Annotated in this window: 41 protein-coding genes (2 of these 41 running past the window's edge); 23 read left to right on the top strand and 18 right to left on the bottom strand. The window is 52.0% G+C overall.

Going from position 1 to position 57,671, the window contains the following annotated elements:
- The 4 genes from ICL55_RS15555 to ICL55_RS15540 form a co-directional block, all read right to left on the bottom strand.
- Positions 1–1,361 carry the 5' portion of a TonB-dependent receptor gene (locus ICL55_RS15555; RefSeq protein ID WP_188098830.1) on the bottom strand. Its footprint begins 1,933 nt before the window's first position, so only the first 1,361 of its 3,294 coding nucleotides appear in the window; its start codon is at positions 1,359–1,361; its stop codon lies beyond the left edge, outside the window.
- Positions 1,362–1,529: 168 nt separating this feature from the next.
- On the bottom strand, positions 1,530–2,609 hold the full coding sequence (locus tag ICL55_RS15550; RefSeq protein WP_188098828.1) for a FecR family protein: 1,080 nt from the start codon (positions 2,607–2,609) through the stop codon (positions 1,530–1,532).
- Positions 2,610–2,681: 72 nt separating this feature from the next.
- Complete coding sequence (locus ICL55_RS15545) at positions 2,682–3,233, bottom strand: RNA polymerase sigma factor (protein ID WP_246496382.1); 552 nt, start codon at positions 3,231–3,233, stop codon at positions 2,682–2,684.
- An 88-nt stretch (positions 3,234–3,321) separates the two neighbouring features.
- Positions 3,322–3,960, bottom strand: a complete 639-nt coding sequence (locus ICL55_RS15540; protein ID WP_188098824.1) for a helix-turn-helix transcriptional regulator — start codon at positions 3,958–3,960, stop codon at positions 3,322–3,324.
- A 224-nt stretch (positions 3,961–4,184) separates the two neighbouring features.
- Between ICL55_RS15540 and ICL55_RS15535 the strand changes: the two genes are divergently transcribed.
- The 3 genes from ICL55_RS15535 to ICL55_RS15525 all read left to right on the top strand — a co-directional run bounded on the left by ICL55_RS15535 (position 4,185) and on the right by ICL55_RS15525 (position 10,023).
- A complete protein-coding gene (locus tag ICL55_RS15535; RefSeq protein ID WP_188098822.1) occupies positions 4,185–5,372 on the top strand; it encodes an efflux RND transporter periplasmic adaptor subunit in 1,188 nt (395 codons plus the stop codon).
- Positions 5,373–5,454: 82 nt separating this feature from the next.
- Positions 5,455–8,619 carry an efflux RND transporter permease subunit gene (locus ICL55_RS15530; protein ID WP_188098820.1) on the top strand — a complete coding sequence of 1,055 codons (3,165 nt, stop codon included), beginning with the start codon at positions 5,455–5,457 and terminating at the stop codon, positions 8,617–8,619.
- A gap of 24 nt (positions 8,620–8,643) precedes the next feature.
- Positions 8,644–10,023, top strand: a complete 1,380-nt coding sequence (locus ICL55_RS15525; RefSeq protein WP_188098818.1) for an efflux transporter outer membrane subunit — start codon at positions 8,644–8,646, stop codon at positions 10,021–10,023.
- Positions 10,024–10,141: 118 nt separating this feature from the next.
- On the opposite strand, the gene ICL55_RS15520 is transcribed toward ICL55_RS15525, so the two are convergent.
- The gene (locus tag ICL55_RS15520) at positions 10,142–11,758 is read right to left on the bottom strand and encodes a DUF6138 family protein (RefSeq protein WP_188098816.1); all 1,617 of its coding nucleotides are present in this window, start codon (positions 11,756–11,758) and stop codon (positions 10,142–10,144) included.
- A 242-nt stretch (positions 11,759–12,000) separates the two neighbouring features.
- Between ICL55_RS15520 and chrA the strand changes: the two genes are divergently transcribed.
- Together chrA and ICL55_RS15510 are read left to right on the top strand one after the other, a co-directional pair.
- Positions 12,001–13,329 (top strand): chromate efflux transporter, encoded by a 1,329-nt coding sequence (gene chrA, locus ICL55_RS15515; protein WP_188098814.1) that lies wholly within the window; start codon positions 12,001–12,003, stop codon positions 13,327–13,329.
- A gap of 68 nt (positions 13,330–13,397) precedes the next feature.
- Entirely contained in the window at positions 13,398–13,820 is a 423-nt protein-coding gene (locus ICL55_RS15510; protein WP_188098812.1) for a DUF3995 domain-containing protein, read from the top strand.
- Positions 13,821–13,936: 116 nt separating this feature from the next.
- Here the strand turns inward: ICL55_RS15510 and ICL55_RS35420 are convergent, their stop codons facing one another.
- Both ICL55_RS35420 and ICL55_RS15505 read right to left on the bottom strand, forming a co-directional pair.
- Positions 13,937–14,068 (bottom strand): hypothetical protein, encoded by a 132-nt coding sequence (locus ICL55_RS35420; RefSeq protein WP_281392540.1) that lies wholly within the window; start codon positions 14,066–14,068, stop codon positions 13,937–13,939.
- Positions 14,055–14,564 carry a hypothetical protein gene (locus ICL55_RS15505; RefSeq protein ID WP_188098810.1) on the bottom strand — a complete coding sequence of 170 codons (510 nt, stop codon included), beginning with the start codon at positions 14,562–14,564 and terminating at the stop codon, positions 14,055–14,057. The genes ICL55_RS35420 and ICL55_RS15505 overlap by 14 nt, the downstream gene beginning before the upstream one ends.
- A gap of 136 nt (positions 14,565–14,700) precedes the next feature.
- Between ICL55_RS15505 and ICL55_RS15500 the strand changes: the two genes are divergently transcribed.
- The 4 genes from ICL55_RS15500 to ICL55_RS15485 all read left to right on the top strand — a co-directional run bounded on the left by ICL55_RS15500 (position 14,701) and on the right by ICL55_RS15485 (position 28,585).
- On the top strand, positions 14,701–15,447 hold the full coding sequence (locus tag ICL55_RS15500) for a MarR family winged helix-turn-helix transcriptional regulator (protein WP_188098808.1): 747 nt from the start codon (positions 14,701–14,703) through the stop codon (positions 15,445–15,447).
- Positions 15,448–15,453: 6 nt separating this feature from the next.
- Positions 15,454–16,395, top strand: coding sequence for a helix-turn-helix domain-containing protein (locus ICL55_RS15495; protein ID WP_188098806.1), 942 nt, complete (start codon positions 15,454–15,456; stop codon positions 16,393–16,395).
- Between the two features lie 71 nt (positions 16,396–16,466).
- Positions 16,467–17,186, top strand: coding sequence for an SDR family oxidoreductase (locus ICL55_RS15490; RefSeq protein WP_188098804.1), 720 nt, complete (start codon positions 16,467–16,469; stop codon positions 17,184–17,186).
- 461 nt (positions 17,187–17,647) lie between these two features.
- Entirely contained in the window at positions 17,648–28,585 is a 10,938-nt protein-coding gene (locus tag ICL55_RS15485; protein ID WP_188098802.1) for a T9SS type B sorting domain-containing protein, read from the top strand.
- Between the two features lie 69 nt (positions 28,586–28,654).
- On the opposite strand, the gene ICL55_RS15480 is transcribed toward ICL55_RS15485, so the two are convergent.
- The 4 genes from ICL55_RS15480 to ICL55_RS15465 form a co-directional block, all read right to left on the bottom strand.
- A complete protein-coding gene (locus ICL55_RS15480) occupies positions 28,655–29,287 on the bottom strand; it encodes a GLPGLI family protein (RefSeq protein WP_188098800.1) in 633 nt (210 codons plus the stop codon).
- Positions 29,288–29,289: 2 nt separating this feature from the next.
- On the bottom strand, positions 29,290–32,091 hold the full coding sequence (locus tag ICL55_RS15475; RefSeq protein WP_188098798.1) for a TonB-dependent receptor: 2,802 nt from the start codon (positions 32,089–32,091) through the stop codon (positions 29,290–29,292).
- Positions 32,092–32,232: 141 nt separating this feature from the next.
- On the bottom strand, positions 32,233–32,934 hold the full coding sequence (locus tag ICL55_RS15470; RefSeq protein WP_188098796.1) for a response regulator transcription factor: 702 nt from the start codon (positions 32,932–32,934) through the stop codon (positions 32,233–32,235).
- Positions 32,935–33,084: 150 nt separating this feature from the next.
- Entirely contained in the window at positions 33,085–34,503 is a 1,419-nt protein-coding gene (locus tag ICL55_RS15465) for a sensor histidine kinase (RefSeq protein WP_188098794.1), read from the bottom strand.
- A gap of 242 nt (positions 34,504–34,745) precedes the next feature.
- Here ICL55_RS15465 and ICL55_RS15460 point away from each other — a divergent pair, with 242 nt between their 5' ends.
- Complete coding sequence (locus ICL55_RS15460) at positions 34,746–36,902, top strand: TonB-dependent receptor (protein ID WP_188098792.1); 2,157 nt, start codon at positions 34,746–34,748, stop codon at positions 36,900–36,902.
- A gap of 22 nt (positions 36,903–36,924) precedes the next feature.
- The gene (locus tag ICL55_RS15455; protein ID WP_188098790.1) at positions 36,925–37,569 is read left to right on the top strand and encodes a hypothetical protein; all 645 of its coding nucleotides are present in this window, start codon (positions 36,925–36,927) and stop codon (positions 37,567–37,569) included.
- On the opposite strand, the gene ICL55_RS15450 is transcribed toward ICL55_RS15455, so the two are convergent.
- Complete coding sequence (locus ICL55_RS15450; RefSeq protein WP_188098788.1) at positions 37,566–38,438, bottom strand: LytTR family DNA-binding domain-containing protein; 873 nt, start codon at positions 38,436–38,438, stop codon at positions 37,566–37,568. The two genes, ICL55_RS15455 and ICL55_RS15450, sit on opposite strands and share 4 nt — an antisense overlap.
- 106 nt (positions 38,439–38,544) lie before the next feature.
- Between ICL55_RS15450 and ICL55_RS15445 the strand changes: the two genes are divergently transcribed.
- Complete coding sequence (locus ICL55_RS15445) at positions 38,545–39,633, top strand: serine hydrolase domain-containing protein (protein WP_188098786.1); 1,089 nt, start codon at positions 38,545–38,547, stop codon at positions 39,631–39,633.
- A gap of 28 nt (positions 39,634–39,661) precedes the next feature.
- On the opposite strand, the gene ICL55_RS15440 is transcribed toward ICL55_RS15445, so the two are convergent.
- Positions 39,662–40,807 (bottom strand): serine hydrolase domain-containing protein, encoded by a 1,146-nt coding sequence (locus ICL55_RS15440; protein WP_188098784.1) that lies wholly within the window; start codon positions 40,805–40,807, stop codon positions 39,662–39,664.
- A 211-nt stretch (positions 40,808–41,018) separates the two neighbouring features.
- Between ICL55_RS15440 and ICL55_RS15435 the strand changes: the two genes are divergently transcribed.
- Together ICL55_RS15435 and ICL55_RS15430 are read left to right on the top strand one after the other, a co-directional pair.
- Positions 41,019–42,008 carry a sensor histidine kinase gene (locus ICL55_RS15435; RefSeq protein ID WP_188098781.1) on the top strand — a complete coding sequence of 330 codons (990 nt, stop codon included), beginning with the start codon at positions 41,019–41,021 and terminating at the stop codon, positions 42,006–42,008.
- Complete coding sequence (locus ICL55_RS15430; RefSeq protein WP_188098779.1) at positions 42,005–42,730, top strand: LytR/AlgR family response regulator transcription factor; 726 nt, start codon at positions 42,005–42,007, stop codon at positions 42,728–42,730. The genes ICL55_RS15435 and ICL55_RS15430 overlap by 4 nt, the downstream gene beginning before the upstream one ends.
- Here ICL55_RS15430 and ICL55_RS15425 read toward each other — a convergent pair.
- Both ICL55_RS15425 and ICL55_RS15420 read right to left on the bottom strand, forming a co-directional pair.
- Positions 42,712–43,917, bottom strand: a complete 1,206-nt coding sequence (locus tag ICL55_RS15425) for an RNA polymerase sigma factor (RefSeq protein WP_246496379.1) — start codon at positions 43,915–43,917, stop codon at positions 42,712–42,714. The two genes, ICL55_RS15430 and ICL55_RS15425, sit on opposite strands and share 19 nt — an antisense overlap.
- A 76-nt stretch (positions 43,918–43,993) precedes the next feature.
- Complete coding sequence (locus ICL55_RS15420) at positions 43,994–44,347, bottom strand: YciI family protein (RefSeq protein WP_078667623.1); 354 nt, start codon at positions 44,345–44,347, stop codon at positions 43,994–43,996.
- A 215-nt stretch (positions 44,348–44,562) separates the two neighbouring features.
- Between ICL55_RS15420 and ICL55_RS15415 the strand changes: the two genes are divergently transcribed.
- Entirely contained in the window at positions 44,563–44,706 is a 144-nt protein-coding gene (locus ICL55_RS15415; protein ID WP_168872398.1) for a hypothetical protein, read from the top strand.
- Positions 44,707–44,976: 270 nt separating this feature from the next.
- Entirely contained in the window at positions 44,977–45,894 is a 918-nt protein-coding gene (locus ICL55_RS15410) for a sugar phosphate isomerase/epimerase family protein (RefSeq protein WP_188098775.1), read from the top strand.
- Positions 45,895–45,952: 58 nt separating this feature from the next.
- Here the strand turns inward: ICL55_RS15410 and ICL55_RS15405 are convergent, their stop codons facing one another.
- A complete protein-coding gene (locus ICL55_RS15405; RefSeq protein WP_188098771.1) occupies positions 45,953–46,378 on the bottom strand; it encodes a VOC family protein in 426 nt (141 codons plus the stop codon).
- A 191-nt stretch (positions 46,379–46,569) separates the two neighbouring features.
- Here ICL55_RS15405 and ICL55_RS15400 point away from each other — a divergent pair, with 191 nt between their 5' ends.
- The 3 genes from ICL55_RS15400 (at position 46,570) to ICL55_RS15390 (ending at position 49,790) form a co-directional block, all read left to right on the top strand.
- A complete protein-coding gene (locus ICL55_RS15400) occupies positions 46,570–48,372 on the top strand; it encodes a sensor histidine kinase (protein WP_188098769.1) in 1,803 nt (600 codons plus the stop codon).
- Entirely contained in the window at positions 48,369–49,007 is a 639-nt protein-coding gene (locus tag ICL55_RS15395) for a response regulator (protein ID WP_188098767.1), read from the top strand. Before ICL55_RS15400 ends, ICL55_RS15395 begins: the two co-directional genes overlap by 4 nt.
- Positions 49,008–49,115: 108 nt before the next feature.
- On the top strand, positions 49,116–49,790 hold the full coding sequence (locus ICL55_RS15390) for a hemerythrin domain-containing protein (RefSeq protein ID WP_188098765.1): 675 nt from the start codon (positions 49,116–49,118) through the stop codon (positions 49,788–49,790).
- A gap of 81 nt (positions 49,791–49,871) precedes the next feature.
- Here the strand turns inward: ICL55_RS15390 and ICL55_RS15385 are convergent, their stop codons facing one another.
- Both ICL55_RS15385 and ICL55_RS15380 read right to left on the bottom strand, forming a co-directional pair.
- Positions 49,872–50,303, bottom strand: a complete 432-nt coding sequence (locus ICL55_RS15385) for a VOC family protein (RefSeq protein WP_188098763.1) — start codon at positions 50,301–50,303, stop codon at positions 49,872–49,874.
- A gap of 157 nt (positions 50,304–50,460) precedes the next feature.
- Positions 50,461–51,030 (bottom strand): RNA polymerase sigma factor, encoded by a 570-nt coding sequence (locus ICL55_RS15380; protein ID WP_188098760.1) that lies wholly within the window; start codon positions 51,028–51,030, stop codon positions 50,461–50,463.
- A gap of 202 nt (positions 51,031–51,232) precedes the next feature.
- Between ICL55_RS15380 and ICL55_RS15375 the strand changes: the two genes are divergently transcribed.
- The 4 genes in view from ICL55_RS15375 to ICL55_RS15360 are tightly spaced (at most 44 nt apart) and all read left to right on the top strand, a layout consistent with a single transcriptional unit that may run on beyond the window.
- A complete protein-coding gene (locus ICL55_RS15375; RefSeq protein ID WP_188098758.1) occupies positions 51,233–52,225 on the top strand; it encodes a FecR family protein in 993 nt (330 codons plus the stop codon).
- A gap of 44 nt (positions 52,226–52,269) precedes the next feature.
- Positions 52,270–55,725, top strand: a complete 3,456-nt coding sequence (locus tag ICL55_RS15370) for a SusC/RagA family TonB-linked outer membrane protein (RefSeq protein WP_188098755.1) — start codon at positions 52,270–52,272, stop codon at positions 55,723–55,725.
- A gap of 17 nt (positions 55,726–55,742) precedes the next feature.
- Positions 55,743–57,104: a RagB/SusD family nutrient uptake outer membrane protein gene (locus ICL55_RS15365; protein WP_188098753.1), complete on the top strand. Its 1,362-nt coding sequence runs from the start codon at positions 55,743–55,745 to the stop codon at positions 57,102–57,104.
- 10 nt (positions 57,105–57,114) lie between these two features.
- Positions 57,115–57,671 carry the start of a TlpA disulfide reductase family protein gene (locus ICL55_RS15360; protein ID WP_188098750.1) on the top strand. The gene runs 631 nt beyond the window's last position, so the window shows 557 of its 1,188 coding nt (coding positions 1–557); its start codon is at positions 57,115–57,117; the stop codon falls past the right edge of the window.

Genomic DNA, 57,671 nt, shown 5'->3' with positions numbered 1-57,671 from the left:
GCGGCGGTGACAGAGTAACCGATTTTCAACGGTTCAAACACCTGGAAATCGTTTTGCAGGCGTGCAGTGATACGGGAGAAATCATTGGTTTTAATGAGACCGTCCTGTTTCATATAACTCAGGGAGAAGTTATAGCTGGATTTCTCGGTACCACCGTTGATAGACAGCTGATGGTTGGTGGTAAAGGCGTTCCGCATTTCCTGTTTGAACCAGTCGGTACCTGCGCCATAGGCGTTGGCGTCCAGCCGGAGCGAGTTGTTGTTGATGGCGCTCAGTTCGTTGATGATGGTCGCATATTCGTTGCCATTGGCCATTTTCACCTGGTTAGTTGCGCGTTGCATGCCTACATATCCGGTGTAGTTGATGCTGGTTTTGCCGGCACGGCCTTTTTTGGTCGTGATCAGTACCACACCGTTGGCAGCGCGCATACCGTAGATCGCCTCGCTGGAAGCGTCTTTCAGGATGCTCATATTTTCGATGTCGCCGGGGTTGAGGAAGCTGATATCGTCATACCACACGCCATCTACCACGTACAGCGGACTGGGGGAGCCGTATACCGTGGACGTACCCCGTATTTTGATGGTAGGGGCGCCGCCTGGCTTACCGTCGTTCACGATTTGTACGCCGGCTACTTTGCCTTGCAGGCCGCTCATGGCGTTGGTCACCGGCTGTTTATTGATTTCTTCTCCTTTCACCTGAGCGATGGAGCCGGTGATGTCTACTTTACGTTGTACACCGTAACCTACCACCACTACCTGTTGCATCTGGCTGACAGATTCTTCCAGCGCGATGTCCAGCTGCTGGCGGTTGTTGACCGGCATCTCCTGTGAGGTGTAACCGATAAAGCTTACCACCAGGGTAGCGTTGTCGGGCGCGTTGAGGGTATAGGAGCCATCCGGACCGGCTACGGTGCCTTTGGAGGTTCCTTTTATGCTGATGGTAGCGCCGGGAATGGGCGTGCCGTCTTTTTTGCTGGTGATTTTACCGGTGACTTTTATGTCCTGGGACATGATCACCACGAGATTGTTTTCCACCAGTTTGTACCGCAGCGAAGTGCCGGCGAAGAGGGTGCTCATCACCGCGTCCAGCCCTGAGTTGGTGACGTCTACATTAACTTTTTTTCTTATTTCGGTCAAGGCATTATTGTACAGAAAACGGTAGTTACCCTGCTGTTCAATACTACTCAACACTTGTGAGATCTCCGCTTTTTTCAGCTTGAGGGTGATGGTAGCCTGTCCCTTCACGGCGGCAGATACCTGGAGAAAACACGCCAACAATAATAACGTGGTGAGTTTCATAATAACAAGTGCTTTTTTCAGGGCATAGGAATACCTGTCCCTAAATTCTAGCGATATTTTCATACTTTTAAATCTAGAGGTGAAAGTGATGGAAGCTTGCGGCTTGGCGTGTTGGCAAGTTTCCTGATAAGGCTGAATCTTCGGCGGGAAATGTTAGCGCATTTCCCGTTTTAGTTTTGGTTGGATCACGAGCTGTTAATTAGGTGTGTGTTCATAACGTTGTCAAATTATTCAGTGGATAATGATGGTGTCGTTCTGTATCTCATAACGGAAAGCGGCTGTCAGCTGTAATGCGCTCAGGGCCTGCTGCACGGTTTCCTGTTCAAATATGCCGGTAAAGCGAAGTTGTTGTAACGATGGATTGTCGAACTGAACATGCACCCCGAAAAAACGTTCCATTTGTTGTGCTAACTCCGCAAAGGATTCATCTTTAAACACCAGTTTATTGTCCATCCAGGACGTTTCGGTGATGGCCGTTGTTTGTGCTGCGTAGTAAGAAACGTGGCTGAGTGTGACCGTCGTCTCTTCCTTTGCTGTATTGGCTTTGGCGGAGCGGGCAACAGCGGGCAGCTGGTTCAGCACCACGATTTTTTCGCTGGGTTTAAGAATGATCCGGGTGGCGTTGCGCTTTACAATGGCTTCTATGCTACCAGTAATCAGAGAGGCTTCCGTGGTTTTGTCTTCCGGGTACGACCGTACATTGAAACGGGTGCCCAGCACACGGATGTCCATCGTTTCCGTATGGATAACAAATGGATGGTCTGCTTGTTTGGCCACATCAAAAAAAGCTTCTCCCGTGAGCGTTACGCTACGGTCATTTTTACCGAAATCTTTGCTATAGGAGAGTTTGCTTCCTGCGTTTAGCCATACCCGTGTTCCGTCCGCCAGCTGTATGCTGGTACGCGAACCGTTGCGGGTGGTCACTTCGCTGGCTATGGCGTTGTTGTTTTTTTTAGCAGATGTCCACCACCAGGCAGCCATGCCTAGCAGTACGCCGGTGGAGATAGCGGCAGCCCACAGATAGGGGCGGCGGGACCGTATCGCGGTAAGTGGTGCGGGTGTTTCGTTGGCAGTATGGCCGATCGGAATGCCCATGGCCTGCATCCGGCTGATGTGCCGGTCGTGTGCAGCGATGGCCGATTCCTCCCTGGTGGCTGCTGACGTTTTCTGCCACAGCTCATCTACCAGCCCGGCCGGTAGTTCTGTGTCAGGATTGTCGCGGAGCAGCGCCGCCAGCTCCTGCAGTTCTTCCGCAGTAGCTTCGTTCGCCAGTTTCCGTGCCATCAGTTCCCAAATACGTCTCGTGTTCATAACGTGAAATAAGATGCTCTTTCTACAGGATCTCTTTTTTCACGAAATCTACCAAAGGAAAATAAAAAAAATTTAAGGTTGTAACCGCTGCGGCTTTTTAAGAGAGGTATTGATCGCGCGGGCAATCCTGGCAAGGGCGATGGCCAGTTGATTGTCAATAGTTTTGACAGAGATGTCCAGAATTTCTGCGATCTCTTTGTAGCGGAGACCGTCTTCTTTGATCAGTTTGAAGATGATTTTACAGCGGGGAGGGAGATCGCTGACTGCCTGCTCAAACTTCGCCAGCAGTTCGGCGCTGATGAGCTGCTCTTCCGGGTTGTAGTGCGGGCTCTCCATGTCCAGCTCCAGTGCGTCGAGGGAGAGCGCATTTTTTTTCTGTTGTTGCAGCAGGTATTTAAGGGCCACGTTTTTGGTGCTCACGTACAGGTATACCCGCAGATTGTTGACGGCTGTCAGCCGGCGACGGCCCTGCCATATATTAATAAATACATCGGATACCACTTCTTCGGCGATCTGTGCCGAGCGGACAAAAGAACCGGCAAATTGTACCAACGGCTCATAGAAATGCAGGAACAGCTCTTTGTAGGCTGATTCGTCGTCATGTAAGCTGATACGGCGCTGCAATTCCTGTATGTTATTGGCCGGGAGCATCGTGGCATAAGCTGCTATGCGGCCAAGATAAGTTAAAAATCAATACCAGCCTTCAATAAACTCATTGTTCCCCTTTGGGAGATATGCGGTACGCGCATCTTCTGGCGCCGGACAACAGATGGTCTACCCGTTCTACTTCCGCTCCCTCACCGACCACTTTCCGGAAAGTTTCCAGCTCCGCAGAGCAGAAACCCTGACAAACCTCGGCAGCTACGCAGATAGGGCAGTGGTTCTCTATTAACATATATCCTGTTTCGTCTTTTTCCCAGGTGGCCATATACCCTTCGGAATCCCGGGCTTCAGCCAGTTTATTGATTTTACCTTCCAGGGTGGTTTCCTTCAGCGTAGCCTGCAAATACTTGTCCAGACCGGCCTTTTTGCTGTTTTCGATGACCGCCTGAAGGGCATCAGGTCCCAGGGTGTCCCGGATGGTGTTGATCAAACGCACGGTCAGTTCCGCATGTGAATCCGGAAAGCGGCTGTTGCCTTTCTGGGTAAGCGCCCATATCTGTTGCGGTCTGCCCCTCCCTTTAGATACGTTGGTGGCCTCCACCAGGCCCTCGCTGCTCAGTTTCAGGAGCTGAAAACGTGCACCCTCCACCGTTATGTTCAGCGCTTCCGCCACTACCGTCAGGGGTTGAGGCCCTCTGGTCTTCAATATCCACAACGCTCTTTCGTTCTCCTGCAAAATATTATTCATAATAAACAAAGTGTTTATTTGGTTTATTCACAAATTTACTATTTTTGCATCAGATAAACAATTCAACGGCTGGAAATCCGCTCCTGTACTGACGAGGCGCTGGTGTCCAGCCTTCACTCCCGTGCCCATACAAGAATGGCAAGCAATTGCTGCTGCAGCCCTCCTGCTGCGGAATGGCATCGCCATGCTTCATGCGCCGGGGTGTTACAAAAAAACATGATACCATGCAACGAACATTATCCTTCTCCGCGGCTGCCCTGGTGGTGCTATCTATCCTGACCGCCTGCGGTAGCGGCCATACCGATGCCGGTTACGGCAACGAACCACAGCCTTATCCTGTGCTGACGCTGAAAACATCGGAAGCGACCCTCCATATGGACTATCCTGCTACCGTGCGCGGTCAGCAGAACATTGAAATACGGCCTAAAGTAGACGGTTACGTAGCTCAGATATTGGTAGATGAAGGGGCCACCGTTAAAAAAGGTCAGCTCCTCTTTAAGATAAACGCGCCACAATACGAACAGGAAGTACTCACCGCGCAGGCGGCCATCAAAAGCGCCGAAGCGGCTGTCAACACCGCCCGCATGCAGGTGCGTAAAGTCACCCCGCTGGTGAAAAAAGAAATCGTCAGCAATTATGAACTGGAGGCGGCTGAACTGGCGCTGCAAGCCCGCGAAGCAGAACTGGCCCAGGCAAAGGCCAGCCTGCAAAACGCCCGTGTCAACCTCAGCTATACAACTATCTATAGCCCGGCAGACGGTGTGATCAGCACCCTGCCTTATAAGATAGGCAGCCTGGTGGCGCCCACCAGCGAACAGCCGCTCACCATGCTCTCCGATATCGCCAATGTGCATGTGTATTTTTCTTTCACGGAAAAACAACTGCTCGACCTCGCCGGTACGGATGCCAGCACCACGCTGGATGCTAAACTGAAACAGCTGCCGCCGGTACTACTGGTGTTGGCTAACGGAAATGAATATACGGAGAAAGGGAAAGTGGAAACTACCGGTGGCCTCATCAACAACACTACCGGTGCTATCAGCATGCGTGCGGTCTTCTCCAACAAAGCAGGCCTCATCCGCAGCGGCAGCAGCGCTACCATCCGCATTGTGCAACCTGTCAGCAACGCGCTCATGGTGCCTGCGAAGGCAACCTATGAAATGCAGGGCAAAAAATTTGTCTTTACAGTAGACACCGCCGGCACCGCCCATTCCCGTGAGATCACGGTGAGCGACCGCTCCGCCGGCGACGCCTATATCGTCAATAACGGTCTGCAGGCGGGTGACAGGGTCATCACCGATGGCATCGGCTCCCTGAAAGACGGGACGAAAGTAAAACCTGTCGACGCTGCGGCCTCCGGACTGAAGGCTGCGCTGTCACCCGGAGTGAAGTCCGGCGCTACTGCCCGCTAACTACCGCCCGCAGTTATCACACACGGTACCGGCTACACGCTGGTACCGGTAGCTACTGCTTTGTCCTTTTAAAAAAGATCGTATGCTTAAAAAATTCATCGATAACCCGGTATTATCTACCGTTATCTCCATCATCATCGTGATATTGGGCGTGCTGGGCCTCATCTCCCTGCCCATCTCACAATATCCTGAAATCGCACCACCTACTGTGGAAGTGACGGCCAATTACCAGGGCGCCAACGCAGACGTGGTGATGAAAAGTGTCATCATCCCGCTCGAAGAACAGATCAACGGCGTGGAACATATGACGTACATGACCTCCAAAGCAAGTAACGACGGCTCGGCGGTCATCACGGTCAATTTCAAACAGGGCACCGATCCCGATCTGGCCGCGGTAAACGTGCAGAACAGGGTGGCCAAAGCGACCGGCCTGATGCCGGCGGAAGTCATCAAAACCGGTATCACCACCACGAAAAAACTGAATAGTGAAGTATACGGCTTCCTGCTGTACAGTGAGAATAAATCCTACGACGAGAACTTTCTGGACAACTACTTCCGTATCAATATCCTTCCTGAACTGAAAAGGATTTCCGGCGTGGGTGATGTACAGGTGTGGAGCGATCAGGCCTATTCCATGCGTATCTGGCTCCGCCCCGATGTGATGGCCTCCTATGGCCTCGTACCCGACGATGTGGTGGCTGCACTCGCAGAACAGAATATTGAAGCGGCCCCCGGTAAACTGGGTGAGAACAGTAAGAAAACGTTCCAGTACGTACTGAAATATACGGGTCGCCTTGAAAGGCCGGAACAATTTGAAAACATCGTTATCCGCGCTACCGCCAACGGACAGCTGCTGCGTCTCAAAGACGTGGCCGACGTGGAGCTGGGCGCTTTCAACTACGCCACGGAACTCACTTCACAAGGGTATCCCTCTTCCGGTGGCGCTGTCAGTCAGACTGCCGGCTCTAACGCACACGAGGTGATCATACAGGTAGAAAAAGTGCTGGAAAAAGCAAAAGCGAATTTCCCGCCCGGTATGAAACTGGCGGTGTTCATCAACGCCAACGATTTTCTGGACGCCTCTATCGCCAAACTGATACAGACCATCTTCGAAGCGTTTATCCTCGTGTTCATCGTGGTGTTCATCTTCCTGCAGGATTTCCGTTCTACGCTGATACCGGCCATCGCGGTGCCGGTAGCGATTATCGGGACATTCTTTTTTCTCAAGATATTCGGGTTTACGCTCAACCTGCTCACACTGTTTGCTTTAGTGCTGGCCATCGGTATCGTGGTAGACGATGCCATCGTGGTGGTGGAAGCGGTGCATGCTAAACTGGACCAGGGCGCCCGTTCGGCGCGGAAAGCCACCATGCATGCCATGAGTGAAATCAGCACGGCGATCGTGTCTATCACCCTTATCATGTCGGCGGTGTTTGTACCGGTTACTTTCATCACCGGTTCTGCCGGCGTGTTCTACAAACAATTTGGTCTCACACTGGCGGTGGCCATCCTCATCTCCGCTGTCAACGCGCTGACGCTCAGTCCTGCGCTGTGCGCCATTCTGCTGAAACCGCATGATAAAAACAGCCATGCGAAGAGAAGCCTGTTGCAACGGTTCTACGACGCCTTCAATGCTGGCTTCAACGCAGTAACGGGAAGGTATATACGGGTGGTGAAATTATTGATAGCACGCAAGTGGCTGGCGCTGGGAGCCATCGCCGTATTCGCCGGTATCCTGGTGTTCCTCCTGAGAACAACGCCTACCGGCTTTGTTCCCAATGAAGATTCCGGCGCCATCTACGGCGACATCATCCTGCCACCGGCATCCACGCTGGAACAAACTACCCGGATCGCTGATCAGGTAGACAGCATCGCACGGGCCATGCCGGAAGTAGCGGTCACTTCCCGCCTTTCCGGTATGAACCTCATCAGTGGTTTTGGCGGTTCTTACGGCGCGCTGTTTATCGCGCTGAAACCATGGAAGGAGCGCACCAAACCAGGACAGGACATCAACAGCCTCGTCGGGAAACTGTTTGCACAAACAGCCGGTATCAAAGGCGCACAGATCATCTTCTTTGCCGCGCCCACCCTGCAAGGGTTTGGTAACAGCAGCGGTTTTGAAATGCAACTGCTCGATCAAACCGGCGGCAACTATAAAGACTTCGGCAATACGGTGGATAAATTCATGGAAGCGCTGCGTAAACGTCCGGAGATCATGTACACCGCCACACCGTTCAATACCAACCTGCCGCAGTACGAAGTACAGGTAGATGTGGCGCATTGTAAAGAAGCCGGTGTGGACGTTGGCGGACTGCTGCGCACCCTGCAGGGGTACCTGGGCGGTATCTATGCATCCGACTTTAACCGTTTCGGTAAGCAGTATAAAGTCATGCTACAGACCAACCCCCGCTACCGCGCAGAAGAGGCGGACCTCAATAAAATATTTGTCCGCAACAACAAAGGTGAAATGGCGCCGGTATCTGCTTTCCTGACACTGCACAAAACCAGCGGGCCTGAGTTCATCAACCGTTTCAACCTCTATACGTCCGCCGCCGTAACAGGCGCTCCCAATAAAGGCTACAGCTCCGGTGATGCGATCAAAGCATTCCGTGAGGTGGCCGCCAGCACGCTGCCGAGAGGCACGGACTTCGACTTCAGCGCGCTCACCAGAGAGGAGATTTCCAGTGGCAGCCAGACGTTGCTCATCTTCGTATTGTGCCTGTTGTTTGTGTATTTCCTGCTGAGTGCCCAGTACCGGAGTTATATCCTGCCTTTCGCCGTGTTGCTGTCATTGCCCATCGGGCTGGCCGGTGCTTTTGTCTTTGCACGTCTCGCCGGACTGGACAACAACATCTTCCTGCAAATCAGTCTGATTATGCTGATCGGGCTGTTGGCAAAAAATGCGATCCTGATCGTGGAATTCTCGATACAGCGTCGCAGGAGCGGCCTAGGTCTGGTACGCGCAGCTATTTCCGGTGCGTCGGCGCGCTTCCGGCCTATTCTGATGACCTCCTTCGCTTTCATCTTTGGCCTGATGCCGCTGATGCTGGCTTCCGGTGTGGGAGCGCTGAGCAACCGCTCCATCGGTACCGCGGCCGTAGGTGGTATGCTGATCGGTACAGTGTTCGGCGTGTTTGTGATACCGGCGCTCTTTGTCCTGTTCCAGGCATTGCAGGAACGTATAGGCGGTACCGTTCATCAGAAAGTAGAAGAGCCTGAAGAGGAACTGGAAGAAATGGCCGTTTAATTTGTCTGAATAAAAAAAGTAAAAATGACACACAAGAAATATATCTGGCTGCTGGCACTCGTGACGCTGGCAGCCGCCTGCAAAGTTACCAGGCCTTACCAGTCGCCGGAAGCAGATACCCAAAACCTGTTCCGCGATCAGCCGGGCAACGATACCAATACCATTGCCGCAAAGCCATGGCAGTCCTTCTTCACCGATACCTTGTTACAGCAGCTGATTGCCCGTGGTATCCGTGAAAACCCCGATCTGCGTATCGCCATGCAGCGTATCGTAGCGGCCCAGGCAGCACTGAAACAGAGCAAGCTGGCTTTCCTGCCGGACGTGAATGCCAATGCTTCTGTGAAACAGAGCAGATTGGCTTTTCCGCAGGGCTATGGCCTTATCAACACCGCTACGCAGTATGATGTGAATGTGGCCGCCAGCTGGGAGGTAGATGTATGGGGGAAATTACGCAGCGGTAAAAGGGCCGCGCAGGCAGCATTGCTGGGCACCGTGGCGGCACAGCAGGCCGTACAGAGCAGCCTGGTAGCTGATATTGCGGCGTCTTATTATTCATTGCTGGCACTGGACCAGCAACTGCTGGTACTGCAACAAACACTGACCAACAGGGGAGAAGACGTGAGCAGCATGAAAGAGCTGAAAGCTGCCGGTGTGGTGAATGGAGCGGCAGTGGTGCAGAGTGAGGCCAACCAATATGCTGCGGCGGTGGCTATCCCCGATGTAAAAAGACAAATCCGGGAAACAGAAAACGCACTGTCTATTTTACTGGCACTTCCTCCGGGACCTATCAGCCGTAGCAGCATCACCGCGCAACAACTGCCGCAGGACTTATCTATCGGCATTCCGGCGCAACTGCTGCAATACCGCCCCGATGTAAAAGCAGCGGAATACGCTTTCCGCAATGCCTTTGAAAATACCAATGTCGCCCGCACGGCCTTTTATCCTTCCCTCAATATAACTGCCGCCGGAGGCTTTACCAGCTTCGATTTCAGCCAGTGGTTCACCGATGCCGGCCTGTTTGGCAATGTGGTAGGCGGATTAACACAGCCTATCTTCAATCGTGGCCTGAATAAAGCCCGTCTCACCACCGCACAGGCCAAACAACAGGAGGCCCTGTACAACTTCAGCAAAACCATGTTGACGGCCGGAAAAGAAGTATCGGACGCCCTTTACTCGCTGGCATCAGCTGCTGAGAAAAAGGAGAGCCGGGAGAAACAATTGGCATCTCTCGAAAAAGCGGTAGACTTTACCAAAGAATTGTTGCGCTATAGTTCCAGCACCAACTATACAGATGTGCTGACTTCAGAACAAAACTTATTAAGCGCGCAGATGGGAAGTATCAATGATCAGTTACAGCAATGGCAGGCGGTGATTGCATTGTACCGCGCCCTCGGCGGTAAATAATAGATAACGGGAACCGGCACAGGGATTATAGCAGAGAGGAACGCAGCTAACCAGACGATATGTTTTTTGAATGATTTTCAGACAGGCTATTCGCTATAATCTCCGTGCCGGTTTTTTATTACAGTTCCAGCTTTTTCTTTCCCTTCCAGATAAACCACGCCAGGTGGTCTACCTCATACGATTCCAATTCCAGCGATTTCACGTAACTTTTCAGTGCCTCCATATTCTCCGCTGTTTCCAGTGCTTGTAAGGCTTTAATCGGTTTGATGTCCTGTGCACACCGCAACACGTCCACAATGGCGGGAATCGTGCCGGCATGAACACCATGCTGTTGTATGAACTGTACGAGGAAATGATTTTGTACAGATTGATGTTCATCGTCTACTACGTGGAGGTATTGCTGCAATAACGGAAAATAGCGGGCATCTGCCAGTGCCAGTCCGAATACGGCGTAAGTGCCGGGGCGTGCACATTGTTCTGCTTCCACATCTTCGTACCACTCATACTCTTGGCGGATGGCCAGTTGCGCATATTTTTCCAGCTGCGGATACAACGCGGGATATTGCAGCGCATTAGCGAAAAAGCGCTGTGTGGCGGATTTGCCCAGGCCTTTAATGGGAAGCAGATTTTTTGCTTTGGACTTGCATTTGATTTCGTAGCTCGGTGGAAAATCTTTTTCCAGCAGGTGGCAGATGAAATCCAGCGCTTTGCCGTAGGCGGCTTCTGTCTCGTTTTTAAAGCTGATCTCGAAAGTGGCAAATACATCGTTGGCGGTGCAGGTCACATCTGCATCTTTGTACTGAATATCACTATCGCTGAAGGTGCCGCTGCCTTTCTTCAGGATCCGGGTGGCTTTGGTGCTGCCCAGTTCTTTCGCTTTTTCGATGAAGCCAACGCCGGTAGAACGGCTGTAATTGGCTTCATAGCGGATAATGCTTACACCGGCATATATCAGCAGGTCCAGCAGATGCTCCGGCGGCGTGGACCTGTCATGGGCTTCTTTCAGCGCGAATTCCGGTAGTCCCCAGGCGGGTCTTTGAACATGATAGTACACCGGGAGGAACGTTTCCTCGGCCCATACCCGCAACGCGTAGGTAATATGATGCTGGTGTTGCTGCAGGGATTCTTTGTTGTTTTTGTTGAGCGTTCTGATCTTCTCAAAAACAGCGATGGCGCCCGGCACATCTGTTTCCGGGTATAATGCCGGATCGATCAGGTGTTTGGCCAGGAACATGGTTTCCAGGTCTTTGGTCGGATATTGGCCTTGATAGATTTTTTGAGTGAGATACTGATCGATGGCCTGCCGCAGCTTTGTTTTTTTAACCTCGCTGGTGGTGCGCAGGACCGGCAGTTTATAGAATTTCTCGTCTATCCTGAATTTCCCATCTACCTGAAAGTGGTAATCGAGTATGGGGTTGTTGTCGTAAGAAAGATACAGCGCCGTGAGTTTTTCCTGTAACAATGGCAACAGCTGGTCTATCTCTTCTTTTGTGAGCGGTGCGTCCGGGAAGTCGGTGCCTTCGTACTTCACATCGGGGCGGTCGCTGCCGCCGCTGTCCATAAAACAATGTACCTGGCCTTTATAGTAGAAAAAGCGTACATAATCGTGTATGCCTGCCTGTAAGGTGGTGCGGCTGGCAATACTCACAGCGTCTTTGGAAGCATTTATTTTTTGCAGCAATTGGCTGGTGGCAGTGGTAATGTCGTTGACAATCGTTTCGAAGCGGTTCTCCATGCGGGTTAATTTGAATGACAATGTTGAATCGGCAGCGAAATTAGGGAAAATCAACGAATGAAGGGTTGCATAAGGGGAGGGTATTTCGTATATTTACAGATGCTCAAAAAACCATGCAACACAGCATATACAGCATGATTTTCAATAATCTGTAACATCATATGGATAGTTGCCACCACATCTGTTAACAGCAGGTGCAGGGGTGTTTTTTGGGATACCATTGGAAAAACGATGCAAGAGATATGAATGTGAACAATCAACAACAACGGCCTTCTTTCGGGGAAGCGCTACGGTTCTGGTTTAAACTGGGATGGATCAGTTTTGGCGGTACAGCAGGGCATATTGCGATTATGCATGAATACCTGGTAGACCGTAAGAAGTGGATTAGTAACAGCCGCTTTCTGCATGCCCTAAACCATTGTATGATATTGCCCGGTCCGGAGGCACAACAGCTAGCTACTTATGTGGGCTGGCAGTTACATGGTAAAAAAGGCGGCCTGGCAGCGGGAATCCTGTTTGTATTGCCTTCTATGTTTATCCTGTTGGCATTAAGCATGATGTACGTGTTGTATGGCAATGTGCCCTGGATTTATGCCATGTTTAACGGCCTGAAACCTGCGGTGGTGGCTATTGTGATCCTGGCCATGATAAGGGTGGGGCAGAAGGCGCTGCATACGCCGCTGCATTATGTGCTGGCGGCGGCGGCTTTTGTGAGCATATTCTGGTTCAATTTGTCGCTGTTGGTCATTATAGCCGGCACTATCGGCATTGCGTTGCTGGTGCGGTATCTGTGGCCTTCGCTGGTGGAAAAGGACGAGCATCAGGAAGAAGCGATGGCCGCGGAAGAACAGGGGTACTACCTCAACAAATATACGAAATCACCTGCCGGTGGGAATGTGATGCTGCGTCTCGGCAAACAGATCGGTGTTGCGCTGTTGTTGTGGGTATTGCCATTTGCGCTTTTTTTCTGGCTGGCGGAAGATTTCCGGTTCTGGAAAGGCATGGTGCTGTTTTTTACGCAAACGGCTTTTGTGACGGTGGGCGGTTCATATACCGTATTGCCTTATGTGGCGCAGTTCAGTGTGGGAAAGCTCAACTGGCTGAGTAATATGCAGATGATTGATGGTTTTGCGCTGGCGGAAACAACGCCAGGGCCACTGATCATCGTGCTGTCCTACGTAGGCTTTATGGCTGGTTATAATCATTTCGGCGGTTCGTTGTGGATGGGGACCCTCGGACTGCTGACGACTACGTTTTATACTTTTCTGCCCTGTTTTCTGTTCATCTTCGCCGGCGCGCCGCTGATAGGAAAAACACAGGAGAACAAATCGATCGCCGGCGTGCTGGGGTTTGTGACCGCTGCCGTGACGGGCGTTATCCTGAACCTGACCCTCTTTCTGGGAAAGGATGTATTGTTTCCCGGCGGGGTGACTTTCGCGCACCTGGATTATACCGCATTATGCTGGATGCTGCTCTCGCTTTTTCTGTTAATACGGTATCGGCTAAACGTAGTATATCTGATTGGCATGAGTCTCTGTTTCGGAGGATTACATTATCTGCTGACAAAATAAAATATCCTGATATTTATCAGTTGGGCGTGTAGAGGCAACACCTACATTTGTGGATATAATCCTGTCGTATGTTACTACCTGCTGTGGTGGCCGCCACTATCTTTGTCGTTATTTCCGCCATACATTTTTATTGGGCCTTTGGTGGCCAATGGGGTGTGAGAGAGGCGGTGCCGGTAAATACGGCCGGTGAGCCGATGTTACATCCCGGTGCTGCCGGTACGTTTATCGTGGCGCTCGGCCTGTTGTTTTTTGCGGCGGTGTTGACCGCCAATACCGGTGTTTTTGATGACCTGGCGAGCCGTAAAATAGTGAGCTGGACTACCAGAGGCATCGCTGTCATCTTTGCGATACGGGCCATCGGGGACTTTAAATATGTCGGCCTTTTCCGCAAGGTAAGAGCAACGCCGTTTGCCCGTAAAGACACCGTTCTTTTTACGCCGTTGTGCATCGTATTGTGTATACTTTGCCTGCTGGCAGCACAACCCATTTAATTATTCCGATATTTTGGTATTTACTGATGGAGTAGCTGTCGATTAATAATGGGTTTTCTCTTGATAGAACGCCCACCCGATAGCAAAATATCAAAATAACAAAATATCAAAATGACTCAATGATCTGGCGTGAGCGCTGCTGTAAGCTCCCGCAGGAGTTGGACCGTTTCCATCAGCAGATCAGCGAGGAAAAGGGCCGGTAATTCCGCCATACTGATGATGACGGTGAGGATACTAAAGTTGTGCATCGTAGAATTTACGGTAATAAGCGAATTTGTATGTCATGCTTTTCCGGGTTTCCGGTAACCCTTCTGCTGCCAGCTTTTTGAACCAGCTGAGCACCGTTTCACTGAACTGGTCAAACCCCTGTGATTGTGTGATGGCGTCTGTCAGTTGTACGGTGGCGGCATCGTCCTGCTGCCAGTAGCGTGCTATCGCCTGACACAGACCGGTTGTTAACGCTGCGTCATAGCATTTCTTCAGACAACGTGCCACCGGGGCAGCCCTGTCGGGGTAATTCATCAACATAAAAAACAGCCAGTGTTTAAGGCTGGTGACCTCTCCGGCTTCCAGCCGAAGCGCCGCCAGGTCTGGCCGGTGTGCCAGCTTCTCCCCACCGGCAGGATCTTCATACTTATTCAACGCATGTCGCTCCAGTAACGCTGCCAGATCGGAAAGTGCGGGCATGGCTTGTTCCGGCGCCGACTGACAGTCGGTCATCAATTGTTTGAGTAGTATTTGCATGACCTGATTTATTACGGTTCCGTTGTTTACCTTTACAAAGAAAGCACAATTTTCTTGTAAAAACAACGAAATCGTTTTTATTTATAACGAAATCGTTTTATTTTAAAATAAGTACTTTTTCCATAAAATATTTCTAATGATGACGCCTTTAGTGGAACTGATATCAGCATGGGAAGCCTACGCCAGTCAGGCCGATAAGCCCGCAGTAGCGGACTTTTGCGCTCAATACACGCGTAAGCAGACAAAGAAGAAAAAGGACAAATCCGGGGAAGGCCCGGCGCCCGATATGGATGGCCTGATCTCGGAACTGATCGGCAGAATGAGCGGTATACACACCATCTATGCTAAAATGATGATGAAAGAATGGCCGGACATCGAACTGGAATGGTTTTATTTGTTGAATGTTATCAAGTACAAAAAAGAAGCAAGGAAAACAGATATTATCAGTCTCTGTATGATGGAGCAATCCACCGGCATCGATATTCTCAACCGGATGAAAAAGAAGTCCCTCATCACGGAAAAAAATGATCCTGCCGATAAACGGGCGAAGCTGATCAGCATCACGGATAAAGGAAACGAGCTGCTGTACAAAAGTGGCAGCAGCCTGTTCAAAGTATCCTATATCCTCTACCATGATGTGGATGAAGAAGACAAACAGACGCTTATCCGCATTATGGGGCAGGTACATGCGCGCAGCAGGCCGCTGCTCGCCGAAGGCAGACAGCTTAAGTTAGACGATATGCTCACAGAACGCTACGGCAAAAATGCGTTGACCGAAGTGGACATCGCTTTCGCCAAGCTGGTAAAAGAACGTGAAAAAATGCTCGCCGAACGCCGCAAGGCAGAACCTATTGACGATATTATCCGGTCACTGTATAAATAACCAGCCATGCCTGTCCACACCTCCCGCAAAGATATTCCGCAATACGGACTGGAAGAGTCCCGGCAACTGCACCGTGTGCCCGGCGACACTTCCGCATTTGGATACAACAACCTCGCACCGGCTGCGCGGATAAAAGGTTTTGAGCTGTATTCCAGCGAAGGGGTGCGGGCGCAGCTGGGACCACTGAAATCGGACTACTACCGTATCAGTATTTCCGTGCGCGGCACTACCGAAATACAATTAGGGCTGGAAGACTTTACCCATGGCAATGGCACCATCAGCTTCACTTTCCCGGGGCAGATCTTCAGTAAGCGGGGCCTGAGCGATGATGCTTTTGGGTATTACCTGTTGTTCGAACCTGAATTCCTCGAGGGGATCATTTCCGCCGACCGTATTCCGGTGGAGTTTCCCTTTTTTGCTTTCGCAGGCGTACCGTTTATGCAGCTGTCGCCGGCTGAACTGGAGATCACCGTTGATTTTGCTGAACGGATGAATGCAGAGCTGCAGCGGCATCAGCCCGGCCACGACAAAGCCGTGCGCCTATACCTGTACCTGATGCTGCTGGAGCTGAAACGCAGTTATCTGCGGCAGGGTTTTGATATCACCGAACGGGATGAGAAACCGGCCTACCTGGTGCCGCGTTATAAAAAACTGGTCAGCGAACATTTTCTGACCAAACGGAAAGTCGCAGACTATGCGGCTATATTGGGCGTAACGCCCAACCATCTGAACAGGGCCATCCGGGAACATACCGGTCGTACCGCCTCCGAAGCCATTACAGACATGCTGGTCCGGGAGGCCAAAGCAGTGCTGCGTTATACCGACACCACTATCGCCGGTATATCCGATCAGCTGCATTTCAGCGACCCGGCGGGTTTCAACCGTTTTTTCAAGGAGAAGACGGGGCTTACCCCACTGGCCTTCCGGAAAAATGCAGTATCCGGTTAATTTAATGCAGCATTGGGTTAACGATGGTCTGTCTTTTATGCGCCAATTTTACAGCATAAAAGAAACACAATATGTCTGCTTCATTTGAAAATTCCCGTGTAATCATCGCCGGTGGTTCTTCCGGTATCGGACTGGCAACTGCCGCTTTACTGACCGCTGAAAAAGCCCATGTGACCATTACCGGCCGCGCTGCCGGACGGCTGCAGGAGGCCGCCGAAGCCGTGCCCGTGGCGGCTACCGCAGTGGTAGATGGCAACGACCGTCCCGCACTCGATCAGTTCTTCGCTGCACAACATAGTATCGATCATCTGGTGATTGCCCTCAGTGGCGCTAAAGGCGCCGGTATGTTCAAAGACTTGTCGCTGGACGATCTGCGGGCCGGCTTTGAAGGCAAGTTCTGGCCACAGCTGCAAACGTTACAGGCAGCACTGCCCTATATGCGCCCCGGTGGCAGCATTACCCTGATCACCGCTATCAGCGCCATCACCAAACAGCCCGGTACGTCCGGACTGGCAGCCATTAATGCCGGCCTCGAAGCTATGGTCCCCGGCCTGGCGAAAGAATTACAACCCTTACGGATCAACGCCGTTTCTCCCGGTGTGGTGGATACGCCATGGTGGGACTTCCTGCCGGCAGCGGCGAAGGAGGATACCTTCAAGGCCTATGCGGCACAACTGCCTACGGGAAAAGTAGCCGCTGCTACTGATATTGCGGAAGCGGTGCTCTTTCTGATGCGCAATAGCAATACCACCGGCACCATCCTGCGTTGCGATGGTGGATACAGCCTGTAGGAAAAATTGTTTGATAACCGTTGCCATCCTGATGAGCTGCTCATCAGGATGGTTTGTGTGGTGGTCTCCCCAAAAGTTTTCAGTGTAGGGTTCGCTATTTACGGGCCGGATAAGCAACGCTGAAAAAGCCATCTCCCCAAACCTGCCGGGTATCACGTTGGCGGGTAATCGTTATAGCCCGGAAACTTATCTTATGATTTGAACATAATCCTTTTTTTGCTGTTGTAGTATTTGCAATGATACTGCAGTGGATCCGATGTATGTAGTGGCAGGTATCATCCCCGAATTCTCAGGACCGACATGCATTATAGCGCAGCAATACTATTTCGGATGCAATGGAGCATGCGCAGGATTTCTTTTTCTCCGGCTACCACCTCGCGAAGACCATTATCCCCTTTAGCTGTAAGTATGTTGGGCATCACCGGCAATGAAATCAAGTTTATTGTACAAACCCAGCTATTATGGTAAAGAAGCTGTCCATTTGTGTAAATGTTCAGAGTATTATTTCCCGTGTAAAACAATGGTGTTGTGTGCTGTTGCTGCTGGCCGCCAGTCATGCGAAAGCCCAGCAATGTACCGGATCTTTGGGCGACCCGGTTTTTAAAGAAACCTTCGGCGACGCGCCTACGGCGACCAGGCCAACGCTGGGCCCTCCACTGCCGGCAGGTATTACCACGTATACCTATTACGCACCCGGCGTAGGCTCCAGACCTACCGGCCCTTATCCCGGTCAGTATACGATCAGTAACACCACCAGAGGATACAACAACATTTATTTCGTGGACCAGCCAGACCATACCAGTACCGATGGCCGCGGATTTTGTATGGTGGTAGATGCCAATGCCACCCCCGATAAATTTTATGAACGCACCATCACCGGCCTTTGCGCCGGCACCACCTTTGAGTTCTCCGCCTGGATCATGAACATCAACCCCAGTGGAGGGGTGGCGCAGCCCAGTCTGCGCTTTGATATCGTGGATGCCAACAATCCCAATGGCACCCCGATCGCCTCGGTGTCCACAGGGCTGGTACCGTATCAGTCGCCCGGTACCTGGGTGCGGCAGGCCGGTCTTTTCCAGATGCCGTCTACCACCAGCGCGGTGATCCTCCGTATTTTCAGTAATACCCCCAACAGTAATGGTAATGACCTCGCACTCGACGATATTGCCTTTGCGGCCTGCGGCCCTCCGATATCTTTTGGCCAGACTACCGGCGTAGTGTGTGCCGGTGGTACCGGCGGGTTCTCTGTAAGCCTTCCGGCCGGCAGTTACTCCAACTATTATTTCCAGCTCCAGAAAAGGGCGTTGGGCACCACCACCTGGAATAACGACGGTGGGGTGATCAACAACCTGGGCAACAACCAATATACTTTCAGCGTTCCTAACGCTCGTGCAGGTTTCGAATACCGTGTTGTGGCCGCAGGGGGGATGGCCGAAATGAACAATGCCAGCTGCCGCGTGGTGTCTAACCCGGCAGAATTGAAAGTAATCGATTATACGGCCGGTATCAACGGCCCTTCCACCATCTGTTATAATACCAGCGCCACGCTGACGGCTACGGTTACACCCAAAGCCGGTACCGGCACCCCGGCATCCGGTTTCGCCTATACGTGGGAAACCAGCGCCGACGGCGTTAGCGGATGGACCGTCGTGCCCGGCCAGACCAGCGCTACGCTGAATACCGGTGCGCTCACGGCCAGCCGCTACTACCGGGTGACCGCCACTGTTAGCGGATGCTCCGGCGATGGCGCCTCCAATCCGTTCCGGGTAGTCGTCAACCCCAATATCACTGTCAACATCGGTACGGTCAATCCGGTATGTCAGGGTACTGCATTATTTAGTATACCCTATACCGTGACTTCCGGCAACGCCAATACTTTTAGCGTCACATCAGCAGACATGCCCGGCTTTAATCCGGTCACCAACGCCACTTTAGGCGGCTCGCCGATCAATGTGGTGATACCTTCCGGCGTAGCGCCGGGTACCTATCATTTTACGGTGACCTTCACGCACCAGGCCAGCGGCTGTTCGGCATCCTACCCGGTTACGCTGGACATCAGCCCAACCCCCACTACGGCGACGGTAGGGTCCAATCAACTGCTGTGCGGCACCAGCAATACTACCCTCAGTGGTAATACGCCGACTAACGGCACCGGTACCTGGACGCAGGTGAGCGGTCCGGGCATCGCCACATTTGACAACCGTCAGCTGCCCAATGCCAATGTATCCGGACTGGTGACCGGCACCTACGTGTTCCGGTGGACCATCACCAGCGGCGCGTGTCCGCCGACATATGCGGATTTACAGGTGACGGAATATGGTAATACCACCCTGCCGGACGCGGGGCCTGACTCTACCCAGTACAATTCCGGCATCTTCCACATGCAGGCCAATACGCCATCTGTTGGCACAGGCAAATGGGTAGTCATCAGCGGTAACCCGGTGATAGCCGATACAGCCGATCCTCATACAACGATCACCATCCCTCCCAATACCAGCGCCACCCTGGCCTGGACCATCACGAACAATGTTTGTCCGCCACTGCCCGATCAGGTAACCATTACCTATATCAGCCGCGCAGACATCCAGGCCACAAAAGAAATACTGGAGCAGGGGCCTTATATCGCCGGCCAGCCACTGGTATATCGTATGGTCATCACCAATGCGGGCCCAAGTAACGCTACCGGCGTAAGGATCACCGACCCGCTGCCCGCCGGATTTACCGCCGGCAACGTCTCCGTGGCGAATACCGGCGCGGCACAGATCACACAGGACAACAGCACCAATACCAATATTGATGTAACGGCCAATATCCCCACCGGCGATGCCACGATCACTATTACCGTCTCCGGAAAGATCAATTCCTCTTTTGAAGGGGACCTGACCAATACCGTAACGGCCGTCTCACCGGTAGTGCCCGACCCTGACGGCGCCACCGCCACGGTAACGGTGCCGGTTGTACGCCGCCCTTACTTTGAAGTGGTGAAAAGCGCGCCCGCCATGGCGGTTGCCGGAGAATCCATCCACTTTGGTATCATTGCCCATAACAGCGGGCTGGGTGATGCCCGTGCCGCCGTGCTGACGGACGTGATTTCCTCCAAACTGTCTAACGTCAGCTGGACGGCCACCGCCACCGGTAAAGTCACCATCACCTCCGGTGCTTCCGGCACCGGCAACAACCTGCGTATCGTAGCGGATTATCCCGGTGGAGACACCCCCGCCGATACCGGTAAGGTGTATATCAGTGTAACCGGCACCGTGAATGCCGGCGCCACCGGTAGCATCGATAACGTAGCTACCGTTACGCCTACGGAAACCTCCGTCGGTACTTTTACGTCCAATACCACCAACACCATTATCAGCAGCACGCCTGGCCTGGTGATAGACAAGAGCCGCACCACCCCGGTGATAGCCATCGCCGGTACGCCGGTGCAGTATGTGATCACGCTGATCAACAACGGGCCGAGTGACGCCGTGGGAACCGTCATTACCGACGCGGTACCCGCCGCAGTGCAACAGGTGACCTGGACCGCCACCGCACAAGGCAGCGCCGCGGTGACTGCCGGCAGCTCCGGTACAGGCAATCAGATCAACGTCACGGGCAACATCCCCGCAGGTTCTTCCAATATTATCACCATCCGCGTTTCCGGCGTCATCAGCGCCGACTATTCCGGTACGCTCTCCAATACCGCTACTGCCACCCCTGCTGAACCAGGTGTGCCGGCGGTATCTGATACGGATGTGGCCACCGTGCAGAAAGCCGTGAAATTCACGATTGTGAAAAACGGCCCGGCGACAGCCATACCAGGAGGACAAATTTCTTACACCATAGATGTGAAGAACGAGGGGCCTTCCAATTCCACCGCTACCACCATCAGCGATGTGATTCCTGCCTCCTTGTACAACGTGTCCTGGACGGCCAGTGTAGTCAGCGGCACAGCCAATATCACCGGCGGCGCTACCGGTACCGGCAATCAGTTGAGCGTAACCGCTAACATAGCAGCGAATGCGACTGTCCGGGTCGTGGTACAGGCCACCATTTTACCTCCTACCTACAACGCTATCCACAACACTGCGGTGGTAACACCGTCAGAGCCGGGCTTCCCGCCGGTAACCTCCAACGAGGTAATCACGACGGTGAACCCGCAGGCAGCACTGACCATCAGTAAAAGTGGTCCGGACACAGCTACTGCCGGTAGTTCGGTGTCCTATGTAATTACCGTGGGAAATAATGGCCCCAGCAACGCCCGTAACATGCAGATCAAAGATGCCGTTCCGGCAACACTGCAACAGGTGACCTGGACGGCCGTCGCCAATGGCAACGCGTCTATCGCCAGCGGTGTTAATGGCAGCGGTAATAACGTCGCGCTCAGTGGCGATATCGCCGCCGGTCGCGGAAATAATATAGTGATCACCGTTAGTGGCAAACTGGACCCTGCTTTCGCCGGTACGTTGACTAACACGGCAATCGTAGTGCCTTCCGAAACCGGCAGCACCGGCGATACCGCCACCAAACAAACGGTTGTCAGAAGGCTACCGCAGATTACCATCACCAAAGCAGCGGTCGACGGCGTATTGGCCGGCGACAGTGTGACATATACTATTGAAGTGGCCAATGGCGGCGCTTCCAACGCCGTGAACCTGGTGGTGAGCGACGTGGTACCTGCTGCGTTAAGTGGCGTGCAATGGTCGGCCCGCGCACAGGGACTGGCCACCATCACCGCCGGAGGCAGTGGTACCGGCAATAATGTACAGGTAACCGGTAACATCCCCGCAGGCAGTGGTAATAAACTGGTGATCACCGTAACAGGTAAAACAGACCCCGGCTTCTCCGGCAGTATTGTGAACCATGCTACCGCTACGCCGTCCGAACCGGTACCACCGGTAACGGCTACCCAAACCGTGGTGGTGAGAAAGCTGCCGGCTATTCGTGTTACCAAAGCTGGCCCTACTGCTCTCAGAGCGGGTGAGCGTATCACCTACACCGTAACGATCAGCAATACCAGCGTATCCAACGCGGATAACCTGGCTATAGAAGATATTGTGCCCGCCGCGGTAACGCAGACTACGTGGACGGCCACCGCCAGCGGTGGCGCTGTGGTCAATAGTGGTGGCACCGGTACCGGCAATACGGTACAGGTGAACGCCAATATCCCCGGCGGCGGCAACAGCAGCGTACTGGTGACGATCACCGGTATCGTTGATCCGTCCTTCTCCGGTACGTTCACCAACGTAGCAAGTGCGAAGCCTTCTGAAACAGGCGCCCAGCCGGCCGTATCCGGACCAGTGGTGACAACCGTTGCGCAACAGCCATCCCTGCATGTGGTGAAAACAGGTCCGGCTACCGCCGATGCCGGTGAAAACGTTCGTTATCTGTTGACCGTGACCAATACCGGTCCTTCCAATGCACTCAACGCGGTGATCGCTGATCAGCTGCCGGCGCTGCTCACCAACGTTAGCTGGAGCGCTACCGCTACCGGCGGGGCAGCGATCCTGTCTGGCGCCACCGGCACGGGCAACAATCTTCAGGTGACGGTCAATGTTCCGGTGACGACAGGGGCGGTGAATATAACCGTAACCGGTACCATCCCGGCAGCTACGCTTGCCGGTACCATTAAAAACGTGGCCACCGCAGATCCTAAAATATCCCAATTGCCACCGGCGGTTTCCGATACTGTTACGACGGTGATCAGCCAGCGGCCACGGCTCATTATTCAGAAAAATGCACCGGCCAACTGGAGCGCGGGTGAGTATATCATCTATGGCGTGAAAGTGGAAAATGCCGGTCCAAGCGATGCGCGGGCCACCGTGATCACAGACGCTATCCCGGCGACGATCATCAATCCCACCTGGACGGCTACTGCCAGTGGTACAGCCGTTGTTACCAGCGGCGCTACCGGTACCGGCAATCAGCTGAATGTGGTGGCAGATATTCCGGCAGGCAGCGGCAACAGCATCACCATCCTCATTGCAGGCAGGGTGCAGACCGATTTTGCCGGCGCTATCTCCAATACGGCCATCGCTACCCCGGCGGAGCCCAATGTACCACCGGTAAGTTCTACGGTATCTACCAATATCAGTCGCAAAGCCAAACTGAAAATCCATAAAACCGGCCCTGCTGCTACAACGGCAGGTAACGTTATCGCCTATACGCTGGAAGTACTCAATAATGGTCCGAGTGATGCGAACAACATCACCATTAAAGACGCTATCCCTGCGGGCATCCTGAATGCTACCTGGACTGCCACTGCTTCCGGCGGCGCCGCGCTTACATCTGCGGCTTCCGGCACGCAGGATGTATTGGTAACCGGCAACATCCCCGTTACCGCAGGCGCCAAAATCATCGTACAGGTAAATGGTAAAGTTGATCCCAACTATGCATTGCCTAATATCACCAATGTGGCGATGGCGCTCAACGATCCGTCGTTTGCCACACCGGTAGGCGATACGGCTTCCGTGGTAACGACTATCAACCGGGTAGCCAACCTGCGTATCGTGAAGAGCGGCCCTGCCAATCAGGGCGCGGGTGAACCGATGCAATACACGTTGCTGGTACAAAATGATGGCCCCTCTAATGTGCAGGGCGCCCGCATCCAGGATGCACTGCCAGGGCTCCTGCTCAACGGCAGCTGGGTGGTGACCGGCACCGGCGGCGTGGCCAATATCACACCAGCCAGCGGTACCGGTAACGTGGACGTTACGGCTGATATCCCGGCAGGCAACGGTATCCTGCAGGTAACGATAACGGGCGTACTCAGTCCGGCTGCAGTGAACGGTACCACCATTATCAATACGGCCACGGTGTCACTGCCGGCGGGCAGCCCGATCGTTGATCCTAACCTGGCAGACAATACCAGCTCGGTGACGACCGTGGCGGATAATGATCCGGTAGTGCGTATCGCCAAAACCGGTCCCGCTGTGGTTAATGTGGGGGATTCTATCCACTACCGCATCGTGGTGACCAACGGCGGCTCCGGCAATATTACCGGCGCGCTGATCACCGATCAGGTACCGTCAGATGTGACGGTAACCTCATGGGGCGCTGCTGCCACCGGTACGGCCACCGTAACAGGAGCGACATCCGGCAACAACAATACCATCAATACTACTGCTGATATCCCGGTAGGCAGTGGTAACATGATCGTCATCCTGGTCAATGGTATCGTCAATCCAACATCTAATACATTTTTCACCAATACAGCGGTGGTAACAGCAGGTGCTAATAAAACAAGTTCCATTACCACCACCGTCAACCAGTCCACCGATGTGAGCATCGTGAAGAGCGCTCCGCAGCAGGTGGTCGCAGGCGAGACCGTGAATTATACGCTACAGATATTCAATGCCGGTCCGGTGAATGTGCCATCACTGGTCATTACCGATGCGGTGCCGGCCGCCATTACCAATGTTACCTGGAAAGCGGTCGTTACCGGCACCGGTGAAGTGATCGGCGCCCAGGAAATAGACAGCGCCGGCAGCAATATTGTCATCCCCGGTAAACTGTCTGCGGGCAGCGCCAATTACATCACGGTATATATCAGTGGTACTGTCAGTGGTAGTGCTACCAGCGGCAGTATCATCAATACCGCCAATGTAGCGGTGAATGGCGTGACGGATTACAACCCGGCTAACAATACCAGTACGACCACCACCACGGTGGGCCGTAATGTCGGTCTACAGGTCCGCAAGAGTGGCCCTGTGACAGCACAGGCAGGTAATACCATTACTTATCAGGTGGTGGTCACCAACAGTGGCCCGTCTGATGCCAGCGGCGTGAGCATCGCCGATGCAGTGCCGGCCATTGTGCAAGGCGTGAGCTGGCAGGCGGTCGTTACCGGCGCGGCCACGATCACCGGCCCTTACAGCGGTACCGGCAACAATGTGGCCACGACGGCCAATATCCCCGGTGGCGCTGGCAACAGTGTGGCCATCACGATCACGGGCACACTCAATGATGATTTCTCCGGTAATGTGCTCAACATCGCCACCGCCGGCAGCAGCGAATCTCCTACCGTGAATGATCAGGTGAATACGGTGGTGACTAAACAGTCTGATGTGCAGATCCGCAAGAGCGGTCCGACCACTATCACTGCGGGCGACAAGATCAGTTACCTGATCACCGTTACCAACAACGGTCCCGCGTTTGCACGCGGCCTGCATATCACCGATACGATCGACTCCCGCATCACCGGCGTCACCTGGACCACCAGCACCACCGGTAATGCGAATGTGACCGCCGGCGGTACCGGTAGCAACAACCAGATCAGCGTGGCCGCCGATATCCCGGCCAACGACAGCGCTTCGGTGATTATCATGGTTACCGGCACGGTGAGAGCTGATGCTGCCAACACCATCAGCAACACCGCTACTGTCACCTCTCCGGACCCGCAAACACCTACGGCCGTTACACCACCGGTGATCACAGTGGTAGAACAAAATCCCGAACTGACCATCACCAAGAGCGGTCCGCAGGCGCTGAACGCCGGCGAAATGATCAGCTACTGGCTGGAAATCACAAATAAAGGCCTGAGCAATGCTACACAGGCGGTTATCAGCGATCAGGTGCCTGCTATGGTGAAACAGGTGAGCTGGTCTGTACAGTCCACCACGCCGGGCACGACCGTCACCAGCGGCGCTACCGGTACCGGCAATAATGTACAGGCAGTCGCCAATATTCCGGCCGGCGGCACGCTGCGACTGATGATACAGGGCAAAGTGGATTCCACTTTCTCTGGTAAGATTGTCAACACCGGTATTGTAACACCAGCGGAACCAGGCAACGAGCCGGATTCCTCTGAGATAGAGACAGACGTAGTGTTGAAACCATCTGTACAAATCACCAAATCCGGACCGGCAGCCTTACAGTCAGGTCAAACGATCACGTATACACTAATTGCGAAAAACGATGGCCCGAGCATGGCTACCAACGCCAATATTCTCGATGCGGTGCCGGCGGCGATCAACAACGTAAGCTGGAGCGCCGTGGCAGCAGGTAACGCCCAAATCGTGGGCGCAGCCAGCGGTACGGGTAACCTGGTGAGCCTTACCGTAAACATACCACCCGGAGCATCCAATAGTGTAACCGTTACCGTTAACGGCACGGTGAACCCCGCCTTCCGCGATACGCTGAATAATACAGCGATCATTACGCCTGCCGAAACCGGCGCGTTACCGGATACATCGGCACTGGTGCAGACGGTGGTAACGGCCATGCCTAAACTGCATATCCAGAAAGATGGCCCCGCTACCACCACTGCAGGTCAACCGATACGCTACACCATATTGGTGAACAACAGTGGCCTCAGCAATGCGCTCAACTTCACGGTGACAGACGTAGTGCCCGCCACACTGACCCAGGTAAGCTGGAAAGCGGTGACCAACGGTACGGCCGTGATCAAGAGCCCGACATCCGGTACCGGTAATAATATTAGTCTGACCGGCGACATGCCTGCCGGCAGCGGAAATAGTATCGTCATTACCGTGACCGGCAACGTAGCGGCCAATGCCAGCGGTACTATCGTCAATACCGCCACAGTGACGCCCGCCGAAACCGGCGCTACACCGGAATCTGCTACGGCCACTACGCAGCTGGTGACCCAGTCGGCCGTGAGGATCAGTAAAACCGGTCCGGCCACCATGATACGCGGCGATCAGGTGACCTACGTCATCAGCCTGATCAACGGCGGTCCGAGTGATGCGATCAACGTAGATATTACCGATCTGATACCATCCGTGCTGACCAACGTTACCTGGAGCGCAACGCCGTTCCGCAGCACGGTGATCAACAGCGGCGCTACCGGTAGCGGTAACAACATAAAAGTAAATGTGAACATGCCGGCGGCCGATACCAGCGGACTGACCATCCAGGTGAAAGGCACCGTGGCGCAGAACGCACCTTCCGGCAGCGTCAGCAACACCGCACATGCCATCCTTAATAACATGGGTGGTAAGAATGTTCCCTCCAATACCGTGGTGAGCACCATCGGCAGCGCTACGGATCTGACCATCGTGAAAACAGGCCCGATGGAGGTATTTGTCGGCAGCAAAGCTATCTATCAGCTGACCATCAGCAACGATGGTCCTTCCAACGCCGACAATGCAACGGTAACGGATATACTGCCTGCCGCCTTCACACAACCGGCGGTAACAGTACTCTCCATGTCTGGTGGTGCGGCCAATGTACAGGCGGCGCTGAATGGCAATACCATGAATGCTACACTGGGCACGTTGCCGGTGGGGGCTAAAGTAGTATTGCAGGTGACTGCCACCGCGACTACGCCGGGCAGCATCCAAAACACGGCCGTGGTGAATACGCCTGCCGGTATCGCCGATATAGACAGTACCAACAACAGCAGCACCGCTACTACGTTTATCAGGGCTAAATCCAAACTGGATGTGGTGAAATCCGTGAGCCCGGCCAGCGGTCCTTACAGCATTGGCCAGGTGATCAGTTATACCTTACAAATCAGCAATACCGGTACCACCGGCGTAAACCCTGTGGTGGTACTGGATACGCTGCCACCTGCCAGTCTGGTCAGCGATCCGGTATACAGCAATCCTCCTTCCGGTAATATCGTTTACAACAGCACCACCCGTGTGCTGCAATGGAACGCGGGACTGCTGAGAGCTGGTGAAACACGCGCCTGGAGCTACGATGTGACGATCACCGGTACCGGCAATGTACGCAACATCGCCGTGGTAACCGGTCCTCCGGACGTAAGCATCCCGGATACGGCGATCGTTACCATCAACACCGAAAAATTCGCTAACCTCAAAGTGGTGAAACAGCTGACCAGCACACCGCCGTTCAGTGTCAATAATGTATTAACGTTCACCATTACGGCGACTAATAACGGGCCTAACAAAGCCACCGGCGTGGTGGTGCAGGACCGTCTGCAAAGTATGCTGGGCAGACCGCTTACGCTGAATGCCAGTGCAGGTACGGCGACTTACGATATCGCTGCCGCTACTATCAACTGGCAGATACCGGAACTGGCTGCCGGCGCCAGCGCCACACTTACCTTCACGGTGAAACTGATGAGTGCAGATGATATCGCCAATACGGCTACCATCAGTGGTAATGAGAAAGACCCCGACGTCAGCGATAATACCTCCGTGGTAGGCCCGATAAAAGTGACCGGCGAAGATATCTTCATTCCGAATGTGGTCACACCTAATGGCGATGGCAAGAATGATAATTTCTTCATACCAGGACTGAGCAAATTCCCGGGTTCAGCGCTCTACATCTACAACCGTTGGGGGAATCAGGTGTACCAGAGCAAGAATTATGACAACAAATGGAATGGCACTGGTTTGAGTGAGGGCACTTATTATTACATACTGGAACTCCGCACCGAACAAGGTGTGAGGAAATATAAAGGATGGGTCGAACTGATGCGATAAGTACATTTGCAAGCAAAAACAAAGAGGCAGCAATGATTTGCTGCCTTTTGTTTTTCATCTATCTAACGCTTATAAAGAAGGGGCAGTAACAACATCTTCCTTTACCGGTTCATAGTTGATCGCGGTGGCGATGGCTTTGAATTTTTTGGACTCCACGCCCAGCACAGCGCCTTCGGGTGTCCAGGTGTGCAACGGTCCGCCTCTGAATGGCAGTTCCGGCGTTACCCACAGCGTCAGCTGGCCGGTTTTGCTTTGCACCGTTACCTCCTTGCATACAAAACCGAGGATGGTGCGTGTATTGTTGCCGGTGCGGATTTTAGCGGCCTCGGGATGTTCTTTTTCTGCGAGTGCCTTTTTGCCGCCGGCTTCTGTCAGCGCCCAGGCTTTGCCGGTAGTGCCGTCTTCATAAAAAGCGACTTCATTTTCGCCCATTTGAATTTTTACATTAGCTCCTTCTTCTGTATGAAGCTCTTCCGGTTGCCGGCGGCTGATCTTGCATTTCTTACCGTTGAAATACAGTGCTTCCTGACTGCTGGCCGTTTCCGGTATCATGTCTTTATACTTCAGCTGATCTGGTTTGAGCGATGCATGCAGGAACATGGTGAGATCGTAATGTATCACGCCCTGTGTTTTGTCTTGTGCGGTGACTGCGAATCCGGTAAGGAGGAAAGCTATCAGCAGGATGAGGTGAGTGCCTTTCATTGTTATTTGTTTTTTGATTTGGAAAAATGTCTGAATTTATAAGTGCCGGTGACGAGGAAATACTGGCCCAGCGCATTGTTTTTGCGGTCTTCAATATAGCCGTTGCCGGTAATACGGTTAATGCCGGCGTTATTGTTCAACAGGTCTTTAGCTGCCAGTTGCAACGAGAAATGTTTACCGATTTCTTTGTTGAGTCCTGCATTCAGTAATAAGATGGTGTTGTTGTACCCGGCTGCCAGACCCAGTGCAGAGAAGCCTTCCAGGCTGGTTTCAAAAGTCATGTTCCAGGGCAACACCACAATACTTTCGATGTTGTAATTGAGCAGCCAGTTCTTTTCCGGCAGCCCGTTGCGAATAGCGAAGCGCCGGTTGTTCCAGGTGGCGCTGCCTGAGGCATTGATACTGACACGGTCGGCCGGGTAGTAGTTCACATGGATATCAGGGGCCAGCGTGAGGATGGTGTTCCTGTTGGCTTCCCCATTATTATACAGCGTATTGCGGGAATAGGTGCCGGTGAAACCCAGTGATATGGACGAATTGCGCGGAGCAATGGTGATGCTTTTGCCGGCGGAAAAATTAGCCTGGTAGTTGCCCCGTACATTCACCGGAATGATCAGTTGTTGACCGGTATTTTTATCGATGCTGGTGCTGTCGGTCACCTGGCTGCTGTACCAGTTGAACCCGGCGGTGGCATACACGGAATTACCGGATGTTGGCGCTACCTGATTGAATGACAACGACCAGCGATGGCTCTTTTCCTGGTCCAGCAGCGGATTACCACGACGAACATACAGCGGGTCGGTGTTGTCTGTCAGTGGTTGCAGATTGCTGACAGCGGGCGTAGTGGCCACTGTGGTGTAGCGGAACGTCAGCCTTTGTTTGTTGCTGGTTTTATATTCAGCATACGCTTCCGGCAGCCAGGCCTGAAACTGTCTGTCGATGTTATATCCTTTCAGGCCGGAGTGTCCGTTGATGGTACTGCGTTGCCATCCGGCGCCGACGGTATAACGGAACTGCTTATAGTTGCCGGCCAGCAATGCTTTGGTGGTATGTTGCCATTTGCGGGTGTTGTAGCTGTCGCTGTACAACGGATCGATGTCGTCATAAGCGCCGCTGCTGCTGCGGTTACTGGTCTGCCGGTCGTAGGAGCCATCGCTGTAATACAGTTGTTGCCCCAGCTGCAGGCTTAGTGGCCGGGATAACGGTTCTGTATATACGATATTTCCGCTGATGGAGGATACTTTCGATTTGCTGACCATTTGTTGATCGATATGACTGTTTTTTTCACCCGTAGGGAGATGAAAGAAGGTACTATTGAAGCGGTTCAGCAGGGTGGTGTTATTGTCAAAGTATTCCGGTTTGGCGGTGACCATGAGCGTACGGCCTGGTTTGGCGAGGCGGTGACGCAGTTGTATTTCCATGGAGCCGAGGCGGTTGTCGCCGATGCTGTGGGTGTTTTGGCTACCATCATTCAGCAGCGTGACGCCATCGGCCGTATAGGAGCGGAATGTGCGGTCCTGGCTGTTGTTAAGATGGTTCAGGTCTGCATGTGGTATCAGTTTCAGTGCCGTGCGGGAGCTGAGTGGTGTTTCCACGGTGAAGTCTATACGCTGATTCATATTGTAATTAGTGGTGCTGCCATTTTGCAGATAGTTATAGGCCGTATCTGTGAGCCGGTATTGCCGGGCATAGTCGTAGTTGTTGCGGGTATTGGATTCATTGAAGAAGTAGCTGCTGCGTAGTTTGAAGCCGTTGTTCCAGTCGTTGTTGAAGTTAGCGCCACCGAAGCGGGTATCAGTGAGGCCGATGGGGCGGGCTATTTCCGCGAGTGCTTCGGGCGTACCCATAATTTTTACGCCGCTCATGTTCATGAGTTCCGACAGTGCGGCGGGAGGCAGGTTGTTGAACATATCGGGGTTGGAGCCTGCCATTTTGATCAGTTCAGAGGCGCTGAAGCCGGATTTATTCACGTTGTTGCCTTTCAGCAGCAGCGACAGTTGCATGTCGTTGAGGAAACTGTTGGCATTGATACCGCCTTCGTAGCGGTCCATGGTGCCGATGCCGGCGCTGGCGTTGCCGAAGTAGCCGCGTTTCCGGTTCTTTTTGGTGACGAGGTTGATGGTCTTCATTTGTTTGCCATCGGCTACACCGGTGAACTCCGCCATATCGCTTTGTTTGTCCAGTATTTGCACTTTATCGATCATATCTGCGGGAAGGTTGCGTGTAGCGATGGCGGGATCGCTGCCGAAGAATTCTTTACCGTCTACGAGCACGCGTTGTACCGTTTCGCCCTGCGCTTTGATGCTGCCGTCTCGCTCTACCTGTACACCGGGCAGTTTGCGGAGCAGTTCTTCCACTACCGCATTATCTTTTGTCTTGAATTTATTGGCGTTGTATTCAATGGTATCGCCTTTCATCTGCACCGGCGGTGTATTATCCTTAATGGTAATGGTCTGTAGCTGGGTGCTCCCTGCATGGAGCGCGATGGAGGCGGGCAGTGCAGGAAAGCGGCCGGCGGGGATACTAAAGGAAAGGGTGCTGTCGGTATAGCCCAGGCTATGCAGCTGTAGCCGATAGTGACCATCGGGAAGCGTGAAAGATACTTTCCCCTGTGTATCGGTCATGGCCGTACGAATAATAGCGGTGTCATTCAGAGCGGTAATCTTAAGGGCTACACCGGCCAGTGCTTTACCGGTAGCGGCGTCGCCGATTTGTGTTTGTTGCTGGCGCTGCTGGGCGGTTGTGGTGAGGAAAGACAACAACAGGATGCCCGGCAGGTATATTGTACGCATCAATTTTTTCATGCGGTAAAATTACCGGGCCGTATGCGGGGAATAGGTTAACGAATATGTATATACTCTTAATGAGTGTTAAAAAATGGAACTGGGTTGTGGTGTGATTTTTTTGGTTCTCCGGCGAATAATATAACAAGGGGAGGTGCAGCTTTAGGCAAGCAGCTTAAAACCACGGCCCCGTACATTTACAATCTGGATGTTTTCATCCTGGTGCAGGTACTTGCGCATGCGGGTAATATATACGTCCATATTGCGGGCGTTGAAGAAGCTGTCGTCGCCCCAGATGCTGAGCAGCATATCCTTGCGGGAGGTGATGTTGTTCACATTGTCGGCCAGCATTTTCAGCAGATCGGCTTCCCGCTGGGAGAGGCGCCGGGTTTCGCCGCCATAGTGCAGTTCCTGCCGGGGATAGTCGAACAGGTAGCCGCCCAGTCTGATCTGTCCCTGGCTGGCAGTTGGTGCGGCGTGTGCGGCAGGTGCGAGCGTGCGTTTCAACAGGGCATGGATGCGCAGGATCAGTTCTTCCATGCTGAACGGCTTTTTAATATAGTCGTCGGCGCCGGCATGGAAACCTTTCAGCACGTCCTGTACCTCACTTTTGGCGGTGAGGAATATCAGCGGGGTATGCGTATCGGTGGCGCGGATCTCCTGTACCAGGGTGAGACCGTCTTTGCGGGGCATCATCACGTCGATCACACATACGTCCGGCTGGTGCTGACGGTACAGTTGCCAGCCTTCCTGGCCATCGGAGGCATAGATGACTTCAAAGCCTTTCATCTCCAGCGTTTCTTTTACAACGCCGGCGAGTACTGTCTCGTCTTCTACCAGTAATAAACGTATCTGTTGTTTCATCGTCTTGCCAGTTCAATGGTAAATGTGCTGCCCTCGCCGGGACTATTGCCTACTTTATAATGACCCCATTGTGTCATTGTTTGGGTAGTTCAATGGTAAATGTGCTGCCCTCGCCAGGACTATTGCCTACTTTATAATGACCCCGTTGTGTCATTGTTTGGGTAGTGCAATGGTAAATGTGCTGCCCTCGCCGGGGTGACTATCTACTTTAATGGTGCCGTTGATGCGGTCCAGCAGGCTTTTCACATGGCTGAGCCCCAAACCATAGCCTTTGACGGTATGCAGGTTGCCCTGCGATACGCGGTAAAACTTATCAAAGATATATGGCTGATGGGCTTTGTCGATGCCAATACCATAGTCTCTGATGATAAACTGATAATGCTGCGGCAACTCGGTGACGGTTAGCGCTATTCTCTTAACATCCGAAAGGGTGTATTTGATCGCGTTATCCAGCAGATTGGATAATACAGTACGCAAGGCGGCCGGCTGGGTGAGCAGTTCTTCATGGGTCACCTGTATGGTCGTCTGTATCTGTACGCCGGGCAGCCCGGAGAAGCGTGACTCGACGGTCGTTAGCAGCTGAGGGATGGATATCAGCGCTACGGTCTCCTGTGGTTCGTCCTCATGTTCCAGGCGGGTGAGCGCCATAATATTATCGACCAGTCCCTGTAATTTATGCAGCTCGTCCTGTTCCAGCCGCAGGTACCGTTCTGTTTTTTCCGGGTCTTTGCTGCCGCCAAAGGTGAGCAGTGCTTCATTGGTGGCGGTGAGAATGGCTACCGGCGTTTTCAGTTCATGGGTGATGTTACTGATAAAATCGTTTTTCATGGTCTCCAGCCTTTTCTGCCGGATGATGATGCGCCATAATACCCATATGCAACCGGTGATGAGTACGATCATAAAGAAAGACAACACCAGCGGCCACAGTATCTTCACCAGCAGGAAGGTACCGGCGCCCTCAAACCGCGCCACGATGGTCCGCCGTGATTGCAGGGAAGCGGAATGGATAACGGCCACGTGTTCATCTGCCGTAATAGTGGTGTCCTTATCTATCATTTGAATGGCAAAAGGCAGGGCGATATGCCGGTTGTCCAGTTCTTCCCGGTAATATTTATTCAGCAGGGCGGTATCTATTGGGGCGATGTTGCTGAAGGCGAAAATACTGGCGAGGAACTGGTTCATGTCGGCTCCCACGTCCTGTAGCCGGAAGTTCTGCTGGAATACCGTGTTGCTTTTCTTTTGACTATTGTCCAGGGTGATGACCTTCACTTGTCCGCTGCTGTCGGAAGACAGGGGAATGGTGTCGGTGACGGTACCAGTGCTGAATTGTAACGTCCGCTTATGGGGCTGGACCCGTAAGGTGTCTTTCGCCTTCAACTCACCTTCGAGTTGCCTCACGGAGCTGATCACGGCACGGTCATAGGCTTTTTGTAAGCCGTCAGACACCACCTGCACAAAAGCGGTCTGCTGCCCCAGCCAGGCAGTCCGCAGCCAGTACAACTGAAAGGCCAGCACCGCCAGCGCGGTCGGGATAGTGATCCACCAGATCCGTTTTACAATGAAGTCCATCTTACAAAGATAGCCGAAGCCGCTATGCCGGCAAGGTCAGATTAACACTCATTAACACTTTTGCAAGGATGGTTAACAAACGAAAAAGACGCGCTGCCCGTCCCGGGGGGTTAACAGCTCGTCCGGTTGCTTAGTCATCCGTCCCAAAGGTTTGTTGTTTGTCATAACTGAGTGAAAATCAATTTGTAATGGTTTAGTATTGTGTCGTGCTGCTAACGGCGCACCGACAAAATACAAGACATATGTACCGCAGTTTTTTCCTGTTTTTTATCTTTTTAGGCATGCAACTGGCCGGCCACGGGCAGCAACAAATCGCCGGTGTGGTCACCGATGTGAAAGGGCAACCGGTGGAAGGCGCCAACATTTATATTACCGGCACACTCGACGGAGCCTCCTCTGATAAAACGGGGACATTCAGTTTTACCACCACACAAACCGGTACCGTCATACTCGGGGCCAGCTATGTAGGGTATAAGGATTTCCGGCTGACGGCGCCGGTCAGCCAGATGGGACAACTGAAAATCCAGTTACAGCTCCGGGAGAAAGCCCTGGAGGAAGTCGTGGTACGCGCCAGCACTTTCAGCCTGGGGAAAAGTCGTACCCTGGAAAAACTGGACGCACTGGATGTGGTGATGACCGGTAGTTCCAACGGCGATATCTATGGCGCCCTGATGTCACTGCCAGGCACCCAGAAAGTGGGAGAGGACGGCAAATTATATATCCGTGGGGGTGACAACCGGGAAACACAGACGTTTGTGGACGGGATGCACGTATTAAGCCCTTACTCCGTTACCGCCCAGGACATGCCGGCCCGCGGCCGTTTTTCTCCGTTTCTTTTTCAGGGCATCAATTTTTCCCTCGGCGGATATGAGTCAGAGTTTGGACAGGCCCTGTCGGCCGTACTGCCTATGGATACCAAAGATGTGGCCGGCAGCACTAAAGCAGGCATCAACTTCTCCCCACTGAGCGCCGGCGGCGGTGGTTCGGTGGCCTTCCGCAAAAGCTCCCTTTCGGCCAATGTGAATGTCACCGACCTTACCCTGTACAATAAAGTGCTGCCCGACCGCTATGCCTGGAAAAAACCTTATCAGTCGCTCTCGGCAGAGGCGCAGTATAAAACCGCCGTGGGTACAAGAGGTGTATTCAAACTCTATACCGCCTACGACCGTACGGCCTTCATCCGCACATTTGCTGATACCCTCAATCATGTCCCTGAGCGGGATTTCCGGCTGCAACAGGATAATTATTACCTGAACGCCACCCTGAAAACGAAGACACGCCGCAATACCCACTTGTTTTTCGGCGCCGCCGGCTCGTATGTGGATAACCGTTATGACAACGCCCGGTTTCAGCACGACAACTACCATCAAAATGAACAGGAGCTTCACCTGAAAGCGAAGCTGGAGAAAAACATCGTACCGGGGTATCGCCTCAGTACCGGCATGGAAGCATATCTGCGCGGCTACCGGGCGGTTTATCATGATACGCTGCAGCGCCGGCTGCAGGACCAGCAGGTGAACTATCAACTATATGCCGCTTTTGTGGACAATCAGGTCCGGCTGCTGCCAGGCTTGTATGCCAATGCATCCGGGCGAGTGGAATATGCGCAGTTCAGCAGTGCATGGAATTTTTCTCCGCGTGTTTCACTGAACTACCTTGCCGACCGCTTTCAGGTATCGGCTATCTGGGGCAGGTATTACCAGATGCCCGATAACAGCGTGCTGGCAGCGCCCCATGAAAATATGCAACAATCGCTCGCCACGCATTATATACTGGGAGCATCGTATGAATATAAAGGCCGGCTCATCAAAGCAGAGAGCTACTACAAACAATATGACCAGCTGGAATTATGGCAGCAGGACATGTATCACGCCAACGGCTATGGTAAAAGTGCCGGTTTCGATGTGTATTTCTCAGACGAGACGTCCTTGCCACGCCTGAAATACAACGTGTCCTATTCTTATAATGACGCCGCGCGGTTATACCGGGATTTTCCGGTAATGTCCACGCCACTGTTTGCCTCCCGGCATAACGCCCGGATGTCCGGTAAATATTATTTCCCGGCACTGAAGACGTATGCCGGTGTTACGGCTACCTATGCCAGTGGCCGGCCCTACCGGGACCCTAACCGTGACGGCTATATTAACGCTGTTGACAAAGATTATTTCAGTCTGGATGCCAATCTCACTTTTCTGCTCAGCAAACAGGTAATACTCTACACTTCCTGTGGCAATATTACCGGCAGACAGAATACGTATGGCTACCGCTACGCGCCGCTGCCCGATAATAAAGGCGTTTATCAGGGCGCGCCGGTAATGGCTTCGCGCAATAATTTTTTCTATATCGGGGTGTTCATCTCGCTGAAGAACAGTTCCGCCTATGACGTTTCCAGTTTTTAATCAACCTAAAAAAAAGATCCATATGAAAAAGATGTTCACCCTTTGGTTTTTCTTAACCATGATGATGTCCGGTTATGCGCAAACTACCATCAACTGCGAAGAGCAGCTACAGCTGGTGTTAAACAAAGTGAAAGAAGAGAAAGGCATGAGCGGAGTGTATAACCACGTGAATACTTTAAAAAGATTGTCGGGCTTGTGCCCTGGTGAATGGTTGCCGGATTATTACATCGCTTATTTTGACCTGCAACTGGTGCTGAGTAAAGCTACAGACAGGCCGGCGGACTTATTGCAGGAGGCGGCCGAAAAACTGGCCGTGCTGAAAAGCAATGCCAAAGCCAATGCTTCTGAGGTGTACACGCTGGAAGGGTACTACTATTACGCCATGATAGCGCAGGACCCCGCAGTGAATGGACAGAAATATTTCCGTGAGGTGGTGGCCGGCTATGAAAAAGCTATTCGCCTGGACCCTTCCAATCCGCGGCCACAGCTGCAGCTGGCCATTTTCCAAAACAGGATGGCGGCATTTATGAAACAAACAGACAACGGCTTCTGTGATAAGCTGCAACAGCTGGAGCAAACCTTCCGTGACTTCAAACCTGCCAGCGCTGTGGCGCCGGGATGGGGACTGCCGGAGTTGTTATACGTGCGGCAAAACAACTGTCACTAGTGGATGATCTCCTGGAAGGCGGGCACAAAACTCCGCGACACCGGGATCGGATAGTGCTCATAATCTTTCAGAATGATCTTATAGCCGTTGGAGTTACCGTTGGCGGTCCTGATGTGGCTAAGGTTCACCAGAAATGAACGATGGCAGCGGAACAGGGTGGGCGCGGCTACCGTTTCAAGGATGGTAGTGAGCGTATTACGGATAACCGTGGACGTTACCTGTCCGTTTGCGTAGTGGTACACATGCACATGGTTTTTCACCACTTCGAGAAAGAGGAAGTCGTGGAGGCTTATCCGCAGCGACGTTTCCGTGATATTGGCAGATGGGAACACCAGCTCCTGTGCAGGGTTGGTTTCCTGTAGCTGCTGATCGCTGCGGATGATGCTGTCCATATGATGGCGCATAGCCCGGTGGTAGCGGATGGCGATGACCGCGGTCACTGGGAATATGCCTACGGCAACAGTGATCAGTAACACATATAGGAGCGCCTCCAGCCGGATGATCAGGTCACTGCTGCTAAAGGCATAGATGTCTCCAAAAAAGAAAAGAAAGATCAGGGTGTTACAAAAAGCCAGCACCAGAAACACGGTGAGGATATACACCGCTTCATGCAGGATGGTCCATCTGCTGATCCTATGTTTTAATATTTTCCCTTTGAGGATATAGTTGCAAAAGAACAGGCTGGCAAAAGTGGCTATCCCAAAGGGCAGCGCGCCCAGTAGTTTATTACCCTGATATTGGCTGAAGCCGAAAGGCTGATAAATATAGATGACAAGGTTGATGAGGACACTGATCACCAGTATGCTGTTGAGCCTGACGAATTCAAAGGGATATTTTCTCCGGAGCATTTGGTTGATCTGCTGTAGCATAGCGTAAAAGTAGGATTTCTTGCCGGAATAGTGCAGGTGGTAGAATTTTAAAAGAATTTAATCTGATAAATGCCGACAAACAAAGAATTTTCTGCATCTTGTTTGTATGAATCCATCACAGGTAAAATCAGTACTGGAGCAATCGCTTGCTTTAAGGGTGACTGGTCCCCATGCCTACAACGCTTTTCTGCTGGTACATCATGAACGGCAAAACATCCATTGGGAGCTGTCTGCCGGCAGCAGCCATGGTATGGCCACAGAACCGGGGGAGTCCTGGCATACGGCCAGTATCGGCAAAACTTTCACGGCCGTCATCATCATGCAGCTGGCGGAACGTGGCCGGTTGAACTTAGACGACTCACTTAGTCGTTATCTGCCGGCAGCGCTGTTACAGGGCCTTCACGTGTATAAAGGGAAGGACTATACGGACCAGATCACGCTGGAGCAGCTGCTGTCGCATACTTCGGGGCTACCCGATTTTTATGAAGACAAACCCCGCAGCGGGAAATATTTTCTGCAGGTCCTACTGGAAGAGCCTAACCGCCGCTGGACGCCGGAAGAAACCATCGAATGGACCAAAGCGCATATGACACCGGTATCGCGGCCAGGTAAGAAATTCCATTATACCGATACCGGCTACAATTTACTGGGGCTGGTGAGTGAAAAAGTGACTGGTCTGCGTTATCATGAAGCGTTGCGCGAATACCTCTTTGCGCCACTGAAGATGCAGCATACCTATTTATTGCACTATAACACGCCGGCGGTATGGGCGCCCGGCCGTGTGGCCAATCTGATATTGGGTGGCCGTGAGATAGATGTGGAAGATTATCCCAGCCTTAGCGGTATTTTCGCGGCCGGACAGACCGTCAGCACGTCGGGAGATCTGCTGCTGTTTATGCAGGCGCTGGTGGCGGGCAAGGTGGTGAGCGCAGCCTCTCTGGAAAAGATGATGACCTGGAAGGGAAGACGCTACGGCGTGGATTATGGCATGGGCCTGATGCGGGTGAAGATGTGGCCTTTTACCCGCCGTTATGATGTATGGGGGCATTTAGGTTCTGTCGGGTCTTTTATGTTGTATAATCCTCATCAGGATGTATATATCGCCGGTACGTTTAACCGTTCGGGTTATCTTGGCCGGGCATTGCGTTTTTTGCTGGGGAAGGTATTGTATCCGCTTGAAAAGATGAAATCATAAAAAAGCCTCCGTTAGGAGGCTTTTTTATTTAGAGCTCAAACATCATGTCCAGCAATTTGTACCATTCCACATCTTCATCTCCTTTAAAGTCTCCGTTGATCATCATTACCACCGCCCGTTTGGAGGCATAGTTGACATACAACTGTGCGTGACTGCCTGGCACATCGCCACCGTGGCCGTAGATATCCTGGTTGCCCACTTTCCGGTGCTGCCAGAAAAGGCCATAAACAGCCTGGGCTTCCGGGAATTGTACTTTGCCCATAGCTTCCAGTGCGCTGGGGGCGATAATTTGTTTACCGTCTTTGGCGCCGTAATTCACCAACATGCCGGCGAAAGTGCTAAGGTCTGTCAGACTTGCATGTAATCCGCCTGTGCAATAGTCCACCATGCTGTAGTTGCCATTGGGTTGTTGTACTGCGTCATAAGGCATAGCGAAAGGCTGTGTGGTATAGTCACGCAGATGCCATACCAGGGAAGTAGTGCCCAGCGGCGTGATGAACTGGCGGGATGTCCAGGTGTCGAAATTTTCTTTTACAGTGCGTTCCACAATATAAGCTGCCAACGCGGCGCCCAGATTGGAGTAGGAGAATACCGGTTTGGCTTTGTCGTCTACGAAACTTCCGGCATCGTAGAACTTTCCGGAAGGGTCCAGCATGCCCTGTACAAATTCCGCAAGCGTCATCGGATGGTCTTTGTCAGGAATCATAAATGTGGCAATCCGGTCGCGATAGATGGAGTCCCAGATACCGGAGGTGTGCGACATCAACAGCCGCAGCGTGATTTTTTTGGTGGGGTTGTGCGGGTTCTGCACCTTAAAAGGCAGATAGTCGTTCACGTCAGCATCGAGATTTAATTGACCGTTTTCTACCAGGCGCATAATACCCAGGCCGATGAATGGTTTGGCCAGGGAGCCTACTTTGAAAACGGTTTTTGCTGTCACCGGTTCCTTTTTCTCCACATTGGCCATACCGGCAATCTTAGACCAGACGATGCCCTCCGGGCCCACCAATGCTATGGCAATGCCCGGAATTTTCTTTTGTTCAGTAATAACAGCGATCTGTTTTTCTACTTTTTCTGTTTTGAATGGTGCGGAAGGAGTGGCGTCGTCTTTGTCTTTTTTCCTGCAGGCGCAAACGGCCAGTAATAGTACTAGTCCTAAGCAATAGTTCCTCATATTTTTTTATGCAAATGAAAGGAGGCCGACGTTACCCACAGCCTGGTATTATAGGAAGCTGAGGATGGCGGCGGCCAACCGTTATTTGTGTACAACAATGTCCGGATAGGGGTAAGAGCAGGTGGGCCGCGTATTATTGGTAGACTAAATCAGCCGGTTGGTGTGGCAGACCAGTCATTTCGTTGCCGGCGGCCCTCTGAATATGATGGAAATGCAAGCGAGCCAACGGAAAACAATTAAATCAGTGCTGCAACATTTGATACCTGCTGCGGTGATATACGGCATTGTGGGCATGAACGATTATCAGTTGCAGTGGCAGCCGCTCATGAAAATATTAGGGACCCTTTTTATACTCACGGCGCCATATGTAAATCAATATCTGCTGGTACCGCAGCTGTTATTGCGTTTCCGGTACTATGCCTATGCGGTGGGCGTATTGGTATTGATTTCACTCTTGCTGGGAGTCACGGTCTGGACAGAGCCGTTGGTGACACCGCTGTTGAAACCGGGAAAAGCTTTTACACCTTACCAGGTGAAGGACGTGCTGGTGTTTTTTGTGATGATGTTGTCTTTGGTGGCCGCCTCCACAGCGATACCGCTGTTCTGGCAATGGGTGCAGGCCAGTTATCATCGCACGGCCAGTTTGCAAACGGAGCTGGAGAATCTGAAAAAGCAGTTGTCGCCGCATTTTCTGTTTAACACGCTCAATAATCTCGATACGTTGATTTATGCGGACCAGCACCGGGCTTCGACGGTGGTGCATTCGCTTTCGCGGTTGCTGCGTTATCAGTTGTACCTGTCGGGCAGCGGTCAGGTGTGCCTGCGGCAGGAGCTGGAATTCATGGAAGACTTTCTGTACCTGGAACAGCTGCGTCATGATATGCTGGACGTGCGCCTTACCGTAGATGATGGCGTGCAGGACATGTTATTGCATCCTTTCCTGCTGATGCCTTTTGTGGAGAATGCGGTTAAACACAACGAATATAACGGTAACGCCTATATTCATTTACATATATCCGTTATATCCGGCTGCCTTCGTTTTACCTGTGTGAACCCTGTATCCCGTAGGCCTGTGGCCAATGGCGGCGCGGGGTTGAACAATGTACGCCGTCGGTTGTCGCTGTTGTATCCCGGTCGGCATATGCTGCAAACGGATAATAACGGAGAGGTATACACGGTAGCCTTAACCTTCAACATATGAACTGTATTGTAATAGACGATGAACCACTGGCGCGGGAGAAAATCCGCCTGTTGGCGGCGCAGGACGTATCCCTGCAGCTACTGGGCTGTTTCTCCGGAGCAGACAAAGCGGCTGACTTCATGGACCTCAATCCGGTAGACCTGGTATTTCTGGATGTGGAAATGCCCGGCGGCTCCGGGCTGGACTTTGCGCGGCAGCTGCCGCCGGACACATTGGTGATCTTCACCTCCGCTTATGCGGAATATGCGCTGAACAGCTATGATGTGCATGCGATTGATTATCTCGTAAAACCGGTGCATCCCACCCGTTTTGCGCAGGCGGTGCAGAAAGCGCAGGACTATGCAGATATGAAAAGACACCGGAAACTGCAACAGCAACAAGTGTCCGCCACGCAGCAGGACCATGTGTTTGTACGGGCCGACAGACGGCTGCACCGCGTGGTATTTAATGATTGTCGCTATATAGAAGGGGTGAAAGATTACTGCGTCTTATATCTATCTGACCGCAAACTAATGGTGGGCATCAATCTGAAAGCCCTGCTGGAACAGTTGCCACAGGATATCTTCGTACGTATCAGTAAATCGGTGGTGGTCAATTTTCGGCATGTGACCAGCCTGAACCACCAGGATGTGCGGATAGGCGAAGCAGCGCTGATGATCGGCAATGCTTACCGGGACTACCTGTTCTCCTTTTTTGTAGAACATCATGTGATCGGGAGATGATCTATTTTTTGTTGAATGGTTTGTTTCTCCGGTTGTGTTTTAGAGAGATGTAATGCCTGTTGCAGGTGTTGTAACGCCTGTTGATTGTCGATGCCCTGATAGAGTTCTCCCAGCAGCGTATGGTAGTATGGGTTGCCGGCGAGGCCCAGTTTCTCCGCTTCCGGGAGGGCCGCGGCATTGCCTTTAACCTTTGATAACGCGAAGGTGCGATTGAGAGCCGCCACCGGTGAATATTCCAGTTGCAACAGCCGGTTGTACAGCTGTAGAATGTTATCCCATTTTTCCGCCGTGTCTTCCTTGATGGTGTGCCACCAGGCGATGGTGGCTTCGAGGTGGTACCTGGACAAGGTGCGGCCCTGCGAGGCTATATGCAGGTGATAGGCGCCTTCTGAGATCAGTTCTTTGTTCCACAGCGATTCATCCTGGTCCTGATACAGGATGAGCGCACCGTTTTCATCTTTACGGGCAGGCAGTCTGGACGCATGGAGGCACATCAGCGCCATGAGTGCATTTGCCGCCGGTGTGTTGGTCAACGGGTTGTTCAGCAGCAGCTTCGTGAGGCGGATGGCCTCAATGCAAAGCTCTTCGCGGATCACGGCATCCTGGCTTTCAGAATAGTAGCCTTCGTTGTAAAGCAGATACAAAGTGGTAAGCACAGCGTTTAGCCGTTGGGGTATCTCGGCTGTTTCCGGCATTTCAATCGGTACTTTTTCTGCCCGCAGTTTTTCACGGGCACGAAAGAGACGTTTGTTGATCGTTTCTTTATTGGACAAAAATGCATGGGCAATTTCATCGATGCCGAAGCCGCAGAGGATGCGCAGCGCCAGGCCTATCTGTGCCTCGGTGGGTATGGCCGGATGGCATATGGCAAACAGCATCTGTAACAGGCTGTCGCTGATGTTTTGATCGGAGAGGTCCAGCTCTATAGCGGGTACATCAGTCGTTTGTTTCAGCTCGGGCATGATCTTCTCGCGGAACATATGCGCCCGCGCGAAATAATTCTTTGCTTTGTTTTTAGCCACCACATATAGCCACGCCGTAGGGTTCTCCGGAATACCTTTGTAGGACCATGTTTCCATGGCCAGCAGGAAAGTTTCGCTGGCGATGTCTTCGGCCAGTTCGATATGTTCAATACCAAAATGTTTACAGAGGACAGCAGAAATCCTGGAGAATTCTGTCCTGAACAAATGCGGTATTAATTCGGGTTGCTGCATAATGGAAGAGACAGCTCCCACCCGGTGAGGCGGGAGCTGTCAGATAAAGTTAATGCATGTCTTCTCCTCTGATAATCTTTCTTACTTCCACGGTATTGCCCTCTCCGCCCAGGATAGGGCAGTCTTTGGCAAACGATGCCGCTTCGTCAGCGGATTCGGCCTTCACGATAATGTACCCGCCCAGCGTTTCTTTGATTTCTCCAAAGGGACCGTTGGTGACCATTTTGTTGTGATGCACCACACGGGCGTCGTCAAACAGGAGGCCGTTGCCGAGTACGAATTTGTTTTGTGCAGCGATGCCGCCAATCCAGTCCATGGTGGCTTTCATCCATATCTGCATCTGCTCGGGAGAGGCGATTTTTTTACCATCTTCGTGACGGAAAATCAACATAAATTCGTCCATGATGTGTCAGTTTTATTGTTAGGAATATTGTTTTGGAACACCCCTTAACAAATGAAAAATACCAAATTGGACAGCTGTCTGAAAAAAATAACAATCCTGTGCCCGCTTTCGTTCGCGCGGTATGTCTGCAGGGAAAATCCCGTTTTTACGGGATTTTATGTCTGTCTGAGTTATTATAAATTGTTAGTATTTCTAATCACTCAAACCGGTAAATTATGAAAAAGAAACCAGCAGCCAAATTGAAACTGGCTAAACTCAAAATTGCTGCCCTCAGCCAAACCATGGTGATCGGAGATCAGAACCGCACCCTGCCAATTACACAGCACAAAACCTGCCCTCCGACTTATTGGGTATGTTAGTCACGCAAAGCTTTATAAGTTAGCAGAGAACGCTAAGATTAATAAGCGAACAGAAAGTAAAGGAGCGAAGATCAACATTTGATCTTCGCTCCTTTACTTTCTTATGTAATCTTTAAAAATCTTTGCGCTCTTTGCTAACTTATAAAGCTTTGCGTGAAACTATTGTATTTATCCTTTACAAATGTTATTTTGGTAAGGATATACATTATAATAAACCAAATACAAGGCTCGCTTCTTAGCGTTCTTTGCTATCTTATAAACCTTTGCGTGATGAACATCTCCAGAAGGAATTTCCTGCGGCAAGGCACCCTGGCACTGGCGGGGGCTACGCTCTTATCCCGGCCACTGCTGGCGGCGGGCGCTAAAAAAGAAGTAATGGGCATTCAGCTGTATTCTATCCGCGAGGATATGAAAAAGGACCCGTTGGGCACCCTCAAACAGCTGTCGGCCATGGGCTACCGGAATGTGGAACATGCCAACTATGTGAACCGTAAGTTTTACGGTTATGCCCCTACGGAGTTTAAAAAAGTATTGGCCGACCTCGGCCTTTCTATGCCCAGCGGGCATACAGTGCTGGGTCGTACCCACTGGGACCCGGCTACCAAAGACTTTACCGACGCCTGGAAATATACGGTGGAAGATGCCGCCACGGTAGGACAGAAGTTCGTTGTCAGCCCCTGGCTGGATGAAAGCCTGCGCAAAAACTATGATGACTTCAAGGCCTATATGGACGTCTTTAATAAAAGCGGAGAGCTGTGCCGTAAGTCAGGTATGAAATTCGGCTATCACAACCATGACTTTGAATTTAGTCAGGAACTGAATGGGCATAAGCTCTTTGATCTGATCCTGGAGAATACAGACCCTGCGTTGGTGGCCCAGCAGCTGGATATTGGCAATATGTACCATGCCGGCGGCGTGGCGCTGGATATCATGCGCAAGTATCCCGGCCGTTTTGAGTTGATGCATGTGAAAGATGAGATCAAGTCTTCCGGCAAAGGCGAAATGGGCAGTGCCTTTGAGAGCACCGTATTAGGTAAAGGGGTGATCCCGGTGAAGGAAGTGATAGACCTGGGCCGTAAATCCGGTGGTACCCGCTATTTTATTGTGGAACAGGAGTCTTATCAGTCGCTTACCCCGCTGGAGTCTGTAAAACAAGACCTGGCCGCCATGAAGAAATGGGGCTTCTGATCTATACCAATGCCGGCGGAACGGGCATGAAGGCCGTTCTGCCGACATGTTGAAAATCTCAGGCGCCGGTGGCAGCTGCTGTTTTGCTTTCCAGGATATTCAGATAGTGGGGATTGTACATGATGCCCAGTATATTGCCGAAGGGGTCTGTTACCGAAGCAGTTACAAAGCCGTGGCCTCTTTCTGTGATAGGCTGGTATTCAGTGGCGCCCAGCGCAATCAGCCGGTCCAGCGTGCCTTTCAGGTCATCAGTATGCCAGTAGAGCACAGCGCCGGCAGGTCCGTTGGTGGCACCGGGAGGGGCGTAGCGGCTGTCGATAATACCCAGTTCATGCTGATAATCACCGATGCGGAACTCTGCATAGCCCGGCACGTCGAAATAAGGCACCATGCCCAGTAGTTCGGTATACCATTGTTTGGCGGCGTCATGGTCTGCTGCGTAAAAGCTGATGGTGGCTACTCCACGGATAGTTTGTTTGTTCATGGTGTGTGTTTAAATGTGAATCTGATACAAAACTATTCCGGTGATATGACAGCCCTATGTCAGCAGCATTTAAAAAAATCTCCTCCGAAAAATGAAATAATTTCTCCTTTGTAGGCATCATTGCCTATATTTCTATGTGCGAGTGTATTTATTTTGCACCTGTTTACATGGTGGTTCCCTGTATCCGATATATGAAACTGTTCACATTTTTCCTCCTGTTGTTATCGGGATGCTGTTGCCGTGGGTGGGCCCAGGACCTGGTGCTGACCAGCCCGGAGAAGGTATGTTCCCTGCGTTACCCGCTGTTATGGCGGGACACGTCTGCCATACAGGATTTTGCAGCGGCCGTGAAGGCCCCGTTTAAAAAGTCCGGGCAGGCGGTAGTGGCGTTGGGTACTACGGCAGATGCAGCATGGCTGACATTTGACATAGAGAATAATACCTCCCGGCATGAATGGGGGCTGGAGATACCCGTGCCGGTGCTCCGGCAGGTGGATTTTTATATGCAGGACAGCACGGGCTTCCGGCATTTGGAGGCCAGCGGTGATCAGCATTACCAGGAGCGGCAGGTGAGGGTGAATAATATCCTGTTCCCTTTTACGCTGGCTCCGGGGCGTAAAGCCAAAGTATATCTGCGGGCCACCAGTCAGCATACCCTGCGGATACCCGTGTATGTGGGTACCATGCAGGCGTTGTATGAAAAGAACCATACAAAGGACTTTATTAACGGGCTCGCCTATGGGGTGATGGCGGCGCTCATGCTGACCAACTTCTTTGTGTTTCTCATTATGGGAGACAAGACCTACCTGTATTATGCCTGCTATCTTTTTTTCAGCGCGCTGTTACAGATTAGCTGGAATGGTTATCTGCTGGATTTTTTTCCTCAGACAGGTTTTAACCTCGCGTCATTGATTCTGACGATCGCCGTGCTGTTCAGCATTCTGTTCACCAATGCTTTCCTGCAAACACGGATATACCTGCCCCGTATTTATCGTACACAAAACTGGCTGATCGCGTTTTTCAGCCTGCCGCTGGTGCTGATCGTGATAGGATGGTATGACTGGAGCTTCCGGATTTTCCAGTGGCAGATGTACCTCGTTTTCGCCTGGTGGCTATATGCCGGTGTAAGCAGCCTCCGGAAAGGGTTTAAGCCGGCCCGGTATTATCTGGCGGCTTTCCTGTGCCTGATCATCGGCGGACTTATCTTTAATTTCCGGGACAATGGCTGGATACCGGAAACATCATTCCCCTGGCTGACCATCCATGTGGGGCCGCTGCTGGAAGTGCTGATACAGTCATTTGCGCTCGCCCTTAAACTCAATGAATACAAACAGGACAAAGAAAAAGCCCAGGCCATGGCGTTGGTACAGGCCAATGATTTTTCCCGTGACCTGATCCATGTACAGGAATCGGAAAGAAAAAGGGTCGCCACCGAGCTGCATGACAGCGTAGGGCAACAGCTCATTTTGCTGAAGAACAGGACCCTGCTGTTGCAGCGGAACGGTCCGGACCCGCAGCAGGTAGAGGGCCTGGCCACCGGTATCCGGGACGTGTTGCAGGAAATACGCGATATCTCTTATTCGCTGCGCCCTTACCAGATAGACATGCTGGGCTTCGGGCAGTCGGTGCGAAGCCTCATGGGCGATATGATGGATGCGGCCGGAATCGATTACCAGATAGCGATAGACCCGATTGACCAACTGCTGGGCAAAGACAATGAAATGAACCTGTATCGTATTCTACAGGAGGTGCTGAACAATATTATCAAACATGCCAGGGCCACGATGGCCACACTGGAAATAAAAAAAGGCGTTTCGCTGATCAGTATCCGCGTAGTTGACAATGGACAAGGCTTTACGCCGGAGCTCCAAAGTAAAGGGCTGGGCATGACCAGTATCCGGGAGAGGGCCATCCTGTTGCAGGGGCGGCTGTTGATCACACCGGCGGAAACCGGCGGGACCGAAGTAACGATCACCATACCGTTTAAATTATGAGCCAGGTAAATATTTTGATTGCCGATGATCATCCCATTTTTCTGAAAGGGCTGAAAGAAGTGCTGGAGGCCGATCCCCATTACCGGGTGATCTGTCAGGCCGTTCATGGAGAAGAAGCCATCCAGGGCGTTATGACCAAAGAGATCGATGTGGTCATCCTGGATATTGATATGCCCGTAAAGAATGGTATCCAGGCGGCAACGGAAATCCTGCAGCTGAAGCCGGAGGTACCGGTGATCCTGCTCACCATGCACAAGGCTAAAGATGCTTTTCTGAAAGCGCTTGACATCGGTGTAATGGGATATGTGCTGAAAGAGAATGCGGTGGTGGATGTGATGTATGCCATCGAATCTGTACGCAGGGGACATTCCTATATCAGTCCGGAAATGACCTCCTTTCTGCTGGTGCAGAAGCGGCGGGGACAGCCTGGCAAAGACAATGTGGAGTCATTGCTCACCGCTTCGGAGATGAAAATATTGCAGATGGTAGGTGCCTATAAAAGCACCAAAGAAATCGCGGAAGAGCTGTTCATCAGCGAAAAAACGGTGTCCAACCATCGGATGAACATTACGCGTAAGTTACAGTTGACCGGCAAAAACAGCCTGTTACGTTTTGCCATTGAATGGAAACAATAAAATCATCTCACTGGGTAGTATTACCCACGGTATTTAAACAGTAAACACTATTCCGAAGGTGCCGGTTGGTGCTACTTTTGTGCACCATTTATCAACAAACCCCGGAATATGGAACCACTGCGTTTTAATATTTTCAGGCAGGCGCATAAAGGGCTGCGCCTGTTGCTGCACGATACTATCCTGGTTATTCAACATGCTGATTTTGCAGTGGCGAGGGAAGGAGCGTTTTGTATGAACAAAGTGCAACAAGCGCTGCAGCTTTTTTACCTCCATGCCGAACTGGAAGACCATGAGGTGTTTCCGTTGGTCCGTCAGGAAGCAGCCACGGTGGTGGATTTCTTTGAACGGCAGCATGCGCGTGATGAAGAGTTGACGCTGGCCCTGCATTGTATTATCGAAAAGTACCACAAGCAGGAAACGCCGCAAGGCCGGATAGCAACGGGCATCGATCTGTTGCATGAGTTTGTGGCTTTTGCTGCGTTCAACCTGGACCATATGAATCTGGAAGAGACGTTGTTGCTGCCATTCCTGTGGATGAAATATACGGATGATGAATTGCGGGCAGCGGCGGTGGAGGCGGTGAAAAAAATTCCGGCTGATAAAAATGAATTGTTTATACCCTGGATGCTGAGAGGCAATGGCAACGCAGAGGTACTGCAATGGTTGATGGCTGTGCGTGCCGGTTCTCCTGCGCAGGTATATGAAAGGCTGCGTTATCTCGCAGAAAAAGAGCTGGAGCCGCAACGCTGGTCGGTGTTGGCGCCACAGCTGTCACAGCGCTGAAAAGATAACTGAAATCCCCAAAAATAAAGGGCGTCTCCGGTAGGAGATGCCCTTCTTATTTACTGTGATAGTTGTTTCGGATTAGCCCCGTGGTGCGTCGTAGCTTACCATCCAGCTTACGCCGAACTTGTCGGTCAGCATACCGAAATAGGAGCCCCAGAACTGTTTGGCCATTGGCATGGTGGCATTACCGCCGGCAGATAATCCGCCGAACAGTTTGTCTGCATCCGCCTCACTGTCGGCCGTAATGGCAATAGCGAAGTTGGTGCCGCTGGTAACGGCGCCGCCCATATGCTCAGGAACGTCGCTACCCATCAGTACGGAACCGTTACCGATTGGCAGGGACACGTGCATGATTTTGTTCTTTTCGTTTTCAGCTGGCGCATATTCCGGGGGACTGTCGCTGAAACGCATTACGACAGCGAAGTCACCGCCAAAAACAGATTTGTAGAAATTGAAAGCGTCTTCGCAGTTGCCTGAAAAATTCAGGTACGGATTCAGTGCTGATGCCATGGGATTACAGTTTTAAAGTGAAACAAAAATTCGAACATATTTTTAGCCCGGGACTTCGTTCCCGGGAACCTGACTCATCATCATTCAGAAATACAATCCAAGCATTGATTCGTGGCGGGGCATTCGAGACATTCCTTATCCCATATTACGACATTTTTTATTTATGCAGCGAAATCAGCAATAAAATAACAATTCCTTCTCTTAATCTTTTGAGGGCTTTCCGCATATGTTGTTCTACTGTATTTACAGAGATGCCCAATGTATCTGCGATTTCGTGGTTGGACATGTGCTGGTTGCGGCTCAGCAGAAAAACGGTGCGGCACTGATCGGGGAGGGCCTGTATCCTGTTTTGCAATGCCTTCAGCAGGTCGCTTTTGTAAAGCTGCTGTGTGGTGTCTTCCACGGTAGCCGGCTGTTGTTGCGCGGCCAGGGAGGTATGCTGTTCCCGTACCAGCACCTTGCGGAAATGATCGTAAGTCTTGTGCCGGAGTATTACCTGAAGATAAGCGGCTACGTTGTCGAGGCGATATTCTTTTTTATAGTAAAAAGCCAGCAGGCTTTCCTGTGCCAGCTCTTCCGCGATGTAACGGTCTTTCGTTTTCTGATAGGCAGTCGTTACCAGCTGTGGAAAATACCGGCGGTACAGCGCGGCAAACGCGCCTTCATCCCCGCTTTCCCAAAGCGACAATAATGATTGGTCGTCCTTATGTGGTTCGTGATAATTCAAATCATTCAAATCAAAGCATCAACGGTGGCGGGATAAAGATATAATCTTTTGTTAAAAATCAACCGGTGAAAAAAAATATAGAAGGGGAGTAACGGCAAGCCTGTTGGCGTTCGTCATACATCGGTATCATCGTTTTTATTAGAATAAAAAATATTTGTAAGACGGATAACGGTAGCGTCCCCCCGCCACGTCAACCCTATATATGGAACAGGAAAAGCTTCATCAGTTACTTGAAAAATATCATGCCGGCCAGTGCAGCGATGCTGAACTGGAAGCTTTACAGCAGTGGTATGAGAGCCTGGGTGGCGCTCCCGAAGCGCCTCACTGGGACGTAACGGATGATGCCTACCTCGGTGATCAGTATTCCGTATTTCAGCAACGCGCCATGCTAAAGCCTGTCACTAACCGTCGCCGCATCTGGAAACGGGTGGCCGCTGCTGCTGCTATTATCCTCGTTTCCAGTCTGCTGGCCCGGTACTTTTATCCATTGCGCGTAACCAATAGCCATCGGCCGGTGGCGGCTGTCACCCCACATCCGGCGCCTCTGCCGCCGGCGCCGGACGAGGTGGTCAGTTACGACCGGCACCTGGTGCTGCCCGACAGCTCTGTGGTGCTGCTGCGCGCAGGAAGCACGCTGGAACTGTCGGACTCTTTTAATCAGGCCGCGCGTCTCGTGACTTTAAAAGGAGAAGCTTATTTCGATATCCGCCACAATGCCCGGCAGCCTTTTATCGTCAGGTGTGCTAACGTATATACGTACGTGTTGGGTACTGCTTTTAATATTAACACTTTGGGGAAAGACCGGCAGGTGACCATCACCGTTACCAGCGGAAAGGTGCGGGTAGAGCGGGAAAACAAAGTGATGGCGGTGCTGACTAAAAACCAGGAGTTGATATGCCGCGACCACCAGCCGGCTATACCGGCCACTTTAGAGAATGTCACGCCCAAAGTGGAATGGATGGCCAGAGCGCTGCTGTTTAACGAAACAAGCCTTGAAACAATATGCCAACGGCTGTCTGCCCGTTACCAGGTCAATTTTACTTTTGACCGCCAGGTGAACAAAGAAAAACGCGTCACGATTACCGATGCCTTTTATGGGACCGAATCACTGAACGATATACTGGATATCGTTTGTACTACCCTTGGATATACCTATTCCGTTACAGACAATACTGTAACCATCACAACGCTGTAATCATCCGTAATACGGAATTCAAAAATCAACCAAGCCTTATCACCATGAGGAGAGTATGCCTGTTGCTATTATTTGCCATGCATGTGCACCTGGGCCATGCCCAGATCTTACAGAAAACCATCAGCCTGTCGCTCGACCACCAGCCACTGTCAATGATATTGACCGAGGCCGGTAAACAGGCCGGATGTAAAATATCTTTCCCGGCAGATGAAGTGGCCGGTTGGAAAGACATGTCTATCCATTGTGCCGGTAAGTCGCTCGGCGATGCGCTGGCGCAGCTGCTACAGGACACAGACCTCGGATACAAAGCGCTGCCCAATGCGGTGGTAGTATTCAGAAAAGCGGCATCGCCGGCGTCGCGTCAGCAGGACCGTACCGTGATGCTGAAAGGTATCGTGAAAAATGAACAGGGCAGTCCGCTGCCTTATGTCACCATTGCTGTAGGCACTACCGGTGTGATGACCTCCGGCAACGGCGCCTATTTCCTCGGCAACGTGGCTACCAAAGCCATCGTGCGGGTTTCCTGCGTAGGCTATGAGCCCCGCACTTTCGTGGCGGAAGACCTGGCGGCCGTATCTGAAGTAGTGTTGAAGTTCGGACGCCACAGCCTCGGCGTGGTGGAAGTCAGCACTGCCTACCAGCGCATCCGCCCGGAACAGAGCACCGGCGCTATTGCCGCTATCGGCACCAAAGAGTATGAGTCCCGCATCAGCACCGATTTTTTGTCCGGCATCCAAAACAAACTGCCGGGAGTACTGATCAATAAAGACATGCAGTTTGAAGGCAACTCCCTGTTCCAGATCAGGGGACTGTCCACTATTTCGGCTAATAAACAGCCGCTGATCGTAGTGGATGGCTATCCTACAGAGCTGACGCTGGACGCCATCAACCCCAATGAAATCAAGTCCGTGACGGTGCTCAAAGATGCCGCTTCGGCTACTATCTACGGTGTGCGTGCCTCCAACGGGGTGATCATCATAGAACGTAAACAGGCTGAGATAGGTCGCACGAAGTTCGCTTTTCGTACTACCCTCGGCGTTACCGGCAAAGAGAAATACAATACCTACCGGCTGGCGCCCAGCACTGCCACACTGCAATACCTGCGTGATTCCTATAAAGATGGTGCTGACATCCCTTCGGATTGGACCACTTACCGCACTTCCTATAACTTTTATCAGCCTGGCTTCGATATCCTGCTCGATAAAAAAGCAGGTTATATCACACAATCCCAGCTGGAAGAACGTTTTGCAGCGATGGGGGCCTATAACAATGCTGCCGATTACAGCCGCCTGTTCCTGCGCTCGGCCATCAATCAGCAATATGACCTGAATCTCTCCGGCGGTACACAACAGGCGACTTATTACGTGTCTGCGAATTATACGCGCAATCGTTTTTCTAAAGTAAACAACAGTGATAGTAAGTTCCTGCTTTCCGGCCGGGCCAACTACAATTTCAACAAACGGCTGTCACTGGAATTAACGACCGATTATCTGGAGACAAAAAACCTGATGGCGCCGGTACCCGATTTTATGGGCGTATACGGTTACGAACGTTTCCAGAAACCCGACGGAAGCCCGGCTGCTATCTTCGCAGGCTCCAATATGAATCCGGTGTTTAACGACACCATTATTAAAAAGGGACTGTATGATAACATGAATTATCCCCTGGTTAATATGAATGAAGTCAATGACAGGAACAGGACAGTGAACAATAAGGTGATCGCTAACTTTAACTATCGTATCGGCCACGGATTCAGTTTCAAATTCGGCGGGATTTATGAGAACTCCCGCTCCGACCTGAAACACTATGCCAGTGAGAAATCCACCGAAGCGCGCCAGTACGTTAACGCCTATGCGGAACAAACGCCCACCGGTATTCTCTTCAATGTGCCGAAAGGCGGTTATATCAATCAGCAAAATATCAGCGCTATCAGCTATACGCTGAGGGCGCAGCTGGACTATAACAAAATTATTCAGGACCAGCATTCATTTAACGTGATTCTGGGTGCAGAAAACCGGAAGGTGGTGGCGGAATCTTCCACCAGCGCTACTTTTGGATATAACGATCAAACGTTGTTGCAGCAGCCGGTGGATTACAACAAGATACTGACCGGCTACTGGGTCTCCAATTTTGCCGGCCGAAATCCAACGTTGATTTATGAGAGGCTTTTTGGAAAGGCCTACCAGGAAGATCGTTATGTTTCCGGATATTTTAACGGCGTATATGCCTTCAGGGGTAAGTATTCGCTGACCGGCAGTGTACGCGTAGACCAGTCCAACCTGTTTGGCACCGACCCGCGTTTCCGTTACAAGCCGCTTTGGTCAGTAGGCGCCGCATGGAACCTCGACCAGGAGGCTTTTATGCAGCAGGCTACCTGGGTAGATGCACTCAAGCTCCGTGTGGCTTATGGCTTTAATGGAAATACTTCCAAGGCGAGCATTCCGCAGATCGTAGCGAAGTATGCCACCAACTTACGTACCTCACCTACCTCTACCTCGCTGAACCTGGCATCTATGGAGAATGCCGCGCTGCGATGGGAGCAGACCAAAAACTTCAATACCGGTCTGGACTTCCGTTTTTTGGGCCGCATTTATGGCAGTCTGGATTATTATCAGCGTAACAGCGTGGACCTGTTGGCCGATGCCCAGCTGGACCCCACCAAAGGCGCCAGCAGCGCTAAACTGAATGCCGCATCTATCCGTAACCAGGGCGTAGAGCTGAACCTGCATGCAGACTGGATCACCCGCAAGCGGTTCAACTGGAACACTGGTATCGCGCTCGCACGTAATACCAACAAAGTGCTGGACCTCTATGTAAATAATAAATTAAATTCCTATAGCTATCTGACCAATAACTATGTGGTGGGCTATCCGGCAGGAGCAGTGTTCAGCTACCGTTATGCAGGGCTCGATACCAATGGCCTGCCACAGATGTACAACCGCGCCGGAAAAATAAAATCTCCCGGCTACGCTGCACTGGATGAAGGTTTCAGCGACCTCGAATACAACGGTGCCGGTATTCCTACCATCACCGCTGGTATCAGCAACCGCTTCGACATCGGTAACTTCTATGTGTATTGCATGATCGATTATTATGGAGGATTTAAAACAAGGATACCGGCGCCTTACGTTAGCACAACCAGACCTTTGGCCGGCGCTGAAAATTATTTCCGGCAGAAAGGAGATGAACAACATACGGATGTGATGGGATTATATCCTTATTGGTTGTACAATGCTTACCATTCCTACGTATATGACTATGCCAATACACGGGTGGTTAACGGAGCGTATCTCGTGTTGCGTGATGTGACGGTGTCTTATAACTTCCGGAAACTACCAGCCATACAGCGGATGGGCTTTACCAACTTCGAGTTGAAATTACAGGCCTCCAACATCACTACCATCGGGCTCAATAAATACCACTATAGTATCGCCACCGGTAATTATGCCAGAAGATACCTGGTACCAACGTATACCATTGGGGTGTTCACCAATTTCTAATGTTTTAACAGTAACATATGCGCAACAAATGGATGATAGGCGGACTGGCTGTGCTGTTTACAACAGCCATTTCCTGCAAAAAATATCTTGATATAGAACCTGTCGGAAAAACTATTCTGACCAATGTGAGCGATTACGATTTGTTTCTGAATAGTCAGGACCTTACCGCCAGCGGGGCGCGGGAACTGAACCTGCTGGCCGACGACGTAGATGTAACTACGATACCCAATACACCAGACAGAGTGGAAGACCTGGTTTATCTGTGGAATGCCCAATATTCCACAGACACTAAAGTGCCGCCGGCTTTCTGGGGAAAACATTATGGTAATATCTATCGCTTCAATGCCGTGCTGGTGGGCATCGACAGAGCTGGTAACGGCACCGACCGGGACAAGCGGCGTATCAAAGCCGAAGCTTTGCTGGGAAGGGCTTTCGAATATCTCTATCTGGTAAACCTCTACGCTAAACCATACAACGCTGCTACCGCCGCCAAAGATCTGGCCGTCCCTTTTGTCACCTCTGTGGATATCTCTGACGCCACGCCGCCGCGCAGCACCGTGGCGGAAATGTATGATCATATCATCAGTGATATCAACGCAGCTATTCCGGATTTGCCGGCGAACAACGCCACTAACCGTTTTCGGGGCGCTGTAACAGCCGCCAACAGCGTATTGGCACGGGCTTATCTTTATACCGGCCGCTACGAAGAGGCCGCGAAGTATGCCCGGTTGGCAATGGGCGACAATCCACCTGCCATACTGGATTACAATACCATCGCCAATAAATCCGCTATCCCCAATATGGCGGTCCGGCCGTTCGATATTTATGCACGTTATTCCACCAACGCCTCTCTGAAGGAATACCCTACCATTGCTTTTCTGAAGATGTTTGATGTGAATGATCTGCGGCTGAAGTTATTTTATGAAAACACCGGTGATTACACGTATCCCAAACGGGGCGTCGTGGCCTTTAATCCCAGTGGCGCCGTCTCCAATTTCGGTACTTCTGTAGAAGAAATGAAGCTGATCATCGCTGAAGCGGCCGCCCGTGGCGGCAGATTACCGGAAGCGCTGGTACAGGTGAATGATATCCGCAAATGCCGTATCAAAAAGGATGTCTACCAGCCACTGTCCTCCACCGATGCGACGGAAGTGATGGGCTTCGTGATGCGGGAACGCCGGTTTGAACTGGCTTATAAAGGCCTTCGCTGGATAGATATGCGCCGCCTCGATGCAGAAAACAACATGCCGGCCATATATCGGTACAATGCCAATAATGAAGCCATCGCCACGCTGATGCCTCATGGCGCCCGTTATACTTTACAGATACCTTTAGCCGTTTTACAGTTCAACCCGGATATGCCGCGGAATGATGACTAAAATATAAATCATGACAAAAACAATCATCTTCGGTGCAGCATTGCTGAGCGCCATTTCCGTGCAGGCGCAAACGTTCACCCTCAAAGGAACGCTGGCTAAAAATACCCTGGCCGTGAATTCGTATATCTACCTGCGTTATGAACAGCAGGGAAAAACGGTACTCGACAGCTGCCGTCTGCAACAACAGGCTTATCATTTTCAGGGAACAGCGGATTATCCAAAGGAAGCCACGCTGTTCCTGAAAGTGAGCGGCAAAGATGCCGAATACTACCGGCAAACCCGTCTGCTGAAGCCTTATGAACGCAATTTCTACCTCGATGCAGCCAACATGACCGCCAGGGCTGATGGGGAGCTGCGGGAAACAACCATTACCGGCGGCGCTGCCGAGGCCGACCGGCAAGCCATAGAAGCGGAATTGTCCGCCATTTACCAACGGGGCGAAAAAGCATACGGCGCGAAACGGGAGGCGGCGTATAAAAACAAGGACAGCGTGGCCATCGCGGAGGTAACACGCCTTTCCTATAAGAACGATGCCGAGCGGGAAGCGGCCAAGCTCCGGTTTATGCA

Origin of the sequence: Chitinophaga varians (assembly GCF_014529945.1) — a bacterium.
Classification (GTDB): Bacteria; Bacteroidota; Bacteroidia; order Chitinophagales; family Chitinophagaceae; genus Chitinophaga; species Chitinophaga varians.
The sequence above is the reverse complement of the archived record's forward strand: the minus strand, read 5'-3'. Positions and strand labels throughout refer to the sequence as shown.

Excerpts from the sequence above, each read along its gene's own strand:
- ICL55_RS15475 (WP_188098798.1), bottom strand. The coding sequence starts at position 32,091 with ATGAAAAAATTGATGCGTACAATATACCTGCCGGGCATCCTGTTGTTG.
- ICL55_RS15375 (WP_188098758.1), top strand. The coding sequence starts at position 51,233 with ATGGAACAGGAAAAGCTTCATCAGTTACTTGAAAAATATCATGCCGGC.
- ICL55_RS15445 (WP_188098786.1), top strand. The coding sequence starts at position 38,545 with ATGAATCCATCACAGGTAAAATCAGTACTGGAGCAATCGCTTGCTTTA.
- ICL55_RS15365 (WP_188098753.1), top strand. The coding sequence starts at position 55,743 with ATGCGCAACAAATGGATGATAGGCGGACTGGCTGTGCTGTTTACAACA.
- ICL55_RS15440 (WP_188098784.1), bottom strand. The coding sequence starts at position 40,807 with ATGAGGAACTATTGCTTAGGACTAGTACTATTACTGGCCGTTTGCGCC.
- ICL55_RS15540 (WP_188098824.1), bottom strand. The coding sequence starts at position 3,960 with ATGAATAATATTTTGCAGGAGAACGAAAGAGCGTTGTGGATATTGAAG.
- ICL55_RS15395 (WP_188098767.1), top strand. The coding sequence starts at position 48,369 with ATGAGCCAGGTAAATATTTTGATTGCCGATGATCATCCCATTTTTCTG.
- ICL55_RS15460 (WP_188098792.1), top strand. The coding sequence starts at position 34,746 with ATGTACCGCAGTTTTTTCCTGTTTTTTATCTTTTTAGGCATGCAACTG.
- ICL55_RS15535 (WP_188098822.1), top strand. The coding sequence starts at position 4,185 with ATGCAACGAACATTATCCTTCTCCGCGGCTGCCCTGGTGGTGCTATCT.
- ICL55_RS15405 (WP_188098771.1), bottom strand. The coding sequence starts at position 46,378 with ATGAACAAACAAACTATCCGTGGAGTAGCCACCATCAGCTTTTACGCA.
- ICL55_RS15500 (WP_188098808.1), top strand. The coding sequence starts at position 14,701 with ATGATGACGCCTTTAGTGGAACTGATATCAGCATGGGAAGCCTACGCC.
- ICL55_RS15520 (WP_188098816.1), bottom strand. The coding sequence starts at position 11,758 with ATGGAGAACCGCTTCGAAACGATTGTCAACGACATTACCACTGCCACC.
- ICL55_RS15530 (WP_188098820.1), top strand. The coding sequence starts at position 5,455 with ATGCTTAAAAAATTCATCGATAACCCGGTATTATCTACCGTTATCTCC.
- ICL55_RS35420 (WP_281392540.1), bottom strand. The coding sequence starts at position 14,068 with ATGCACAACTTTAGTATCCTCACCGTCATCATCAGTATGGCGGAATTA.
- ICL55_RS15435 (WP_188098781.1), top strand. The coding sequence starts at position 41,019 with ATGCAAGCGAGCCAACGGAAAACAATTAAATCAGTGCTGCAACATTTG.
- ICL55_RS15370 (WP_188098755.1), top strand. The coding sequence starts at position 52,270 with ATGAGGAGAGTATGCCTGTTGCTATTATTTGCCATGCATGTGCACCTG.
- ICL55_RS15480 (WP_188098800.1), bottom strand. The coding sequence starts at position 29,287 with ATGAAAGGCACTCACCTCATCCTGCTGATAGCTTTCCTCCTTACCGGA.
- ICL55_RS15410 (WP_188098775.1), top strand. The coding sequence starts at position 44,977 with ATGAACATCTCCAGAAGGAATTTCCTGCGGCAAGGCACCCTGGCACTG.
- chrA (WP_188098814.1), top strand. The coding sequence starts at position 12,001 with ATGAATGTGAACAATCAACAACAACGGCCTTCTTTCGGGGAAGCGCTA.
- ICL55_RS15525 (WP_188098818.1), top strand. The coding sequence starts at position 8,644 with ATGACACACAAGAAATATATCTGGCTGCTGGCACTCGTGACGCTGGCA.
- ICL55_RS15485 (WP_188098802.1), top strand. The coding sequence starts at position 17,648 with ATGGTAAAGAAGCTGTCCATTTGTGTAAATGTTCAGAGTATTATTTCC.
- ICL55_RS15400 (WP_188098769.1), top strand. The coding sequence starts at position 46,570 with ATGAAACTGTTCACATTTTTCCTCCTGTTGTTATCGGGATGCTGTTGC.
- ICL55_RS15415 (WP_168872398.1), top strand. The coding sequence starts at position 44,563 with ATGAAAAAGAAACCAGCAGCCAAATTGAAACTGGCTAAACTCAAAATT.
- ICL55_RS15505 (WP_188098810.1), bottom strand. The coding sequence starts at position 14,564 with ATGCAAATACTACTCAAACAATTGATGACCGACTGTCAGTCGGCGCCG.
- ICL55_RS15385 (WP_188098763.1), bottom strand. The coding sequence starts at position 50,303 with ATGGCATCAGCACTGAATCCGTACCTGAATTTTTCAGGCAACTGCGAA.
- ICL55_RS15510 (WP_188098812.1), top strand. The coding sequence starts at position 13,398 with ATGTTACTACCTGCTGTGGTGGCCGCCACTATCTTTGTCGTTATTTCC.
- ICL55_RS15450 (WP_188098788.1), bottom strand. The coding sequence starts at position 38,438 with ATGCTACAGCAGATCAACCAAATGCTCCGGAGAAAATATCCCTTTGAA.
- ICL55_RS15470 (WP_188098796.1), bottom strand. The coding sequence starts at position 32,934 with ATGAAACAACAGATACGTTTATTACTGGTAGAAGACGAGACAGTACTC.
- ICL55_RS15490 (WP_188098804.1), top strand. The coding sequence starts at position 16,467 with ATGTCTGCTTCATTTGAAAATTCCCGTGTAATCATCGCCGGTGGTTCT.
- ICL55_RS15465 (WP_188098794.1), bottom strand. The coding sequence starts at position 34,503 with ATGGACTTCATTGTAAAACGGATCTGGTGGATCACTATCCCGACCGCG.
- ICL55_RS15420 (WP_078667623.1), bottom strand. The coding sequence starts at position 44,347 with ATGGACGAATTTATGTTGATTTTCCGTCACGAAGATGGTAAAAAAATC.
- ICL55_RS15550 (WP_188098828.1), bottom strand. The coding sequence starts at position 2,609 with ATGAACACGAGACGTATTTGGGAACTGATGGCACGGAAACTGGCGAAC.
- ICL55_RS15390 (WP_188098765.1), top strand. The coding sequence starts at position 49,116 with ATGGAACCACTGCGTTTTAATATTTTCAGGCAGGCGCATAAAGGGCTG.
- ICL55_RS15430 (WP_188098779.1), top strand. The coding sequence starts at position 42,005 with ATGAACTGTATTGTAATAGACGATGAACCACTGGCGCGGGAGAAAATC.
- ICL55_RS15495 (WP_188098806.1), top strand. The coding sequence starts at position 15,454 with ATGCCTGTCCACACCTCCCGCAAAGATATTCCGCAATACGGACTGGAA.
- ICL55_RS15455 (WP_188098790.1), top strand. The coding sequence starts at position 36,925 with ATGAAAAAGATGTTCACCCTTTGGTTTTTCTTAACCATGATGATGTCC.